Source organism: Streptomyces sp. bgisy159 (assembly GCF_057707805.1).
In genome coordinates, this window is sequence record NZ_JBYIQX010000020.1 from 1 (window position 1) to 57,671 (window position 57,671).

At 71.8% G+C, this 57,671-nt stretch carries 48 protein-coding genes and 2 pseudogenes (1 of these 50 running past the window's edge); 24 read left to right on the forward strand and 26 right to left on the reverse strand.

What is annotated here, in order from left to right:
- Window positions 1-103: 103 nt before the first annotated feature.
- The 4 genes from AC3ET3_RS20055 to AC3ET3_RS20070 all read left to right on the forward strand — a co-directional run bounded on the left by AC3ET3_RS20055 (window position 104) and on the right by AC3ET3_RS20070 (window position 8,456).
- Window positions 104-841 (forward strand): TetR/AcrR family transcriptional regulator, encoded by a 738-nt coding sequence (locus AC3ET3_RS20055; RefSeq protein WP_432137965.1) that lies wholly within the window; start codon window positions 104-106, stop codon window positions 839-841.
- 308 nt (window positions 842-1,149) lie between these two features.
- A complete protein-coding gene (locus tag AC3ET3_RS20060; RefSeq protein ID WP_432137964.1) occupies window positions 1,150-4,320 on the forward strand; it encodes an EAL domain-containing protein in 3,171 nt (1,056 codons plus the stop codon).
- A 69-nt stretch (window positions 4,321-4,389) separates the two neighbouring features.
- Window positions 4,390-7,671, forward strand: coding sequence for an amino acid adenylation domain-containing protein (locus AC3ET3_RS20065; RefSeq protein WP_432137963.1), 3,282 nt, complete (start codon window positions 4,390-4,392; stop codon window positions 7,669-7,671).
- Window positions 7,668-8,456 carry a leucyl/phenylalanyl-tRNA--protein transferase gene (locus AC3ET3_RS20070; protein WP_432137962.1) on the forward strand — a complete coding sequence of 263 codons (789 nt, stop codon included), beginning with the start codon at window positions 7,668-7,670 and terminating at the stop codon, window positions 8,454-8,456. Before AC3ET3_RS20065 ends, AC3ET3_RS20070 begins: the two co-directional genes overlap by 4 nt.
- Window positions 8,457-8,467: 11 nt before the next feature.
- On the opposite strand, the pseudogene AC3ET3_RS20075 reads toward AC3ET3_RS20070, so the two are convergent.
- Window positions 8,468-8,626: pseudogene (locus AC3ET3_RS20075) on the reverse strand (LuxR C-terminal-related transcriptional regulator); the annotation flags it as partial.
- 135 nt (window positions 8,627-8,761) lie between these two features.
- Here AC3ET3_RS20075 and AC3ET3_RS20080 point away from each other — a divergent pair.
- The 5 genes from AC3ET3_RS20080 (at window position 8,762) to AC3ET3_RS20100 (ending at window position 16,434) form a co-directional block, all read left to right on the forward strand.
- Complete coding sequence (locus AC3ET3_RS20080) at window positions 8,762-9,595, forward strand: hypothetical protein (protein ID WP_432155593.1); 834 nt, start codon at window positions 8,762-8,764, stop codon at window positions 9,593-9,595.
- A 281-nt stretch (window positions 9,596-9,876) separates the two neighbouring features.
- On the forward strand, window positions 9,877-12,660 hold the full coding sequence (locus AC3ET3_RS20085; protein ID WP_435612596.1) for a response regulator: 2,784 nt from the start codon (window positions 9,877-9,879) through the stop codon (window positions 12,658-12,660).
- Window positions 12,661-12,715: 55 nt separating this feature from the next.
- Entirely contained in the window at window positions 12,716-14,275 is a 1,560-nt protein-coding gene (locus AC3ET3_RS20090; protein WP_435612597.1) for a diguanylate cyclase domain-containing protein, read from the forward strand.
- A gap of 523 nt (window positions 14,276-14,798) precedes the next feature.
- Window positions 14,799-15,656: an MFS transporter gene (locus tag AC3ET3_RS20095; RefSeq protein WP_435612598.1), complete on the forward strand. Its 858-nt coding sequence runs from the start codon at window positions 14,799-14,801 to the stop codon at window positions 15,654-15,656.
- Between the two features lie 241 nt (window positions 15,657-15,897).
- Window positions 15,898-16,434: a hypothetical protein gene (locus tag AC3ET3_RS20100; protein ID WP_435612599.1), complete on the forward strand. Its 537-nt coding sequence runs from the start codon at window positions 15,898-15,900 to the stop codon at window positions 16,432-16,434.
- On the opposite strand, the gene AC3ET3_RS20105 is transcribed toward AC3ET3_RS20100, so the two are convergent.
- The 7 genes from AC3ET3_RS20105 to AC3ET3_RS20135 form a co-directional block, all read right to left on the reverse strand.
- Entirely contained in the window at window positions 16,435-16,881 is a 447-nt protein-coding gene (locus AC3ET3_RS20105; RefSeq protein WP_432137956.1) for a bifunctional DNA primase/polymerase, read from the reverse strand. It abuts the gene before it with no gap.
- Between the two features lie 170 nt (window positions 16,882-17,051).
- On the reverse strand, window positions 17,052-18,503 hold the full coding sequence (locus tag AC3ET3_RS20110; protein WP_435612600.1) for an NAD(P)/FAD-dependent oxidoreductase: 1,452 nt from the start codon (window positions 18,501-18,503) through the stop codon (window positions 17,052-17,054).
- Window positions 18,504-18,525: 22 nt separating this feature from the next.
- Window positions 18,526-19,326, reverse strand: coding sequence for an ABC transporter permease (locus AC3ET3_RS20115; protein WP_432137954.1), 801 nt, complete (start codon window positions 19,324-19,326; stop codon window positions 18,526-18,528).
- Window positions 19,326-20,255: an ABC transporter permease gene (locus AC3ET3_RS20120; protein ID WP_432137953.1), complete on the reverse strand. Its 930-nt coding sequence runs from the start codon at window positions 20,253-20,255 to the stop codon at window positions 19,326-19,328. The genes AC3ET3_RS20115 and AC3ET3_RS20120 overlap by 1 nt, the downstream gene beginning before the upstream one ends.
- The gene (locus AC3ET3_RS20125) at window positions 20,255-21,403 is read right to left on the reverse strand and encodes an ABC transporter ATP-binding protein (RefSeq protein ID WP_432137952.1); all 1,149 of its coding nucleotides are present in this window, start codon (window positions 21,401-21,403) and stop codon (window positions 20,255-20,257) included. The genes AC3ET3_RS20120 and AC3ET3_RS20125 overlap by 1 nt, the downstream gene beginning before the upstream one ends.
- A gap of 5 nt (window positions 21,404-21,408) precedes the next feature.
- Window positions 21,409-22,659 (reverse strand): polyamine ABC transporter substrate-binding protein, encoded by a 1,251-nt coding sequence (locus tag AC3ET3_RS20130; RefSeq protein WP_432137951.1) that lies wholly within the window; start codon window positions 22,657-22,659, stop codon window positions 21,409-21,411.
- A gap of 54 nt (window positions 22,660-22,713) precedes the next feature.
- Complete coding sequence (locus tag AC3ET3_RS20135) at window positions 22,714-24,228, reverse strand: gamma-aminobutyraldehyde dehydrogenase (protein WP_435612601.1); 1,515 nt, start codon at window positions 24,226-24,228, stop codon at window positions 22,714-22,716.
- A 177-nt stretch (window positions 24,229-24,405) separates the two neighbouring features.
- On the opposite strand from AC3ET3_RS20135, the gene ybiA reads away from it, so the two are divergent.
- Entirely contained in the window at window positions 24,406-25,017 is a 612-nt protein-coding gene (gene ybiA / locus AC3ET3_RS20140) for a riboflavin biosynthesis intermediates N-glycosidase (protein ID WP_432137949.1), read from the forward strand.
- Here the strand turns inward: ybiA and AC3ET3_RS20145 are convergent.
- Window positions 25,007-26,284 (reverse strand): DUF4190 domain-containing protein, encoded by a 1,278-nt coding sequence (locus AC3ET3_RS20145; RefSeq protein ID WP_435612602.1) that lies wholly within the window; start codon window positions 26,282-26,284, stop codon window positions 25,007-25,009. The two genes, ybiA and AC3ET3_RS20145, sit on opposite strands and share 11 nt — an antisense overlap.
- A 100-nt stretch (window positions 26,285-26,384) precedes the next feature.
- Here AC3ET3_RS20145 and AC3ET3_RS20150 point away from each other — a divergent pair, with 100 nt between their 5' ends.
- The 5 genes from AC3ET3_RS20150 (at window position 26,385) to AC3ET3_RS20170 (ending at window position 32,300) form a co-directional block, all read left to right on the forward strand.
- On the forward strand, window positions 26,385-27,560 hold the full coding sequence (locus tag AC3ET3_RS20150; protein ID WP_432137997.1) for an adenosine deaminase: 1,176 nt from the start codon (window positions 26,385-26,387) through the stop codon (window positions 27,558-27,560).
- Between the two features lie 37 nt (window positions 27,561-27,597).
- On the forward strand, window positions 27,598-28,302 hold the full coding sequence (locus tag AC3ET3_RS20155; RefSeq protein ID WP_432137947.1) for a glycerophosphodiester phosphodiesterase: 705 nt from the start codon (window positions 27,598-27,600) through the stop codon (window positions 28,300-28,302).
- A gap of 80 nt (window positions 28,303-28,382) precedes the next feature.
- Window positions 28,383-30,035 (forward strand): helix-turn-helix transcriptional regulator, encoded by a 1,653-nt coding sequence (locus AC3ET3_RS20160; protein WP_435612603.1) that lies wholly within the window; start codon window positions 28,383-28,385, stop codon window positions 30,033-30,035.
- A 292-nt stretch (window positions 30,036-30,327) separates the two neighbouring features.
- Window positions 30,328-31,281 carry an alpha/beta fold hydrolase gene (locus AC3ET3_RS20165; protein ID WP_432155585.1) on the forward strand — a complete coding sequence of 318 codons (954 nt, stop codon included), beginning with the start codon at window positions 30,328-30,330 and terminating at the stop codon, window positions 31,279-31,281.
- Between the two features lie 350 nt (window positions 31,282-31,631).
- Entirely contained in the window at window positions 31,632-32,300 is a 669-nt protein-coding gene (locus AC3ET3_RS20170) for a class I SAM-dependent methyltransferase (RefSeq protein WP_435612604.1), read from the forward strand.
- A gap of 20 nt (window positions 32,301-32,320) precedes the next feature.
- On the opposite strand, the gene AC3ET3_RS20175 is transcribed toward AC3ET3_RS20170, so the two are convergent.
- Window positions 32,321-32,851 carry a hypothetical protein gene (locus AC3ET3_RS20175; RefSeq protein WP_432137943.1) on the reverse strand — a complete coding sequence of 177 codons (531 nt, stop codon included), beginning with the start codon at window positions 32,849-32,851 and terminating at the stop codon, window positions 32,321-32,323.
- A 118-nt stretch (window positions 32,852-32,969) separates the two neighbouring features.
- Entirely contained in the window at window positions 32,970-34,409 is a 1,440-nt protein-coding gene (locus AC3ET3_RS20180; RefSeq protein ID WP_432137942.1) for a gamma-aminobutyraldehyde dehydrogenase, read from the reverse strand.
- Window positions 34,410-34,573: 164 nt separating this feature from the next.
- Here AC3ET3_RS20180 and AC3ET3_RS20185 point away from each other — a divergent pair, with 164 nt between their 5' ends.
- The 8 genes and pseudogenes from AC3ET3_RS20185 to AC3ET3_RS20220 all read left to right on the forward strand — a co-directional run bounded on the left by AC3ET3_RS20185 (window position 34,574) and on the right by AC3ET3_RS20220 (window position 41,943).
- Window positions 34,574-35,101 (forward strand): Lrp/AsnC family transcriptional regulator, encoded by a 528-nt coding sequence (locus tag AC3ET3_RS20185; protein ID WP_432137941.1) that lies wholly within the window; start codon window positions 34,574-34,576, stop codon window positions 35,099-35,101.
- A gap of 20 nt (window positions 35,102-35,121) precedes the next feature.
- The gene (locus AC3ET3_RS20190; RefSeq protein ID WP_432137940.1) at window positions 35,122-36,486 is read left to right on the forward strand and encodes an aspartate aminotransferase family protein; all 1,365 of its coding nucleotides are present in this window, start codon (window positions 35,122-35,124) and stop codon (window positions 36,484-36,486) included.
- 192 nt (window positions 36,487-36,678) lie between these two features.
- A complete protein-coding gene (locus AC3ET3_RS20195) occupies window positions 36,679-37,512 on the forward strand; it encodes an ABC transporter ATP-binding protein (RefSeq protein WP_435612605.1) in 834 nt (277 codons plus the stop codon).
- A 145-nt stretch (window positions 37,513-37,657) separates the two neighbouring features.
- Window positions 37,658-38,443 carry a pentapeptide repeat-containing protein gene (locus tag AC3ET3_RS20200; RefSeq protein ID WP_435612624.1) on the forward strand — a complete coding sequence of 262 codons (786 nt, stop codon included), beginning with the start codon at window positions 37,658-37,660 and terminating at the stop codon, window positions 38,441-38,443.
- A gap of 253 nt (window positions 38,444-38,696) precedes the next feature.
- A pseudogene (locus AC3ET3_RS20205) lies at window positions 38,697-39,311 on the forward strand (hypothetical protein); the annotation flags it as partial.
- Window positions 39,312-39,467: 156 nt separating this feature from the next.
- Window positions 39,468-39,875, forward strand: a complete 408-nt coding sequence (locus AC3ET3_RS20210) for a VOC family protein (RefSeq protein ID WP_432137937.1) — start codon at window positions 39,468-39,470, stop codon at window positions 39,873-39,875.
- Between the two features lie 42 nt (window positions 39,876-39,917).
- Entirely contained in the window at window positions 39,918-41,072 is a 1,155-nt protein-coding gene (locus tag AC3ET3_RS20215; protein ID WP_432137996.1) for an LOG family protein, read from the forward strand.
- A 199-nt stretch (window positions 41,073-41,271) separates the two neighbouring features.
- Entirely contained in the window at window positions 41,272-41,943 is a 672-nt protein-coding gene (locus tag AC3ET3_RS20220; RefSeq protein WP_435612625.1) for an LAETG motif-containing sortase-dependent surface protein, read from the forward strand.
- Window positions 41,944-42,140: 197 nt separating this feature from the next.
- Here the strand turns inward: AC3ET3_RS20220 and AC3ET3_RS20225 are convergent, their stop codons facing one another.
- From AC3ET3_RS20225 to rpsB, 13 genes are all read right to left on the reverse strand, one after another.
- Complete coding sequence (locus AC3ET3_RS20225) at window positions 42,141-42,914, reverse strand: maleylpyruvate isomerase family mycothiol-dependent enzyme (protein WP_432137935.1); 774 nt, start codon at window positions 42,912-42,914, stop codon at window positions 42,141-42,143.
- A 25-nt stretch (window positions 42,915-42,939) separates the two neighbouring features.
- A complete protein-coding gene (locus AC3ET3_RS20230; protein WP_432137934.1) occupies window positions 42,940-43,959 on the reverse strand; it encodes an ABC transporter ATP-binding protein in 1,020 nt (339 codons plus the stop codon).
- Window positions 43,959-45,647 (reverse strand): ABC transporter permease, encoded by a 1,689-nt coding sequence (locus AC3ET3_RS20235; RefSeq protein ID WP_432137933.1) that lies wholly within the window; start codon window positions 45,645-45,647, stop codon window positions 43,959-43,961. Before AC3ET3_RS20235 ends, AC3ET3_RS20230 begins: the two co-directional genes overlap by 1 nt.
- Window positions 45,623-46,738: a thiamine ABC transporter substrate-binding protein gene (locus AC3ET3_RS20240; RefSeq protein WP_432155581.1), complete on the reverse strand. Its 1,116-nt coding sequence runs from the start codon at window positions 46,736-46,738 to the stop codon at window positions 45,623-45,625. The genes AC3ET3_RS20235 and AC3ET3_RS20240 overlap by 25 nt, the downstream gene beginning before the upstream one ends.
- A gap of 213 nt (window positions 46,739-46,951) precedes the next feature.
- Window positions 46,952-48,058: a dual-specificity RNA methyltransferase RlmN gene (gene rlmN / locus AC3ET3_RS20245; protein ID WP_432137931.1), complete on the reverse strand. Its 1,107-nt coding sequence runs from the start codon at window positions 48,056-48,058 to the stop codon at window positions 46,952-46,954.
- Between the two features lie 179 nt (window positions 48,059-48,237).
- Complete coding sequence (locus AC3ET3_RS20250) at window positions 48,238-49,689, reverse strand: hypothetical protein (protein WP_435612606.1); 1,452 nt, start codon at window positions 49,687-49,689, stop codon at window positions 48,238-48,240.
- Window positions 49,690-49,753: 64 nt separating this feature from the next.
- Window positions 49,754-50,089, reverse strand: coding sequence for an effector-associated constant component EACC1 (locus AC3ET3_RS20255; RefSeq protein ID WP_432137929.1), 336 nt, complete (start codon window positions 50,087-50,089; stop codon window positions 49,754-49,756).
- Between the two features lie 206 nt (window positions 50,090-50,295).
- Window positions 50,296-50,745 carry an SRPBCC family protein gene (locus tag AC3ET3_RS20260; protein ID WP_432137995.1) on the reverse strand — a complete coding sequence of 150 codons (450 nt, stop codon included), beginning with the start codon at window positions 50,743-50,745 and terminating at the stop codon, window positions 50,296-50,298.
- A 210-nt stretch (window positions 50,746-50,955) separates the two neighbouring features.
- Window positions 50,956-52,146, reverse strand: coding sequence for a phosphatidate cytidylyltransferase (locus tag AC3ET3_RS20265; RefSeq protein WP_432137928.1), 1,191 nt, complete (start codon window positions 52,144-52,146; stop codon window positions 50,956-50,958).
- The gene (frr, locus tag AC3ET3_RS20270) at window positions 52,146-52,703 is read right to left on the reverse strand and encodes a ribosome recycling factor (protein WP_432137927.1); all 558 of its coding nucleotides are present in this window, start codon (window positions 52,701-52,703) and stop codon (window positions 52,146-52,148) included. The genes AC3ET3_RS20265 and frr overlap by 1 nt, the downstream gene beginning before the upstream one ends.
- A gap of 130 nt (window positions 52,704-52,833) precedes the next feature.
- The gene (gene pyrH, locus AC3ET3_RS20275; RefSeq protein ID WP_432137926.1) at window positions 52,834-53,592 is read right to left on the reverse strand and encodes a UMP kinase; all 759 of its coding nucleotides are present in this window, start codon (window positions 53,590-53,592) and stop codon (window positions 52,834-52,836) included.
- Between the two features lie 189 nt (window positions 53,593-53,781).
- The gene (gene tsf, locus AC3ET3_RS20280; RefSeq protein ID WP_432137925.1) at window positions 53,782-54,618 is read right to left on the reverse strand and encodes a translation elongation factor Ts; all 837 of its coding nucleotides are present in this window, start codon (window positions 54,616-54,618) and stop codon (window positions 53,782-53,784) included.
- Window positions 54,619-54,776: 158 nt separating this feature from the next.
- Window positions 54,777-55,685: a 30S ribosomal protein S2 gene (rpsB, locus tag AC3ET3_RS20285; protein WP_435612607.1), complete on the reverse strand. Its 909-nt coding sequence runs from the start codon at window positions 55,683-55,685 to the stop codon at window positions 54,777-54,779.
- Between the two features lie 274 nt (window positions 55,686-55,959).
- Between rpsB and AC3ET3_RS20290 the strand changes: the two genes are divergently transcribed.
- On the forward strand, window positions 55,960-56,658 hold the full coding sequence (locus AC3ET3_RS20290) for a murein hydrolase activator EnvC family protein (RefSeq protein ID WP_435612608.1): 699 nt from the start codon (window positions 55,960-55,962) through the stop codon (window positions 56,656-56,658).
- A gap of 329 nt (window positions 56,659-56,987) precedes the next feature.
- Here AC3ET3_RS20290 and AC3ET3_RS20295 read toward each other — a convergent pair whose 3' ends face one another.
- The gene (locus tag AC3ET3_RS20295; RefSeq protein WP_432137994.1) at window positions 56,988-57,545 is read right to left on the reverse strand and encodes a TetR/AcrR family transcriptional regulator; all 558 of its coding nucleotides are present in this window, start codon (window positions 57,543-57,545) and stop codon (window positions 56,988-56,990) included.
- An 80-nt stretch (window positions 57,546-57,625) separates the two neighbouring features.
- Window positions 57,626-57,671: the end of an RNA polymerase sigma factor WhiG gene (whiG, locus tag AC3ET3_RS20300; protein ID WP_432137922.1), read on the reverse strand. It continues 797 nt past the right edge of the window; only the last 46 of its 843 coding nucleotides appear in the window; its start codon lies beyond the right edge, outside the window; its stop codon occupies window positions 57,626-57,628.

The window sequence follows — 57,671 nt, forward strand, 5'->3', positions numbered from 1 at the left end:
GGGTACGCCTCCGCGTCGGAGCGCGCCGAAGGGGCGGTGATGCGCGTATGTTTACGTTGTATCCGCGGTCCGTCGATTTACCCCGCACCGAGGAGGCAGCGCGATGGACGAACCACTGGGCGCCGGACCGGCGCGCCGCGCCAGCGACCGCGGCCGCTACGGCCGGCTGAACCGCGAACGTGTCCTCGCCAGTGCGCTCGAACTGGTTGACGGGGAAGGCCTGAGCGCCCTGAGCATGCGCCGCCTGGGCGGTGAGCTCGGCGTGGAGGCCATGGCGCTGTACCGGTACGCGTCGAGCAAGGACGCCCTTCTGGACGGCCTGGTGGAGGCGCTCTACCTCGAACTGGAGGAACGGCTGGGCGCCCAACCGGGCGACCCCGCCGCGTCCGGGTCGCCCGCATGGCGCAGCGGCCTGCACCGCATCGCGCGGACGACGTACGACGTCTGTCTCGCCCATCCTCGGGCGGTGCCGCTGCTGGCCACCCGTATGCTGGCCGTTCCCCTGGCGCGCCGGCCGGCGGCTGTCCTCAGGGACCACGAGCGCGTGCTCGCCCTGCTGGCGGAGGCCGGGTTCGACGAGGAGGGCGCCTCCGCGGTCTTCCGGGCCTTCACCGCCTGGCTGCTCGGGTACGTGTCCGTGGAGTTGCAGCCCATGGTGGACAACCCCGAGGAGTCCGACCCGGCCTTCCGCCTCGGACTGCACCGCATGCCGCCCCAGGAGCTCCCACGGCTCCGCCAGGCCGCCCCGGCCCTTGCCGAACGCGGCGGGCGCGAGGGCCTGGCCGAGGGTCTGGACGCGCTGCTCGACCATTTCACCGCGCAGGGCCGTACGGCGCGGTGACGCCGGTGGTTCCGGGTTCCGCGTGCTCGGTGCCGCACGAGCGCCGTCTCCCCCGGGGAGGGCGCGACGTCCTCGTGAACGTGCGGTAAGTGGTCACCCGGGTAAGCTGGATGAAGACGCGTCGACTCCTCGGCGAAGAGCTGATACGCGACGGCCGGGGCCGGCCCCGGCCGCCGAGGCTTCTCCTCTCCCAGTCCTGCATCCCCACGGCTTCTCCGCCCTTCCAAGGGCTTCTCCGCCGTTGCCCGGTGCCGTTACCCCGCTCGGTCGGCCGCCCGACACGTGGCCCTCCCAGGAGGTGAGGCGGGTTGGACACACGACAGCGCAGCCACATCGCGTTGACCGTCGTGAGCGCGACCATCGTCCTACTGACCGGGTTCTACTACCTCTATCCCGATCAGCGGATGGTCTTCGTGGCCATCGGCGCGACAGGTGTCGTCGGGATTCTCCTCGGAGTCCGGCTCAACCGTCCGTCGCACCGTGTCCCCTGGCTGATGCTCGCCCTGGGAAACACCGCCTTCGCCGCGGGCGAGGCGGCCCAGATCATTCTTCTCGACAGGCAGGAACAGCCTCCCTTTCCGTCGGTCGCCGACGGGTTCTATCTCGCCGCGTACCCGCTCTATGCGGCCGCCCTGCTGGGATTCGTCCGCTGGCGCACGGGGCAGCGGGACCGGGCGAGCCTCGTGGACGCGCTGACGCTGACCACCGGGCTGGCACTGCTGTCGTGGCTCATCCTCATCGTGCCGTTCGCCCAGACCCCGGGGCTCACCTGGGTGCAGAAGGCGTTCGCCATCGCCTACCCGCTCGGTGACATCCTCGTCCTGGCGATGCTGCTGCGGCTGCTCGCCGGCCGCGGGCGCAGGAGCCGCGCGCTGTTGCTGCTCACCGTGGGAACCGTCGGCCTGCTCACCTCCGACGTGCTCTACGGCCTGGTGCAGCTGCACGACACCTGGCGCCCGGGCAGCGCGATCGAACTCGGCTGGGCGGTCCTCTACGGTTCCTGGGCCGCGGCCGCGCTGGATCCCTCCATGCGGACGCTCACCCAGCCGACGACGGAATGGCATACCGACACCGGCCTGGGCAGGCTCAGCCTGCTCACCTTGGCCTCACTCATCGCGCCGGCCATCCTGCTCACGGACTCGGTGCGTGGCGCCACGGACAACGTCGGTGTCATCGGGGTGTTCTCCGCGGTGCTCTTCGTCCTCGTGCTCTACCGCCTGGCGGGCGTGGCGGCCACCCACCGCCAGGCACTCGGCCGGGAGAAGGTGCTGCGCAGAGCGGTGTCGCAGCTGGGCGGAGCGGGCGACCTGCGGGACGTGGCACGCGTCGTCACCTCCACGGTGACGAAGCTGATGCCCGACAGCCCGCCCCGCTCGGCGCTGCTCACCATGCCGGACGACACGCTCTGGGTGAACGGGGTACACGACGCCGGGTCCGAGGCCGTGCGGGTCGCCACGGCGGTACGGGAACTCACCGAGTCCCGTGACAACCGGCTGGTGGCCCTCGACGCCCTGGGGCCCGATCTCGCCACCCGTCTCGCGAGGCCGGACGACCGGCCGCCGCACACCGGTCCCGTGATGGTGTGCCCGCTCACCTCGCAGAACCACCCCGCGGGCGGTCCGGTGATCGGGGCCCTGATGGTGGCCGGCGACGAACGTCACCTGCTGGTGCTTCGCGACGCACTGGCGACCCTGGCCGCGCAGGCGGCGCTCTCGGTGACCCGGGTCGCCCTCGCCCAGGAGGTCAACCGGCGCAACAGCGAGGCCTACTTCCGCACGTTGGTGCAGAACGCCTCCGACGTCATCCTGATCCTCGACGACGACCGCGTCCGCTATGCCAGCCCGTCCGCCGACCAGGTACTGGGCGTCCCCGACCTGGAGGGCACACAGCTCGTCGATCTGGTGCCGCCCCAGGACAGCCGCGCGGTGGTCGAGACGCTCGCCCGGATCCGCAGCCACGAGTACCAGACCCGCCGCGAGCACTGGCGCATGATCCGCGTCGACCAGACGCCCATCGAGGTCGAGGTGCGGTGGAGCGACCTGCGCGAGGAGGCGACCGTGGGCGGGGTGGTGCTCACCCTGCGGGACGTGACCGAACAGCGCAAGCTGGAACGCGAGCTCACCCACCGGGCCTTCCACGACTCGCTCACCGGCCTGGCCAACCGCGTTCTCTTCCAGGAGCGCGTCAACCACGCCCTGGTGCAGGCCCAGCGCGACGGCACGGTGGTCGGCGTGCTCTTCGTCGACGTGGACGACTTCAAGGTCGTCAACGACATCAACGGCCACAGTGTGGGCGACGAACTGCTGGTCGCCCTGGCGCTGCGGCTGCAGACCACGGTCCGTGCCTCCGACACCGCCGCGCGCATCGGCGGGGACGAGTTCGCCCTGCTGGTGGAGGGCTCCGTCGGGCCCGAGGGCGTGGAACGGTTCACCGAGCACGTGATGAGCGTGTTCGCCGAGCCGTTCCGGCTCAGCTCGGGACCCATGAGCACGTACGCCAGCATCGGCGTCGCCACGACGGAGGACAGCATCGACGCGGTCGAACTGCTCTCCCACGCCGATCTCGCGCTGTACGCGGCGAAGACGGCGGGCAAACGCCAGTGGTGCCGCTACCGCCCGGAGCTGCAACGCGGCATGGCCGAGCGGGCCACGTTGCAGGACGGTCTGGACAACTCCTCCATCGAGACGTCCTTCATGGTGCTCTTCCAGCCGATCGTGGAGCTGTCCAGCGGTCACATCGCCGGGTTCGAGGCGCTCGTGCGCTGGCCGCACTCCACACGCGGCATGGTACTGCCGGAACAGTTCATCACACTGGCGGAGGAGAGCGGCCAGATCGTCCCGCTGGGTGCCTGGGTGCTCGACCAGGCCGCCGCCCAGGCCGTCAGCTGGCGGGAGACCGTCAGCCGAGGAGGGCTGACCGACCGTCACCCACCATATGTGAGCGTCAACGTGTCACCGCGCCAGTTCCGCGACACCGAGTTCTACGACGTGGTCCAGCGCGCCCTGGACCTCTCCGACATCAAGCCTTCGTCTCTCGTACTAGAACTGACCGAGAGTTTGTTGATGTATCACGACGACCGTATTCTGGCGGAGATGAGTGCGCTCACCGAGCTCGGTGTCCGGATCGCCATCGACGACTTCGGAACGGGTTACTCGTCGCTGAGCTATCTGCGTGAGTTCCCGATCTCGATACTCAAGATCGACAAGTCCTTCGTCGACGAACTCGGGCGCTCACCCGAGCAGTACGCCCTGGTCGAGGGCATCACTCATCTCGCGGACACACTCGGTCTCACGGTGATCGCCGAAGGAGTGGAGGACGTGAAGCAGCAGGAGTCGCTGATCTCCATGGGCTGCCGCTTCGGTCAGGGGTACCTGTTCGCCGAACCGGTCAGCGCTGAGGAAGCGGGACAGCTCGTCCTCGCGCCGCCGCTCGTCCGCCTGGCCGGCATGTCCGAGGCGCCCGCGGAGAGGAAGCGGTGACCGTGGCCCGCTCCCGCGATCGGCACACGCCCTGCTGCGCAGGGCGCCGCGTGAGGCAGGAGACCCAAGGTGACGCAACGTGATCTGCCGTCGCGGGAGTCCGCGGCACTGCGCCTCGTGCTGCGCAACGACGAGGAACAGTACGCGATCTGGCCCGCCGGTCGACGGGTTCCGGCCGGATGGCGGCTGATCGGCGGACCAGCGCCCGCCGCCTGGTGCGCGAACCTGGTCGACCGCCGATGGAGCGACATGCGACCCGCGAGCGCGCGCGACGAGCGGCCGCCCGCTGTGGGCCCCGTGCCGGACACCGTCCCCGAGCTGGTACGGGCGCAGGCCCGGCGGGCCCCGTCCGCGCTCGCGGTGCTCTCGGACGACGGCCGCCTGAGCTACGCCGAACTCACCGCCCGCGCCGACCGGTTCGCCGACGAACTGAGGGAGTCGGGCGTGGTCGGGGAGGCCGTCGTCACCGTGTGTCTCGACCGCGTGCCCGAGCTGGTCGTGGCGCTGCTGGCGGTGCTGAACTCCGGCGGGGCGTTCCTCCTCCTCGACCCGGCGACTCCCCGGCAGCGGATGGCCGCGCTGGTCGAGGAGACCGGATCTCGCCTCATCGTCTCCAGCCGCGAGCACACCCCGCTGTTCGGTGAGTGCCGGGCCCGGGTCGTCCAGGTCGGTGAGCCTGCCCCCGGCCCGACACCGCGGGAGACGCGGCGTCCGGAACACGGCCCCCGGCCGGACGACCTGGCCTACGTGGTCTACACCTCCGGATCCACCGGACCGCCCAAGGGTGTGCTGGTCACCCACCGGTCGCTGGCCCACTCCCTCACCACGGTCGCCCGGGCCTACCGCCTGACGCCCGGCGACCGGGTACTCAACGCCGCCGCGCTCGGCTTCGACACCGCGTTGGAACAGATCTTCGCGCCCCTGACCAGCGGCGCAACACTCGTCCTAGCGGGCGCCCGGACCTGGGCGCCCACCGAACTGCTGCACCGCCTCCCCGCGTACGGGATCACCGTCGCCGACCTGACGCCCTCCTACTGGCACCGCGTTGTCCGCGCCGCCGGCGACGGCCGGGACCTCGCCTCGCTCCGGCTCGCCATCGTCGGCGGCGAGATCGTCACCGTGAAGGACTGCCGGGCCATACTGCACCGGATCCCCGGCGTGCGGCTGGTCAACGCGTACGGCCTGACCGAGACCACCATCACCTCCACGCTGTGCGACCTGGACGAGCAGGTGCTCGCCGCGACCGACACGGCCGTCGCCCCGGTCGGCAGACCCCTCGACGGCTGTCTCGTCCATGTACTGGACCGCGACCTACATCCGGTGCCCCCGGGCGAGCGCGGCGAGATCTACATCGGCGGGCGGATGCTGGCGCGCGGCATCCGGCGGAAGGCCGCCCTGACGGCACAGCAGTTCCTGCCGGACCCCTACGGCTTCGCTCCCGGCGACCGCATGTACCGCACCGGGGACCTGGGCCGGCTGCGCCCGGACGGCAACCTGAAGATCCTCGGCCGGATCGACGACCAGATGAAGATCCGCGGATTCCGGGTCGACCCGGCCGAGATCGAGGCGGCGCTCGTCTCCCGCCCGGAGATCGGCCAGGCCATGGTCGTGCCCCGGGAGCACGACAACGGCGAACGGGACCTCGTCGCGTATTACACGCCCGCCGCGCCACCGACCGGCGACGAGGCGGAACTGCTGGCACGGCTGCGGTCGGCGCTCGCCGAGACTCTGCCCGGGTACATGATCCCGGCGGTCCTCCACGCGGTGGAGCGGCTGCCCGTCACGCCCGGTGGGAAGCTCGATCGCAAAGCGGTGCCGCACACCCGGGCCCCGTCGGGGACCGCTCCCGTCGACGACCGTCCGGTGTCGCTGGGGATGGCCCGGTTGTGGGGCCAGATCCTGGACGTGGACCACGTCCGTCCGCACGACGACTTCTTCGAGCTGGGCGGCAACTCGCTCCTGGCCATGGAGATGCTCGCCCGGAGCCGGGTCATGTTCGGTATCGGCGTCTCACAGATCCGCGACCTGACGCGTTCCCTGTTGCGGTATCCGACGCTCGCCGCGTTCGCGGAGTCCGTGCGCCGGGCACGGGACGGCACACTGGCCCACGCGGAAGGGCTGGGCACGGACTTCGCTGCCGAGCACGAGCGGCCGATCCCGGCGGTCGCGGGCGGCGCGCCGGCTCCCGGCCCCGGCCACCCCGGTGACCTCCTGCTCACGGGAGCCACCGGGTTCTGCGGCGCGCACATGATCGACGAGTTGCTGCGCCGCACGACGGGACGGATCCTCTGCCTGGTCAGGGCCTCCGACGAGCAGCACGGCCTGGACCGGATCCGGGCGAGCCACCAGCGCCACGTCCACAGTGCCCTGACCAGCGAACGCGTCCAGGCGGTCGTCGGCGACCTGAGCAAGCCGGGCCTGGGTCTGTCCCCGGGCCGGTTCGAGGAACTGGGAGCGACCGTCGACGCCGTCTACCACTTCGGCGGGCAGGTCAACTTCGTGTACCCGTACCACGAATTGCGCCCGGCCAATGTCGAGGGCACCTACGAGATCATCCGTCTGGCCGCCGGCCGGGGTGTCCCCGTCCACTTCACCTCGAGCATGGCGGTGATCGCCGGGTTCGGGCCGGCCGGGGTGGGCGAGGTGACGGAGAGCACCCCGCTGCGCTACGCCGACTACCTGTCGGTTGGATACGTGGAGACCAAGTGGGTCGCGGAGGCTCTGCTGAAGAAGGCGGCCGACGCGGGCCTGCCGGTCGCCGTCTACCGCCTGATGGACGTCACGGGCGGCAGCGGAACGGGCGTGATGAACGCCGGCAGCGAGATGGCCGCCCTCATCGGCTTCATCGCGCGGACCGGGCTCTGCCCCGACGTGCCGCTCCCGCTGGATTTCCTGCCGGGCGACCAGATGGCCCAGGCCATCGGGCACATCTCCACCCACCTGCCCGCCCGGGGCGAGGTCTACCATCTCACCAATCCCCGTCCCACGCTGCTGCACTCGCTCGCCGAGCGTCTGCGCCACCGAGGACACCCGGTCCGGGAGATCCCCTACGACGAGTGGGTCGCCTCGCTGGTGACGTACGCGGCCGGGCATCCCACCGACCCGCTCACCCCGTTCGTACCGCTCTTCGTCGACCGGTGCCACCGCGCCGACATCACGGTGAGCGAGATGTACTTCCAGGGCGTCTTCCCTGAGTTCGCACGCGACAACGCGCAGCGGGCGCTGAGGAACTCCGGCGTCGACATCCCCCCCGTGGACGCGACAATGTTGGACCGTCACCTCGACTTCCTGGAGCGGGGGGACCTCGCACGGCCCGCGAACGGCCAGGGGCAGGGAGCGCCACGGTGGTGAGCCGGTGCCCCGGCTGGGAGTCGCTGGACCTGCTGCCGGCGGCTCCGGACGGCCCTGTGGCCTTCTCCGCCGACCTCACACCCGCGAGCCTGCTGGCCGCCTACCGAGCCGGTGTCTATCCGTTCCCGGCGTCCGACGAATACGCGCACGCCCTCAACGAGGTGGCCTTCGCCGACCAGGTCGAGGAGGGCCACATCCCGGTCGTGGGGGACGGCACGTCCGCTCCCTACGCCGTCTCCTGGTGGTCGCCCGATCCCAGGCCGGTGGTACCCGTCACGGCCAGGCACCTCAGCCGCAGCCTCGTCCGGCGGTTGCGTAACCGCCTGCCGTGGTCGACCAGCCTGGACCGGCGGTTCGAGGAGGTCGTCCGTGCGTGCCGCGCCGGCCGGACCCCCCTGTGGCTCACCGAAGAACTGATCGCGAGCCTGGTACGGCTGCACGGTCAGGGTCACGCGCACAGCGTCGAGGTGTGGGAGGACGGTGAGCTGGTCGGCGGTGTCTTCGGCGTACGGATCGGGTCCGTGTTCAGCATGGACTCGATGTTCTTCCGCCGCCCCGATGCCTCGAAGGTTGCGGTGGCGGATCTCGCGGCCCGCTTCGAACGGGCCGGCGGGGTGCTGCTCGACGCACAGCGCGACAGCCCGCACGTACGTGCGCTGGGCGGGGTTCTCGTGCCCCGGGAGCAGTACCTGCGGCAGTTGCACGCCACCGCGCAGGACGGGCGCCCGATTCCCTCGGCCACCCTGCCCGCCCGCCGGCTCGCCGAACCGACGGAACGGGCCTGAGACGGGAGCGGTCAGCCGCCCGCGTGCTCCTGGAGAGGCCGGTGAACGGCTGCGTGCCGCCACTGCGGCAGCAGGCCCGTCCTGCGGGCCGTCGCCGCCTCCTCCCGGCTGTGGGCGCCCAGCTTCCGCATCGCCGAGCGGAGGTAGCCCCTGACCGTTCGGGGGGCCACCGGGGCCGGAGCGCTCGTCGGCCGGACGAAGGCGACGCCCGGCGCGGCTTCACCCGTACGGGCCGCAGCGCTGGTGGGAGAGAAACCCCGGTGGTGCCCTGGGGGTGAGCACCCCACCCTCAGGAGGCATCCGCGATGAGCCCACGCACAGTCGCCCGCCCCGTCCGCCTCCTCGCCCACATGGCGGCGGTCGGCGCGCTGCTGCCCATCGCGGCCTGCGCCACCAGTGACGGGGCGGGCGGCGGCTCCGGGGGCACGGATGTCCGGGCCTCGTCCGTGATCAGCGGATCCCCGACGGCCTCGGGCGGGACACTGACTGAGGCGGGGGCGAAGACCGCACTGGTCGACGAGACCGATCTGGAAGGCAACTGGAACGAGGTCGCGGACGCGGCCACCTGGCGTGATTCACTCCTCGTCGGCACGGTGGACGTCGCCGACTTCCTCACCGGCAAGGCCGCCGCCGCCGACTGCCAACGGCTGCTCGGCGCCCTCTACGACGACGACCTGCTGGGCAAGCCCTCGGGGCCGAGCGCGATGACCGGTTTCTCCGACGGCGGCCAGGCCCGGATGTTCTATCAGGTCGCCGCCTACGACCGGCAAAGCCTGGACAAGTCGCTGGACTGGATGAAGTCGCTGCCGGTGAATTGCGACAGTTTCACCGTCACCGACAACGACGGCGGCAACGAGCGGACCGTCGAGGTCATCGAGAACTCTCTGCCCCGCACCGGCGACGCCCGCCAGGGACTGCGCGTGACGCTGAGGGGAGACTCGGACGGCATGCCCGCCACGCTGACGCTGGACGTCGCCGCCGTCCGCGTCGGTGCCAACGCCATCACCCTCACCAACGGCGGGCTCGAGGGTGCGTCGCACGACTCCACCGAGCAGGCGGTCACACTCGGTACCCAACGGCTCAAGGACGTGCTTGCGGGCCGAACGCCCGCCGAGCAACCCCCCGGTCAGCAGGACTGATCGGCCTTCTCGCCGCGCCGGGCGACCGTGTCGCTGCGGCGGCGCGCCACCGCAGTCGAAACGGCCCCGTCCTCAGGACCTCGATTTGCGATCTTCAGTCGTTCATTCTTCGCTGGAGATGTCCGATTCGCAGACCGCCCGATCTCCGTCATCACCGAAGTGTTGGCTCGTGGGTGTGCCGGCTTCAGCACCACTGCGTGGGTGTGCGGCCTCCTGGTCACGAGCGTCCGCCGATGATCCCGGCCGCACCCTGTGGTCGTGCAGGCATGCGGAGGCGCACGATGGAACTGGAACCCACCGCCACGGCACGGCAGTACGCGTCAGACGACGAGGAGCGCTTCCGTCTCCTTCTGAAGAACTCCGCGGACATGGTCTATCGCCGGACGATCGAGGGCGTCTACCTGGAGGTGTCCGCCCCGGGGCAGACACTGCTCGGGCGGCCGACCGAGCAGATCGTGGGGACTTCGGCGGGCTCCTGGGTGCATCCGGGCGACGTGGAGGAGTTCGAGTGGGCCGAGCAGGACCTGTTGCGCGACGGCCGCGTGGTGGTGTGCCTGCGCCTGCACCACGCTGGCAAGCACTGGATCTGGACGGAGACGACGTCCTGGGTGGTGCGGGACGCCGCGGGCGAGCCGCTGGAGGTGCGGGGGTTCATCCGGGAGGCGGAGGGCCAGCGGCGCCGCGCGGAAGCCCTGCGGCTGTTGCAGGAACAGGCGCGCTCGGTCATCGATACCGCACGCGACGCCTTCGTCTCCATCGACGAGAACGGCCTGGTCATCGACTGGAACCAGAGCGCCGAGCGACTGTTCGGGTTCACCCACCACGAGGCGATGGGCCGTCCGCTGACCGAGACGATCATTCCCGAGCGGTACCGCGCCGCGCACCGGGCCGGCCTGCGACGGGTGCTGGCGGGAGAGCAGTCCCACGTGCTGGGCCGGCAGATCGAGTTGACCGCCCTGCACCGCGACGGCCACGAGATCCCGGTCGAACTGGCGGTGTGGCGACTGAAGTCGGCGAAGGCGCGGTGCTTCAACGCCTTCGTCCGGGACGTCAGCGAGCGCAAGCAGACCGAGTCCGCTCTGGCGGAGGCCCGCGACCAGGCGATCGCCGCGGGCCGGGCGAAGTCGCGGTTCGTGGCATCCGTGAGCCACGAGATCCGCACCCCCATGAACGGGGTCATCGGACTGAGCAACCTTCTGCTGGGCACCTCGCTGGACGCGCAGCAGCGCCGCTATGCGGAGGGCATCCAGGCGGCCGGCACGGCACTGCTGTCGCTGATCAACGACATCCTGGACTTCTCCAAGCTGGAGGCGGGCCGACTCGAACTCGACGAGGTCGCCTTCAGCCCGCAGGCGCTGGTGGAGGAGGTCATCGCGCTGGTGGCGCAGACCCCGCAGGCCCATGGCCTGGAACTCCTCGGTGACTGCCATCCGGAACTGCCCGCCCTGGTACTGGGGGACGCCGGCCGGCTGCGGCAGATCCTGCTGAACCTGGCCTCCAACGCCGTGAAGTTCACCGAATCCGGCGAGGTGGTGCTGCGCGCCCGCCCGGCCCCCTCCCGGCCGCCCGCGGAGCATGTGCCGTGGCTGCACTTCGAGGTGGCCGATACCGGCGTCGGCATCGCCGAGGACGATCAGGAGCGGGTGTTCGACGCCTTCTCCCAGGCGGACGCCTCCACCACCCGGCGCTACGGAGGCACCGGTCTGGGGCTGGCCATCTGCCGCAGGCTCGCCGAGGCCATGGGCGGCTCCATCGGGGTCACCAGTCGGTACGGCGAGGGCAGCACGTTCTCCCTCACCGTGCCCGTGCGTGCACCCGGCACCCCCGAGCCGCCGCCGGCCCCGCCGCAACCCGACGTCCTGCGCGGGCAGCGGGTCCTCGTCGTCGACGACAACGAGACCAACCGGCTGATCCTCGACTCCCAGCTGCGCAGATGGCGCATGCGGCCCACCACGATCGCCGGCGGCCCCCAGGCCCTGGTGGTCCTGCACGAGGCGGTGGCCGCCGGCCGTCCCTTCCCGCTGGCCATCCTCGACATGGCCATGCCAGACATGGATGGCCTGGAACTCGCCCGCCGTATCACCACCGACCACAGTCTCGCCCGCACCCGGCTGCTGTTGCTCATGTCCGGCAGCCCGCCGTCCGCCGCCGAACTCCAGGCGGCCGGGATCGCCCGCAGCCTGTCCAAGCCCGTCCAGGGATCCGAACTCATGGACGCACTGGTCGGACTCACCGGCCCGGCAGGGCAGACAGCCACCCCCGCGACAGCGGGGCCCGCCCCGTCCCCGGCCGCTCACCGCGGCCATGTGCTGCTGGTCGAGGACAACGAGGTCAACCAGATGGTCGCCCAGGGCCTGCTCACCCGGCTCGGTTACAGCGCGGACACCGCCGTCGACGGCTCTCAGGCCCTGGGCATGGCCGAGGAGCACAGCTACCAGGCCGTCTTGATGGACTGCCAGATGCCCCGAATGGACGGCTACAGCGCCACCCGGGAACTGCGCCGACGGGAACGGGACGGCGACCGTCACCTGCCGGTGATCGCCATGACCGCCGGCGCCCTCGCCGAAGACCGGGAACAGTGCCTGGCCGCGGGCATGGACGACTACATCGCCAAACCCGTCACCGCCCGGAAGCTGGAGCAAGCCCTCGCCCGCTGGGTCCACCCCGACCGCCCTCAGGCGGACGACGAGGGCCTGCGCGGCTCCGTCGAACAGCGGCTCAACGAGTTACGCGGCGGTGGGACCCCGGCCGAGCAGGCACTGGTGGACCGGCTGGTGGACCACTTCCTCGCCCGCGCCCCCGAGATGGCTCGTGCGCTCTTCCACGCGCTCGACCGCCACGACGCCCGGGGGATCGCGGACCAGGCCCACAGCATCAAAGGCGCAGCAGGCAACATCGGGGCCCACAGCCTCGCCGCCTGCTGCCACGAACTGGAGGCGCACGCCAGGGCCGGAGACCCGGCCTCATCGACCGAGACCGCCCCCCGTCTCCGGGATGAACTCGACCGTACCTGTCGCACCCTCGAAACGCTGCGCTCCCACCTTCCCGGCCGCGAACCCGGATGAGGACCGGTCCGCACCCCCGACGCGGAGCGCGGACCGGCGCAGGGAAGGAGAGCCCGTGGGCAAGGTTCACGTCCGGTTGACCTCCCGTCGTCACGCGTTGGTCTGGGCGTACGCGACGGCAGGGACCGCGGTGATCCTCACCTACATGGTCACCTCCTCCCCGAAGCGCTATCTGCTGCCCGCACTCATTTCCGGCTCGGTCGTCCTCGCGATCCCGGTGGGAGTAGCCAGACACAGGCCGCGGCCGGTCCTTCCGTGGTACCTCCTCGCGGCGGCCATGGCACCGTTCGCGGCGGCGGACACGATCTGGGGCGTCTACCAGGTCCGCGGCGAAGAGGTGCCGTTCCCCGGCGTGGCCGACCTCCTCTACCTGGGCAGCTACCTGATGTTCGCCGCGGGCCTGGTGGCGCTGGCCCGGCATCAGACGGGGCGGCCACACTGGGCGGGGCTGCTGGACGCGAGCATCGTCACGCTGGGGTTCGCCACGCTGGCGTGGGCGTTCGTCGTCGCACCCTACCTGCGCAGCGAGTTGTCCGCGTGGCCGCTCACGGTGTCCCTCGCCTATCCCGTGACCGACCTGGTGCTGTTGTCCCTGACCGCGCGGCTGATTCTCACCACCGGCACGCGCGCACCCTCGTTCCTCCTGTGCGTCGGCTGGCTGCTGCTTCTGCTCGCCGCCGACGGCCTCTACTACGGGACGATGGCGACGAAGGGGACCGCGATCGCGCAGACTGTGTCCGAAATAGCATGGATGGTCTCCTCCCTGCTGCTGGGAGCGTCGGCGCTGCACCCGTCCGTCGCCTGGCCGACACGGTCGGCGGAAGGCCAGGAAAGGCCGCGGAAACGTCGCCTGACGGTCCTGATCGCCCTTATTCTGATGGGGCCGTCGACCGTGCTGGCCAATGTCGGCGGCATCAGGGAACATCCCACGGACGTCGCGGTCGTCGTCGGCATGACGGCCGGCCTCTCGCTGCTGCTGGTGCTGCGCCTCGCGCTGCTGGCCCAGTACGCCCAGAACGTGGCCGCCGAAGCGCACGCGCATGCTCACCGCCTCGCGTCATCGCTGCGTGAGCAGGCAGAACTCCAGAAGCAGCTGAGCCATCAGGCGACCCACGACCACTTGACGGGTCTGGCCAACCGGGCGCTCCTGAGCGAACGTCTGGAGTCCGCGCTCGACAGGTGCTCCACCCTCTTCGCCGCCGGACTGCTGATACTCGACATCGACGGTTTCAAGGTCGTCAACGACACGCTGGGGCATGCCGTCGGCGACAAACTGCTGATCGACGTCGCACAGCGGCTGATGAGCAGGGTCCGCGAACAGGACATGGTGGCCAGGCTCGGCGGAGACGAGTTCGCGCTCGTCGTGGAAGGGGTGGACGCGGGCACGCTGCACGACTACACCGCGCGGATCCTGGACTCCTTCAAAGACCCGTTCACCCTCGCCCAGGGACAGTCGATCTGCGTGACGACAAGCATCGGAGCACGGCGGATCACCGAGCCGACCACGCCCACCGAAGCGCTGCGGGACGCCGACACTGCCCTCTACCGGGCCAAGGCCGCGGGCAAGAACCAAGCGTCGTTCTTCGAATCCGCGCAGCCCGGCCCGGACGCGTGACGCGCTCGACCGCCTGTCCACCGGGCCGGAGCGGCATGCCCGGCCGGATGCCGGCGCCGGGTCCTGGTACACCCGGCCCGGTCGCCGGATTCCGCGCCGTGCACGAGAATGAGGTCCGCGCGAACCTGTTCGAGACCGTCCAGCGACCTCAGGCTCCTGACGGAGCATGGAGCACCCATGCTCTCCGACTACCGCCGGATCTTCTCTCCTCCAGGCACTCTGCTCTTCTGCGCTGCGGGCTTCGTCGCACGGCTTCCGCTGGCGATGACGGGCGTGGGCATCGTCACTCTGCTGTCGCAGCTCGGCGCCGGGTACCGGCTCGCCGGCTCGGTCTCCGCAACGCAGGCGCTCGCGGCCTCCGCGATCGGCCCTCAGATCTCCCGTCTGGCGGACCGACACGGTCAGCGCGCGGTCGCCCTTCCGGCGATGCCCGCGACGGTCGCCGCCATCGGCGCGCTGGCCCTGTGTGCCGGGCGCGGCTGCGGACTGGACGCTGTACCTCACGGCGGCGGCAGCGGGCTGCATGCCCAGCATGGGCGCGTTCGTCAGAGCCCGCTGGGCGGAGGTCCACCGCGCCTCGGCGCGCCTGCTGCACACCGCGTACTCGCTGGAGTCGGTGCTCGACGAGGTGATCTACATCGTCGGCCCGGTCCTGGTGATCACGCTGTCGGCCAGGATCCGCCCCGAGGCCGGGCCGCTGACGGCCGCGCTCCTGCTCGCCGTCGGCGTCCTGCTCTTCGCCGCTCAGCGGCGCACGCAACCGCCGGTGCGCACCGGGCCCTCCCCTGCCGGGGGCTGGGCGCCCCGCGTCCCCGGACTCGGCCTGCTGGTGCTGTCGCAGACAGCGGTGGGCGCGTCCTACGGTTCGGTGGAGGTCGTGACGGTCGCGTTCGTGGGTGCCCACCACGACACGGCGCTCTCCGGACTGATGCTGGGCGGGTACGCGCTCGGCTCGGGCCTGGCTGGCGCGGCCCTGAGTGCGGTCGGGCCACGGGGGGCGATCACGACGCGGTTGCTGGTCAGCGTCTGCGCGATGGCGCTGACCTCGGTACCGCTGCTGTTCGCCCCGGGTCTGGCGGTGCTGAGGGTGACGCTGTTCGTGGCGGGCATGTCCCTCGCGCCGACCCTGATCACCACGATGGGGCTGGTGAGCCACCTGGCGCCGGCCGCCCGGCTCACCGAGTGCATCACCTGGACCGTATCGGGCCTGTCCGTCGGGGTGGCGCTGGGCTACGCCCTGGCCGGGTGGGTGGTCGACGCCGCGGGTGCCTCGACGGGCTACGCGGTGCCGTGCGCGGCGGCCGCGCTCGCCGCCTCGACGGTCGCCCTCGCCCTGCCACGGTTGACCCGCGTCTGCGCGCAGCGGCACGCGAGTCCCTGAGCGGCTCCCCGGTTCCGTGCTCGACCACACCCGATGGGACATGTGTGAGGAAAGGAGACACATGCCCGTATCGCGTGAATGACAGCCGCCGTCCACGGAGGAGCCGCGCCGGCCGTCACCGTACGCGCCCTGCGCCCCTTTGGGGCACAACGATCACGTCCACCCGCGTGGCACCAGGGACCATGACGCCAAGCGGGTGAGCATGTGCCGACCCAGTCATCATCCCTACCGAGGCGATGCGATGCCCGACCGCGCCGACCCTGTCCGTCACGAGGACCTCGCGCCAAGGGGAATCCTCCGGCACCAGCCGCCGAAGCAGTGGCTGTCCGGCGGCATCTACGGGCTGGTGCTGGCCAGCGCCATGGTGGCCGCGCTGGATGCGACGGGCGAGAAGGCCGAGCCCGGTCCGGACGCGCTGTGGGTACTGCTCACCGCGCTGGCGACCAGCGCCGCCCACGGGTACGCGCACGTCATCGCCCAGCGTGCGTCCGGCGACGGGGCAGCCACGACGAGCAGACTGCGGTCGGTGCTCGCCGAGTGGCCACTGGTCGCCGCCGTACTGCCCACGGTGGGGATGCTGCTTGGCGCGGTGGCCGGGTGGTGGGCGGAGGCCACGGCCGTGGACGCGGCCCTGCTGGTCAACAGCGTCGCCTTGTTCGGCTTGGGCACGTCGGCCGCCCGCGCCGCCAGGCAGGGATGGCCGTCATCGTGCCGGGCAGGGGGCCTGGATATGCTCATCGGCCTGGTGATCATCGTCGCGAATGCCCTGAGCCATTAGCTATGGCCAGGAGGGGCCCGCGGCCGCCTCGTGCATGGCCAGCTCCAGCAGCGCGGGATCCGTGAGGGTGCCCGACCCGTCCGGCGGCACCAGCCAGCGCACCCCGCCGGCGCCGCCCCGCCCCGGGTACGGCACGACGACCCAGGCGCCGGCGCCGACCGTGCGGATCCCAGTGCCGAGCCAGCGCGCGGCGGTTCCGGCCGGCACGAAGAATCCCGTCCGGTTGTCCCCGAAGTCGACCAGGACGGGCCCGGGCCGGTCGAGGACCCGGGTCAGGACGTCGAGCGTCGGGTAGCCCAGATCGGCGGGCAGGATCAGGACGTCCCAGGCCTTGCCGGCCGGCAGCAGGGCGACCCCCCGGGGGTTGCGCTCCCACTCCCGGCGGCAGGCCTCGGGGTCCGGTGCGACGGATGCCAGCCAGTCGACCGCCGTCTTCGCCCCTGTCATCGCGAGACCTCCCTCGTGTGTTCGCGGACGCGGTCGCGTCCATGAGGGAGAGGGAGGCGCGCGGCCCGCATTACGCGGGTTTCCCCACTCTTTCGGGTGAAGGGTGAGGTCTCGGCCGCTTCGGCCTCGGTCGCGGGCTCCCGGAGTCTCGGTCCGAGGCGCCGCTGGCCTCAGCTGTCGAAGCCCAGCCCCAGCCGGTCCATCGTGCGCAGCCACAGGTTGCGCCGGCCGCCGTGGGCGTCGGCACGGGCCAGTGACCACTTGGTGAGGGCGATGCCGGTCCAGGCGAACGGCTCGGGCGGGAACGGCAGCGGCTTGCGGCGGACCATCTCCAGCTCGGTGCGCTCGGTCCGCTCCCCCGCGAGCAGGTCGAGCATCACCTCGGCGCCGAACCGGGTGGCACCGACGCCGAGTCCGGTGTAGCCCGCCGCGTACGCGACCTTGCCCTGGTGCGCCGTGCCGAAGAACGCCGAGAAGCGCGAGCAGGTGTCGATCGCGCCGCCCCACGCGTGCGTGAAGCGGACGCCCTCCAGCTGCGGGAAGCAGGTGAAGAAGTGCCCGGCGAGCTTGGCGTAGGTCTCCGGCCGGTCGTCGTACTCGGCGCGCACCCGCCCGCCGTACGGGTAGATCGCGTCGTAGCCGCCCCACAGGATCCGGTTGTCGGCGGACAGCCGGAAGTAGTGGAACTGGTTCGCCGAGTCGCCGAGCCCCTGCCGGTTCTTCCAGCCGACGGAGTCGAGCTGCGGGGGTGTCAGGGGCTCGGTCATCAGGGCGTAGTCGTAGACGGGCACGGTGTAGGACCGCAGCCGCCTGAGGAGGTTGGGGAAGACGTTCGTCCCGAGGGCGACCTGCCGGGCGCGGACCCGGCCGTACGGGGTGCGGACGGCCATACCGGGGCCGTAGGGCTTCAGGTCGAGCGCGGGGGTGTGCTCGTAGACCCGGACGCCGAGGCGCAGGCAGGCGCGTTTCAGACCCCAGACGAGTTTGGCCGGGTGGACCAGGGCGACGCCCCGGCGGTCGTACAGGCCGGCCCGGAAGGTCGGGGAGTCCACCTGCTCGCGGACCGCGTCGGCGTCCAGGAACTCGATGCCGTCGGCGAGGCCCCTGCCGGTCAGTTCGCGGTGCCGGTCGCGCAGTTCCCGGGCCTGGTAGGGCTCGGTGGCGACGTCGATCTCGCCGGTGCGTTCGAAGTCGCAGTCCAGGGAGTGGCGGGCGACCGCCTTCTCGATCTCGTCGAGATTGCGGGCGCCCAGCTCCTCCAGCCTGTGGATCTCGTCCGGCCAGCGGGTGAGCCCGTTGGTCAGGCCGTGGGTGAGGGAGGCGGCGCAGAAGCCGCCGTTGCGACCGGAGGCGGCCCAGCCCACCTCACGGCCTTCGAGCAGGACCACGTCCCGCTGCGGATCGCGCTCCTTGGCGACGAGCGCGGTCCACAGTCCGCTGTACCCGCCGCCGACGACCAGCAGGTCGCAGCTCTCGGCGGCGGTGAGGGCGGGTTCGGGACGGGGCCGGCCGGGGTCCTCCAGCCAGTACGGGACCGGCCGGGCCTCGGAGAGGGACCTCGTCCACTCGAGGGGTCCGGGGGTGCTTCCCCCGGCGGGAAGGGGCATGGCGCTCGGGGCCATGGTTTCAACTCCCTACAGAGGCTTACGCCTTCTGCTTGTTTCTGCGGTTGCCGATGACCATCGAGGTCAGGACGAACAGCACGGCGATCAGGAACATGGCCGTGCCGATGACGTTGATCTGGACGGGCGTGCCGCGCTGTGCCGAACCCCAGACGAACATGGGGAAGGTGACGGTCGAGCCCGCGTTGAAGTTGGTGATGATGAAGTCGTCGAAGGAGAGCGCGAAGGCCAGCAGCGCGCCGGCGGCGATGCCGGGGGCCGCGATGGGCAGGGTGACGCGCAGGAAGGTCTGCGCCGGTCCGGCGTAGAGGTCCTGGGCGGCCTGTTCCAGCCGCGGGTCCATCGACATCACGCGCGCCTTGACGGCGGTGACGACGAAGCTGAGGCAGAACATGATGTGGGCGATCAGGATGGTCCAGAAGCCCAGCGGCGCGCCCATGTTGAGGAACAGGGTGAGCAGCGAGGCCGCCATGACCACCTCGGGCATCGCCATCGGCAGGAAGATCAGCGAGTTCACGGCGCCGCGCGCGCGGAAGCGGTAGCGGACCAGGGCGAAGGCGATCATCGTGCCGAGGACGGTGGCGCCGAGCGTCGCCCAGAAGGCGATCTGGAGACTGACCGAGAGCGAGCCGCACAGGCCGGAGACGCCGCACGGGTCGGTCCACGCGTCGGTGGAGAACCGCTGCCACTCGTAGTTGAAGCGCCCCTTCGGCTTGTTGAAGGAGAACACCGTGACGACGACGTTGGGCAGCAGCAGGTAGGCGAGCGTGCACAGCCCGGCGATGACCACCAGGTGGCGCCTGAGCCAGTTGACGAGGGGCATCAGACCAGATCCTCCGTCCCGGCCTTGCGGATGTAGAAGGTGACCATGAGGAGGATCGCGGCCATCAGGATGAACGAGAGGGCCGCGGCCGTCGGGTAGTCCAGGACGCGCAGGAACTGCGTCTGGATGACGCTGCCGACCATGCGGGTGTCGGCGGAGCCGAGGAGTTCGGCGTTGACGTAGTCGCCGGAGGCGGGGATGAAGGTCAGCAGTGTGCCGGAGACCACGCCGGGCATCGACAGCGGGAAGGTGATCTTCCGGAACGTGGTGACCGGCTTGGCGTACAGATCGCCGGCCGCCTCGTGCAGCCGCCCGTCGATGCGCTCCAGGGAGGTGTACAGCGGCAGGATCATGAACGGCAGGAAGTTGTACGTGAGGCCGCAGACCACCGCGAGCGGGGTGGCGAGCACCCGGTCGCCGGAGGTCATGCCGAGCCAGCTGGTGACGTCCAGGACGTGCAGGCTGTTGAGCGCCCCCACGACCGGGCCGCCGTCGGCGAGGATCGTCTTCCAGGCCAGGGTGCGGATCAGGAAGCTGGTGAAGAACGGCGCGATCACCAGGATCATGATCAGGTTGCGCCAGCGGCCCGCCCGGAAGGCGATCAGGTAGGCGAGCGGGTAGCCGAGCAGCAGGCACAGGAAGGTCGCGGTGCCCGCGTAGAGCACCGAGCGCATGAACTGCGGCCAGTAGTCGGTGAGCGCGTCCCAGTAGGTCGCGAAGTGCCAGGTGACCCGGTAGCCCTCCTCCAGGGAGCCCGTCTGCACGGACGTGGAGGCCTGGTAGATCATCGGCAGCGCGAAGAAGACGACCAGCCAGAGCAGTCCGGGCAGCAACAACCAGTAGGGGGTCCAGCGGCCCCGCCGGCGCGTCGGCTTCCTCGCGGGTTCGGCGGGCGCGAGCGGCGGTGGCGCCTCGGTCAGCGTCGACATCACAGGACCGCCTCTTCCTCGGTGCCCGCGGCGATGTCCTGAGCGGCGTCCAGGCAGAAGGTGTGCGCCGGGCTCCAGTGCAGGACCACGTCCGCGCCGGGCACCAGACGGCCGTCGCGTTCGACGTTCTGGACGTACACCGCCACGTCGGGGCAGGCGGGCGTGTCGACGACGTACTGCGTGGAGACGCCGATGAAGCTGGCGTCGGCGATCCTGCCGGTGAGGCGGTTGCGGCCGTCGGGGATCTCGCCGGCGTCGTCGGCGTGGGTGAGGGAGATCTTCTCGGGGCGCACGCCGAGCAGCACCTTGCCGCCGGCCGCCGTGGGCGCGGCGCAGCGCGCCCCGGGCAGGACCAGCTTGCCGCCGCCCGCCTTGAGGACGACGTCGTCGCCGCTCGTGGTGCCGACCTCGGCCTCGATGAGGTTGGAGGTGCCCAGGAAGTTGGCGACGAAGGTGGTGCGCGGGTTCTCGTAGAGGTCGGCGGGGGCGCCGAGCTGCTCGACGCGGCCGGCGTTCATCACGGCGACCGTGTCGGCCATGGTCATGGCCTCCTCCTGGTCGTGCGTGACGTGCACGAAGGTGATGCCGACCTCGGTCTGGATGCGCTTGAGCTCCAGCTGCATCTGGCGGCGCAGCTTGAGGTCGAGGGCGCCGAGCGGCTCGTCGAGCAGCAGCACCTTGGGGTGGTTGATCAGCGCGCGGGCCACGGCGACGCGCTGCTGCTGGCCGCCGGAGAGCTGGTGCGGCTTCTTGCGGGCCTGTTCGCCGAGCTGGACCAGGTCGAGCATCTCCTCGACCTGCTTCTTGACGCCCTTGACACCCCGCCGGCGCAGTCCGAAGGCGACGTTCTCGAAGATGTCGAGGTGCGGGAAGAGGGCATAGGACTGGAAGACGGTGTTCACCGGGCGCTTGTAGGGCGGCAGGTGGGTGACGTCCTGGTCGCCGAGGTGGACGGTCCCCGCGGTGGGTTCCTCCAGGCCGGCGATCATGCGCAGGGTGGTGGTCTTGCCGCAGCCGGAGGCGCCGAGCAGGGCGAAGAAGGAGCCCTGCGGGACGGTCAGGTCCAGCGGGTGGACGGCGGTGAAGGCGCCGTAGGTCTTGCTGATGCCGGAGAGGCGGACGTCGCCGCTGTTGTCTGTCGTCGTCATGATCGTCACGCCCCAGTGAGCTTCGCGAACTTCTCTTCGTACTTCGTCTCTTCCGCCGCGCTCAGCGACCGGAAGGCGTGCGACTTGGCCTGCATGGCCTTGTCGGGGAGGATCAGCGGGTTGTTCGCCGCGTCCTCGTCGATCTTCGCGAGCTCTTCCTTCACGCCGTCGACGGGACACACGTAGTTGATGTACGCGGCGAGTTCGGCGGCCGCCCGCGGCTCGTAGTAGTAGTCGATCAGGCGTTCGGCGTTGCTCTTGTGGCGCGCCTTGTTGGGGATCAGCAGGTTGTCGCTGGACGTCAGGTAACCGCTGTCCGGGATGATGAAGTCGACGTCGGGGTTGTCCGCCTGGAGCTGCACGACGTCGCCGGCCCAGGCGAGGCAGGCGGCCATGTCGCCCTTGGTGAGGTCGGCGGTGTAGTCGTTGCCGGTGAAGCGGCGGATCTGGCCCTTGTCGACGCCCTTCTGCAGGCGGGCGATGGCGGCGTCGTAGTCGTCGTCGGCGAACTTCCCGGGGTCCTTGCCCATGTCGAGCAGGGTCATGCCGACGGTGTCGCGCATCTCGGTGAGGAACCCGACCCGGCCCTTGAGCCTGGGGTTGTCGAGCAGGTCGGAGACCGACTTCACCTCGACGCCGTCCAGCGCCTTCTTGTTGTAGGCGATGACCGTGGAGATGCCGGTCCAGGGGTACGAGTAGGCGCGGCCCGGGTCCCAGTCGGGGCTGCGGAACTGGCCGGACAGGTTGGCGAAGGCGTGCGGCAGGTTGGACGGGTCCAGTTTCTGCACCCAGCCGAGGCGGATCATGCGGGCGGCGAGCCAGTCGGTGAGGACCATCAGGTCGCGGCCGGTCTCCTGACCGGCGGCGAGCTGCGGCTTGATCTTGCCGAAGAACTCGTTGTTGTCGTTGATGTCCTCGGTGTACTTGACCTTGATGCCGGTGCGTTGCGTGAACGCGTCGAGAGTGGGGTGGTGTTTGCCCGCCTCGTCGACGTCCATGTACTCGGTCCAGTTGGAGAAGCTGACGGTCTTCTCCTTCGCCGAGTGGTCCTCGGCGGACGTGCCGCCCTCGGTCTTGCCGGCCGCGGGGATCCCGCAGGCGCTCAGCGCCCCGAGGCCGCCCAGCGTCAGCGCGCCGCCGGCGGAGGCGCGCAGCAGCGACCGGCGGGTGAGGGCCGCCCGGCCGTTGCTGAGGCTGCGCCGCATGGCGGCCGTTTGGGCCGGTGTCAGGCGGTCGTCGGGCTCGTACTGCTCCATGCGCGTGGTGCCCTTTCGGGAGGGTGGGCGGCCGCGGGTCGGGCGGCCTGGCTGCTATCGGTCCCCGAAGACGGTGCGGTGCCAGTCCTTCTCGGCCACCGCGGTGTTGTCGAACATGACGTGCTTGATCTGGGTGTACTCCTCGAACGAGTACGGCGACATGTCCTTGCCGAAGCCGGACTGCTTGTAGCCGCCGTGCGGCATCTCGCTGATGATCGGGATGTGGTCGTTGACCCACACGCACCCGGCCTGGATCTCCCGCGTCGCGCGGTTGGCCCGGAAGACGTCCCGGGTCCACGCGGAGGCGGCCAGTCCGTAGGGGGTGTCGTTGGCGAGGGCGATCCCCTCGTCGTCGCCGTCGAAGGGCAGGACCACGAGGACCGGACCGAAGATCTCGGACTGGACGATCTCGCTGTCCTGGGCCGCGTCGGCGATGAGGGTGGGGAGATAGTACGCCCCCACCTTCAGAGTGCCCCGCGGAGCCTCGCCGCCGGTCACCACGCGCGCGTAGGCGCGCGCCCGGTCGACGAAACCGGCGACGCGGTCCCGCTGGACGTGCGAGATCAGCGGGCCGAGGTCGGTGCCGGCGGCGAACGGGTCGCCGACGCGGACGGTCGCCATCAGGGCGGCGGTCCGCTCGACGAACTCGTCGTAGCGGGAGCGCTGCACGTACGCGCGCGTGGCGGCCGTGCAGTCCTGCCCGCTGTTGATGAGGGCGCCCGCGACGGCGCCGTGTGCGGCGGCGTCCAGGTCGGCGTCGTCGAACACCACGAAGGGCGCCTTGCCGCCGAGCTCCAGATGGAGGCGCTTGACGGTGGCGGTGGCGATCTCGGCGACCCGCTTGCCGACCGCGGTGGACCCGGTGAACGAGGTCATCGCGACGTCGGGGTGGCCCACGAGGTGCTCGCCGGCTTCCTTGCCGGTGCCCGTGACGACGTTGATCACACCGTCGGGGAGGCCGGCGTCCGTGGCGGCCTGCGCGAACATCAGCGAGGTCAGCGGAGTCAGCTCGGCAGGCTTCAGGACGATGGTGTTCCCGGCGGCGATCGCCGGGAGGATCTTCCAGGCGGCCATCTGGAGGGGGTAGTTCCAGGGGGCGATGGAGCCGACGACGCCGATGGGTTCCCGGCGTACGTAGGAGGTGTGGTCGCCGGAGTACTCGCCCGCCGACTGCCCCTGCAGATGCCGGGCGGCGCCCGCGAAGAAGGACGTGTTGTCGATGGTGCCCGGGACGTCGAACTCGCGGGTGAGCTTGAGCGGCTTGCCGCATTGCAGGGACTCGGCGCGGGCGAAGTCCTCAGCGCGCTCGGCAAGCAGGGCCGCGAGGCGGTGCAGGGCCTCGGAGCGCTCGGCCGGGGTGGCGCCGGACCAGGCCGGGAAGGCGGCGCGGGCGGCGGCGACCGCCGCGTCCACGTCGGCGGGGGCGGCCAGCTCGTAGGTGAACACCTCCTGGCCGGTGGCCGGGTCGACCACGGCGTGGGTGCGTCCCGACGTGCCCTGCCTCAGCCGCCCGGCGATGAACTGCGCGCCGGCCGCGAAGCGTTCCTGTGCGGGGAACCGGTTGTGCATGTAGCTCTCCTCCGCCGTCACCCGTCGTGTGCGGGGGTGGCGTAGCTCCAGCTCGATTTGAGTGCCGATCCTGACAGAGGAGTGCTACCTCAACAAGGGATTCCGTTGTTGCCTTTTGGTTACGCGACGGAATCTGTCGACCAGGGTGTCGAGTCGGCGGGGAAAAGGAAGGACGGAATGTCAGTGGCGCGTGCCACACTCGCCCGTATGAGCACGCACACGGGGCACACCGGGGGAATCGCGTCGCGGGAGGATCTGGTCAGGGCGGTCGACGCGGGCGAGAGGATCAGGTATCTGCACTTCTGGGGTCACCGGCCGAGGCCCGACGGGAGCCTCGGCCCGAGCTGTCTGAGTCAGTGGTGGCCGTCGCCGTTCACCGTCGACGGGGTCACCTACGACACGGCCGAGCACTGGATGATGGCCGGCAAGGCCCGGCTGTTCGGGGACCCGGAGGCGGAGCGGCGGGCGCTGGCCGCCGAGCATCCGGCGCAGGCCAAGAAGGCGGGGCGGCTGGTCCGCGGCTTCGACGAGCAGGTCTGGACGCGGGAGCGGTTCGGCATCGTCGTGGAGGGCAGCGTCCACAAGTTCTCCTCGGACCCCGCGCTGCGCGCCTTCCTGCTCGGCACCGGCGACCGGGTGCTGGTGGAGGCCAGTCCCGTGGACCGGGTGTGGGGCATCGGCCTCGCCGCGCAGGACGAGGGGGCGTCCGATCCGAAGCGGTGGCGGGGGCCGAACCTGCTGGGGTTCGCCCTGATGGCGGCGCGGGAGCGGCTGCGGCTCAGACCGTGAAGAGGAGGACCGCCATCCCGATGCCCAGGACCACGCCGGCGGCACCGCAGATGATCCCGGCCACGGCGTGGCCGGGGTTGGACGCCTCGCCCCGCTTCGCCTTGGCCCTGCCGATCACACCGAAGATCACGGCGAGGACGCCGAGGACGATCGCCAGGGGCCACAGGCAGAAGCCGGCGGCCGCGATGATGCCGCACACCATCGCCGCGACGCCCCTACCGTTGCTCTCGACCGACATCCCCGGCCAGCCGGGGTAGCCCGCGGACGGGTACGCGGGGTGGCCCGGCCAGCCGTACGGCACCTGTCCCGGCCCGTCCGGCGAGATCGGCGGAGGCGGCACGGCACCGTCCGCGCCGTACGGGGGCCCGGGGACTCCAGGCACCGCGGAGGTTCCGGGCGCCGCGAACGGCGACGGCGCGAACCCGACCGGGGCGGCGCCGCCCGGTGGTCCGTAGCCGCCGGGGGCGGAACCGGGCGCCCCGGGCTGCGGGGGCGCGTACCCGGCGGGAGCGGGACCCGGCATCCCGGCCCCGGCCGACGGCGCGAAGCCGCCGGGGGCGGAGCCAGGTATCCCGCCCTGCGGGAACTCGGACCCACCAGTCGCGTAACCGGGCACCCCGGGCTGCGGGGGCGCGAAGCGGCCCCAACCTGCCGTCGCCGCCTTGGCCTCCGGCGGAGCGAAGGGGTCGTCCGGGAAGGCGTCGCCCGCCGGGGGCGGTGCCGGGGCCGCTCCGGGGACCGGTACGACGGTGTGCTGGTCGTGGACCGGCGCGGTCGGCTCCTGCGGCCGCTGTGCCTGCTGTGGCTGATGCGCCTGCTGCGGCTGCTGCGGCTGCTGTGGCTGCTGTGGCTCATGCTGACCCGGCTGGTCGCGCGGGCCCCGCGAGTCCAGCGACTCCCGAACCTCCCGCGGCCCGGCGTCGGCAGTCGTGCTCCCCGGCTCGGGCCGAGGCGTGGGCGCGGACTTCTCCATGCCGGCCGGCGCGGCCCTGTCCGCACTCGTGGCCTCCGGATCGTCCAGACCCGGGGCCGCCGGCCTGTCCGGACTCGTGGGCGCCGCTTTGTCCAGTCTCGTGGCCGCCGGACGGTCCAGACGCGTCGGCACCGCCTTGTCCAGACGCGTCGGCACCGGATCATCCAGACCCGTCGGCGCAGTCTTGTCCTTCTCCAGGCTCGTCGCGGTGGCCGGGAACGGCGCGGCGGGGCCGTCCGGACGGGAGGTCGCCGCGGTCTCCGGCGCCTCGGGTGCGGGCGCGTCGTCGGCCATGCGCGGATTCCCCCTTCGTCGAGCTGTGCCGTCATGCTACGGCCAGGTCCCGTCCGCCCAGGGCCCGGCCTACGATGATCCCCGAGACACCGATCAGCCGATCACCGCGTCCCGCCCGCCGCCCGCCGGCCCGCGCGGACGCCGTCCCGGGGAGGACCCCTTGACCGACCGCAGCGACGCACTCACCGGCCCCACCGCGCCCGCCGTGCCGACCGGCCCCACCAGCGAGATCGCCGAGGGCGCCGCACGCGCCCCGCACGCCTTCATCGCCGGGCTGCCCAAGGCCGAGCTGCACGTCCACCACGTGGGCTCCGCCTCCCCCAGGATCGTCGCCGAGCTGGCCGCCCGGCACCCCGACTCCAAGGTGCCCACCGACCCCGAGGCCCTCGCCGACTACTTCAGCTTCACGGACTTCGCGCACTTCATCGAGGTGTACCTGTCCGTCGTGGACCTGATCCGCACCCCCGAGGACGTCCGCCTGCTGACCTTCGAGGTGGCCCGGGAACTGGCCCGGCAGCAGGTGCGCTACGCGGAGCTGACCATCACCCCGTACTCCTCCACCAGGCGCGGCATCGACGCGCGGGCCTTCATGGACGCGATCGAGGACGCCCGCAAGGACGCGGAGGCGGAGCTCGGCACGGTGCTGCGCTGGTGCTTCGACATCCCCGGCGAGGCCGGTCTGGAGGCGGCGCAGGAGACGACGCGGCTGGCCACCGACGACCGGCTGCGCCCGGAGGGCCTTGTCTCCTTCGGGCTCGGCGGACCGGAGATAGGCGTGCCGAGGCCGCAGTTCAAGCCGTACTTCGACCGCGCGATCGCCGCCGGGCTGCGCTCGGTGCCGCACGCCGGCGAGACGACCGGCCCGCAGACGGTGTGGGACGCACTGACCCACCTGGGCGCCGAGCGCATCGGGCACGGCACCAGTTCCGCCCGGGACGAGAAGCTGCTCGCCCACCTCGCCGAGCAGCGCATCGCGCTGGAGGTGTGCCCGACGTCGAACATCGCCACCCGGGCGGTGCCCTCGCTGGACGAGCACCCCCTCACGACGTTCGTCGACGCCGGGGTGCTGGTCACCGTGAACTCCGACGACCCGCCCATGTTCGGCACCGACCTCAACAACGAGTACGCGGTCGCCGCCCGCCTCCTCGGCCTCGACGAGCGCGGTCTCGCCGACCTCGCGAAGAACGCGGTGGACGCCTCCTTCCTCGACGAGGCGGGCAAGGCCCGGATCCGCGAGGAGATCGACGCGTACACCGCGGAGTGGCTCGCTCCCTGATCCGGCCTCGCGGCGCCGGCCCCAGCACAATGGGCGCATGCAGACGCTGACGGCCGTGGCCCATCGCGGCGACCCCTACCGCTTCCGGGAGAACACCCTCGACTCGCTGCGTTCCGCGCTCCGCCTGGGCGCGGACGCGGTGGAGGTCGACGTACGGCTCACCAGGGACGGTGTCCCGGTGCTGCTGCACGACGCCGGCCTGAAACGGCTGTGGGCGCACGACCGGCCGCTGAGCGCGCTCTCGGCGGCCGAGGTGCGGGGGCTGACCGGCGGCGCGGTGCCCACGCTGGCGGAGGCGCTGGCGGCCACCGACGGCACCCGGATGATGATCGACCTGCCGGGCACCCGCGAGTTGCGGGCGGCCCGCCGGGTGGTGGACGTCGTCCGGGATGCGGGCGCGGCCGACCGCGTCTACTACTGCGCCGGCGCGGAGGCCATGCTCGCCGTGCGCGGCGCCGACCCGTCGGCCGAGATCGCCCTGACCCGCACGACCGTGGCGCCGCCGCGCCCCGTGCTGCTCGACGCGGTCCGGCCGCGCTGGCTCAACTTCCGCTGGTCGCTGGTGGACCGCGCCCTCGCGGCCCGTGTCCACCGCGACGGCCGGCTGCTGTCGGTGTGGACGCCCGACACCCGCCGCACCATGCGCCGCCTGATCGACCTGGGCGTCGACTCGATCACCACCAACCGGGTGGACGTCCTCACCGCCCTGCGCGCGGCCCACGGCGGCGACGCCGCACGGTGACCGGCCCGCACTGCGCCTCCGGCCGGCCGCCCGTACGGTGAGGACGAGGGCGGGGGTGGTGTCCGGCCGAGGAGCGTGCGATGGCCCCTTCCACGGCGGCGGCCGATCCCCTGGCGGACGGCCGCGACGCGTTCCGGCGACGTGCCTGGGCCGAGGCGTACGAGCGGCTGTCGGCCGCCGACGGTCGGGCCCCGCTCGCGGCGCCGGACCTGGAGCGCCTGGCCATGGCCGCCTATCTGTACGGCCGGGAGGAGCGGGCCGTGGAGACCTGGGAGCGCGCGCACCGCGCGCTCCACGAGGCCGGGGCGGTCGGCCGGGCGGTGCGCTGCGCGTTCTGGCTCGGCCTCACCCTCGCCCGGTACGGGCAGCACGCCCGCGCGGGCGGCTGGTTCGCCCGCGGGGCACGGCTGCTGGCCGACTCCGGCGAGGACTGCGTGGAGTGCGGGTACCTGCTGGTGCCGAGCGCGTTCGGGGCGCTGGAGGGCGGCGACTTCGCGGGGGCGCGTGCCGCGTTCGCGGAGGTGGCCGGGATCGCGGACCGGTTCGCGGACCCCGATCTGGTGGCCCTGAGCAGGCTCGGCCAGGGCCAGGCGCTGATCGCCGCCGGTGAGGTCGCCGCCGGGACCTCCCTGCTGGACGAGGCGATGGTCGCCGTCACGGCCGACGAGGTCTCGCCCATCGCGGCGGGCATCGTCTACTGCGCGGTGCTCATCGCCTGCCGGGACATCTTCGACGTGGGGCGCGCCGCCGAGTGGACGGAGGCGCTCAGCCGCTGGTGTGCCGCGCAGCCGGACCTGAAGCCGTACCGGGGGCAGTGCCTGGTCCACCGCTCGGAGATCATGGAGCTGCGCGGCGAGTGGTCCGCCGCCCTGGCCCAGGCCCAGCAGGCGTGCGCCCTGCTCGCCGGACGGACCGTCGACCCGGCCGTGGGCATGGCCCAGTACCAGCGGGGAGAACTGCTCCGGCTGCGCGGCGCGCTGTCCGAGGCGGAGGGGGCGTACCGGGAGGCCGACCATTGGGGCCACTCGCCGCAGCCCGGCCTCGCCCTGCTGCGGCTCGCGCAGGGCCGTACCGACGACGCGGTGGCGGCCGTGCGCCGGGTGGTGGCGCAGGCGGGGGGCGACCGGGTGCGGCGGGCGCGGGTGCTCGCCGCGTGCGTCGACGTCTCGCTCGCGGCCGGTGACCCGGGGGCCGCCCGGGAGGCGGCCGAGGAGCTGGGCCGGACGGCGGACGGCTTCGCGTCGCCGTATCTGCGGGCGGTCGCGGCGGGCGCGCGCGGGGCGGTGCTGCTCTCGGAGGGGGACGCGCAGGGCGCGTGGGAGGCGTTGGGCGTGGCCCGGGCGGCCTGGCAGGAACTGGACGCCCCGTACGAGGCGGCGCTGGTGCGGGTGCTGACGGCCGAGGTGTGCCTGCTGCTCGGGGATCGTGACACCGCCAAGCTGGAGCTCGCCGCGGCCCGCACGGTGTTCGCCGGGCTGGGCGCGGCCCCGCAGCTGGCCCGGGTGGACCGGCTGGCCGGCCGGGTGCCCGGGCGTCCGCCGGGCGGGCTGACGCCGCGCGAGGTGGAGGTGCTGCGGCTGGTCGCGGGCGGCGCCACCAACCGGGAGATCGCCGCCACGCTGGTCATCAGCGAGAAGACCGTGGCCCGTCATCTCGACAACATGTTCACCAAGCTGAGCGTCTCCACCCGGAGCGCGGCGACGGCGTACGCCTACCGGCACGGCCTGGTCTGAGGGCCGCGGAGGTGTATGTCCGCAGGTGCGTGGCGTTCGCGGTGGCATCCCGGCATGGGTGATTCACCCCATGCCGGGATGCCACCGCCAGATGCGCGATTCGCCCGATGCCCCGCGCCGGGGGTGCCGCCGAGACTGTCCGTGAAGGCCGTGGAGAGCAGGACGCCACGGGATGCCGACCGACGTGGAGCACCGGGAGCCGGGAGCGGGAGCCCCGGGCCTCCCGGGACCGCGCGGGCGTGCGGCCACCGGACACCACCGGTCATGGCGGCCGTGCGGAGAGGAGGCCACCGTGAACAGGACTCGCACCGCGACGCGGGCGCCGGAACCAGGGCACCTGACCGGTCAGCCGGCCAGGGAACGCCTGCTGGCGGCGATGCCCCTCACCGAACACCGGCGGGACCTGGCCGGTGTGTCGACCGCCGTCCTGGAGGGCGGCGACGGACCGCCGGTCGTCCTCCTGCACGGCATCGGCCAGTCCGCCACCGCGTGGGTCAGGGTGGTGCCGGAGCTGGTGACGGACCACCAGCTGATCGTGCCCGACCTGCCGGGACAGGGCGCCTCCGTGGTCCAGGACGGCGAGCCGCCCGCCGCCGACCGGGTGCTGGAGTGGCTGGCGGCGCTGATCGAGGCCACCTGCCCCGCTCCGCCGGTCCTCGTCGGGCACAACCTCGGCGGGGCGGTGGCCGCCCGGTTCGCGGCCGGCCGCGGCGAACTGATCGCCGGGCTGGTGCTGGCCGACGCCTTCGGGCTGGGGCCGTTCCGTCCGGAGCCGAGGTTCGCGCTGGCGGTCGCCGCGTTCCAGCTGCGCGCCACCGAGCGCACCCGGGACCGGATGCTCGGCCGGTGCGTGGCGGACCTGGACGCGGTCCGGCGTGACCTCGGCGGCCACTGGGACGACATCGCCGACTACGCCCTGGACCGGGCCCGCACGCCGAGCGTCAGGGCCGCGGGCCGGACGCTGATGAAGGAGTTCGCGCTGCCGGTCCTCCCGGACGCCGAACTGGACCGGATCGGCGTGCCGACGACCCTGGTGTGGGGCCGCCAGGACCCCGAGACCCGGCTGAGGTTCGCCGAGCGGGCGGCGGGCCGGCACGGCTGGCCGCTGCACGTCATCGACGACTGCGGCGCCGACCCGGATCTGGAGCACCCTCAGGCGCTGGTCGCCGCCCTGGGCACGGCCCTTCCCACCCGCCCGGACCGCCGGCCGCCCGGATCGCCGGCCGGAAGGGAAGCCCGACCGTGACCCCCGCCCCGGCCGTCCGACCGCGCCCCCACCCGTGACACCACACCCCCACCCGTGACGGAGCACGACCATGACCATCCCCCTCGGGCGCCCGGGCGCCCCCGCTCACGCTCACGCCCCCGACCCTTCTGTCCCGGACCGTTCCTCCGCGGACCGCCCCTCGCCGGAAGCGGTCCGGGCCGAGTGGGACGCCCTCGCGGCCGAGTTCGACCGGTTCACCACGCCGCACACCATGCTGTTCGGGGAGCGGCTGGTGGAGCGGGCCGCCGTCGGCGTCGGCACCCGCTTCCTCGACGTGGCCGCGGGCAGTGGCGCCCTCGCCCTGCCGGCGGCCCGCCGGGGGGGCCGACGTGGTCGCCGTGGACATCTCCCCCGCGATGGTGGAACGGCTCGCCGCCCGAGCCCGGGGCTCGGAGCGGGTCCGGGCGCTGGTCATGGACGGCGAGCACCTGGACCTGGCCGACGACTCCTTCGACGTCTCGGCGTCGCTGAACGGCGTGTCGCTCTTCCCCGACCTGCGTCGCGGCCTGGCGGAGCTGGTACGCGTCACCCGGCCCGGCGGCACGGTGCTGGTCGCCGCTTTCGGCCCGCCTCAGGGAGCCGAGTTCATCGCCTGGACGGTGCAGGCCATCCGGGCGGCCGTACCCGGCGCCGCACCCCTGCCCGCGGACCCGCCCCCGCTGCCGTTCCGGCTCGCCGACCCGGACCGGTTCGCCGCTCTGCTGCGCGCGGCCGGGCTGACCGGGGTGCGTGTCCGCGCGGAGGTGCTGGACACGGCGTTCGCGTCGGCCGGGGAGCTGCTGGACACGGTCCGCAGCAGCAATCCGGTGGGCGCCCGGTGGATCACCGGGCTGACCGCCCGGCAGGCGGCCGAGGTCCGGCAGATCCTCGACGGCATGCTGCGCGAGCGCTCGGGCGGCCGCCCCGGCGCCGTCCTGCACGCCGGGATGAACGTGGGCACGGGCACCGTCGCGAGCGCTGCGGCAGCGTCGCCGGATCGGCCGGACCCCGCAGGGTGACGACGGACCGGTGCTCGCCGTCAGCCGCTCTGCGTGGCGGTCGTTCGTCCGGGCGGTGCGCCGAGCGCCTCCAGCCGCTTGATCTTCCGCCGTACGACGAAGAGCGGGATCACGCCGAACACCCCGAACGACATGTCGATGACGGTCCACCAGAAGGGGATGCCCCGGATCGGACCGCAGATCAGCGCGAGCGGGACGATCCCGGCGCAGGCGATCATGCCGAACTCCACGACCCAGATGTTGCGGACGGGGTCGCGGTACGGGCCGTAGAAGGCGACCGCGATGACGAGGTGGGCGAAGGCCAGCCAGTCGGTGCCGTAGAGCACGAAGGGGTGATCGGCGTCCACGGCGTCGAGACCGTCGCGCACCCGCTCGATCCAGCCCATCAGGCCGGGCAGGTGCTCCGGTACCGACAGGGACCGCAACAGCTCCTCGGTCCAGCGCAGTTCGTGCACGAGGGGGAAGGCCGTGGCGCCGCTGAGCACCAGGCAGACGACGAAGAACACCAGCCACGCGCGGATGCCCTGGAGCAGGGCGGCTCTGTCGCTCATGGACATGAGCGTACGCGGTCATTTGAACGCGTTCAAAACCGGCCCCACGAGATCGACCTCCGGGCATGACAGCGGGCCCGGAGCCTTCCGGCTCCGGGCCCGCTGTCATGGTCAGCCGTCAGCCGTCCAGCGACGTCATCACGTGCTTGATGCGCGTGTAGTCCTCGAAGCCGTACCCGGACAGGTCCTTGCCGTAGCCGGACTTCTTGAAGCCGCCGTGGGGCATCTCGGCGACCAGCGGGATGTGCGTGTTGATCCACACGCAGCCGAAGTCGAGCTTCTTGGACATCCGCATGGCGCGGGAGTGGTCCTTGGTCCAGACGGAGGAGGCGAGGGCGTACTCGACGCCGTTGGCCCACTCGACGGCCTGCTCCTCGTCCGTGAAGGACTGCACGGTGATGACCGGGCCGAAGACCTCCTTCTGGATGATCTCGTCGTCCTGCTTGAGGCCGGAGACGACGGTCGGCGCGTAGAAGTAGCCCTTGTCGCCGACCTGGTGACCACCCGCCTCGACCTTGGCGTGGGCGGGCAGCCGCTCGATGAAGCCGGCGACCTGCTTGAGCTGGTTGGGGTTGTTCAGCGGGCCGAACAGGACGTCCTCGTCGTCCGGCTGCCCGGTCTTGGTGTCGGCGGCCGCCTTGGCCAGCTCCGCCACGAACTCGTCGTGGATGGATTCCTGCACCAGGACCCTGGTGGCCGCGGTGCAGTCCTGACCGGCGTTGAAGAAGCCGGCCACCGAGATGTCCTCGACGGCCTTGGCGATGTCGGTGTCCTCGAACACGACGACCGGCGCCTTGCCGCCGAGCTCCAGGTGGACCCGCTTGAGGTCCTTGGACGCCGACTCGGCGACCGACATGCCGGCCCGCACCGAGCCGGTGATGGAGGCCATCGCCGGGGTCTCGTGCTCGACCATCAGCCGGCCGGTGTCGCGGTCACCGCAGATGACGTTGAAGACACCCTTGGGCAGGATCGACCCGATGATGTCGGCGATCAGCACGGTGGACGCGGGCGTCGTGTCGGACGGCTTCAGCACGACCGTGTTGCCCGCGGCGATGGCCGGGGCGAACTTCCACACGGCCATCATCATCGGGTAGTTCCACGGCGCGACCTGCGCGCAGACGCCGACCGGCTCACGGCGCACGATGGACGTCAGCCCCTCCATGTACTCGCCGGCGCTGCGCCCCTCCAGCATCCGGGCGGCGCCGGCGAAGAAGCGGATCTGGTCCACCATCGGCGGGATCTCCTCGGACCGCGTGAGCCCGACCGGCTTGCCGGTGTTCTCCACCTCGGCCGCGATCAGCTCCTCGGCGCGCTCCTCGAACGCGTCCGCGATCTTCAGCAGGGCCTTCTGACGCTCGGCGGGCGTGGTGTCGCGCCAGCCGGGGAAGGCCGCGGCGGCGGCCGCCATCGCGGCGTCGACGTCCGCCTGCCCGGACAGCGGCGCGGTCGCGTACGCCTCGCCCGTCACCGGGTTGACCACCTCGGTGGTCCGTCCGTCGGCGGCGTCCCGGAACTCACCGTCGATGTAATTGCGCAGACGACGCAGCTCGGTGCTCACTGCCGGCCCTCCAGAGTGGTGTGTCCAATAGCTGAGACACCAGCCTAAACGGAGACCCCACGTTTTCAACACCCCCGCTCCCACCCCGGCTACGAATTTCGCAGATCTCAGTCAGGTAAACGACGAATTTCATCGATCGTGGCTTGCGGAACTGTCGATACGTCGTGCAGAGTGACGTCGTGGCCAGTCGAAGCGCAGAGCACAGGGACTCCCGGGACCCCCGCGAGTCCAGGAGCGGCGGCACCCCTCACCTGGATGCCGTCAGCCTCGCCATCATCGAGCAGCTGCAGGAGGACGGCCGCCGGCCGTACGCCGCCATCGGCAAGGCCGTGGGCCTGTCCGAGGCGGCCGTGCGCCAGCGCGTCCAGAAGCTGCTCGACCAGGGCGTCATGCAGATCGTCGCCGTGACGGACCCGCTCACCGTGGGTTTCCGCCGTCAGGCGATGGTCGGCATCAACGTCGAGGGCGACGTCGAGGCCGTGGCGGACGCGCTGACCGACATGGCGGAGGTCGAGTACGTGGTGATGACCGCGGGCTCGTTCGACGTCCTCGCCGAGATCGTCTGCGAGGACGACGACCACCTGCTGGACGTCATCAACAAGCGCATCCGGGCCCTGCCCGGCGTGCGCTCCACCGAGAGCTTCGTCTACCTGAAGCTCAAGAAGCAGACCTACATGTGGGGAACCCGATAACCCGTGAGGACCCGATAACCGTGAGCACCAAGGACCTCAGCCGCAGCGCGTACGACCACTTGTGGATGCACTTCACCCGCATGTCGTCGTACGAGAACTCCCCGGTCCCCACCATCGTCCGGGGCGAGGGCACCTACATCTACGACGACCAGGGCAAGCGCTACCTCGACGGTCTCGCGGGTCTGTTCGTGGTGCAGGCCGGTCACGGCCGCACGGAGCTGGCGGAGACCGCCTTCAAGCAGGCCCAGGAGCTGGCCTTCTTCCCGGTCTGGTCGTACGCCCACCCCAAGGCCGTCGAGCTGGCGGAGCGCCTCGCGCACCACGCCCCGGGCGACCTGAACAAGGTCTTCTTCACCACCGGCGGCGGCGAGGCCGTCGAGACCGCCTGGAAGCTCGCCAAGCAGTACTTCAAGTTGACCGGCAAGCCCACCAAGTACAAGGTCATATCCCGGGCGGTCGCCTACCACGGCACCCCGCAGGGCGCCCTGTCCATCACCGGCCTGCCGGGCCTGAAGGCCCCCTTCGAACCGCTGGTCCCGGGCGCGCACAAGGTCCCGAACACCAACATCTACCGCGCGCCGATCTTCGGCGACGACCCGGAGGCCTTCGGCCGCTGGGCCGCCGACCAGATCGAGCAGCAGATCCTCTTCGAGGGCCCCGAGACCGTCGCGGCCGTCTTCCTGGAGCCGGTGCAGAACGCCGGCGGCTGCTTCCCGCCGCCGCCCGGCTACTTCCAGCGCGTGCGCGAGATCTGCGACCAGTACGACGTGCTGCTCGTCTCCGACGAGGTCATCTGCGCCTTCGGCCGCCTCGGCACGATGTTCGCCTGCGACAAGTTCGGCTACGTCCCGGACATGATCACCTGCGCCAAGGGCATGACCTCGGGCTACTCCCCGATCGGCGCGTGCATCGTCTCGGACCGCCTCGCCGAGCCGTTCTACAAGGGCGACAACACCTTCCTGCACGGCTACACCTTCGGCGGCCACCCGGTGTCGGCCGCGGTGGGCCTGGCCAACCTCGACCTCTTCGAGCGCGAGGGCCTCAACCAGCACGTCCTGGACAACGAGGGCGCCTTCCGCGCCACCCTGGAGAAGCTGCACGACCTGCCGATCGTCGGCGACGTCCGCGGCAACGGCTTCTTCTACGGCATCGAACTGGTCAAGGACAAGGCCACCAAGGAGTCCTTCGACGACGAGGAGACCGAGCGCGTCCTGTACGGCTTCCTCTCCAAGGCCCTGTACGACAACGGCCTGTACTGCCGCGCCGACGACCGCGGCGACCCGGTCGTCCAGCTCGCCCCGCCGCTGATCTCGAACCAGGACACCTTCGACGAGATCGAGCAGATCCTGCGCGCCACGCTGACGGAGGCGTGGACCAAGCTCTGACCCGAGGCGGTTCCGCCGTTCATACGCCCGGGGTGCGCCCGTACGAGTGAGACGCGCGCACCCCGGGCCGTGTGCTGTCCGGAGCGGTAGCCCCGGCTCCCTAGCGTGCCTGGTAACCGATCGGCCCTGCCTTCGTTCCCCCGGACGGGGGACAGGACACGGGAACTACGGATCTGAACCGAGGTGTACGCCATGGAGGCCCCGCCGGACAACGACGTGCTCTGGGCACGCTCGCTGCACTACACGCACCGCGACGGTTCCCCCGCGCTCGGCGGGGTCTCGCTCGGCGTGCGCGAGGGCGAGATCCTCGCCGTCAGCGGCCCGCGCGGCAGCGGCAAGACGACCCTGCTGCGCTGCCTGTCCGGCCTGGTGCCCGCCCAGCGGGGCGAGGTCTGGTTCAACAGCGTGCCCGTGCACACGATGGGCCCGATGGCCCGCGAGCGCCTGCGCCGTGACCGCTTCGGCTGGATCGACCCGGCACCCGTCCTCGTTCCCGAGCTGAACGTCTGGGAGAACGCGGCCCTCCCCCTGATGCTGCGCGGCACCGCCCGGCGCCGCGCCAAGACGGCGGCCCTGGAGTGGCTGGAACGCCTGGACGTCGGCGACAAGGCGCGCAAGCGCCCCGAGGACCTCACCCAGGCCGAGCGGCAGCGGGTGTGCATCACGCGCGCGCTGGCCCCGGCGCCGTCCGTCCTCTTCGCGGACGAGCCGACGGCCCCGCTGCACCGCGCGGACCGCGCGCACGTCCTGCGCACCCTGACGACCGCGGCCCGCTCGCACGGCATCACCGTGGTCCTGGCGACCCACGACCCCGACACAGCCGCGCTGGCCGACCGCAAGGTGTCCCTCCTCGACGGCCGCCGGGTGCACACGGTGCACCTGCCGCCGGTGAGCGGGACCGGCGAGGCGGCCGCGGGCGCCGGCGGCGACGGAGCGCGGGGCACGCACACCCCGAACGGCCGCACGGGTGCGAACGGCACGACGGGCGAGTCGGAAGGCCGGGCCGCGTGCTCGCTCTCCGTCTGACCCGCGGCGCCCACCCGGCCGTCCAGCTGCGCCGCCTGCTGGTGGCGGCCGCCTCGGCCGGTACCGGCTTCCTGCTCCTGTGCACGCTGGGCCACGCGCTCGGCCACCCCGGTGACCCGGCCGGCTCCCTGCTCCGCCTCGCCTGGTGCATGGTCCCGCTGGCGGCCACCGTCCATCTCGCGACGGCCGTGGCCCGTGCGGACCCCGGCACCCGCCCGCGCCGGGGACTCTCGGCGATCGGGCTCGGCCCGGCCCGGCTGATGGCGGTCTCGGCCACGACGACGGCCCTGTCCACGGTGCTCGGCTCGATGCTGGCCCTGCTGGTCTTCCTCCATCTGCGGGGCGACCTCACCGGCATGCCGTTCGACGGCGCGGCGGCCGACTTCCTGGCCGCCGGCCAGGACCTCCCGCTGCCCGCCGCCCTCACCCTGCTGTCCCTGCTGCCCCTGACCGCCTGCCTCGCCGTCGCGCTCACGCTGCGACCTCGCGAGGTCCACCCGGCCGCCCGCCCCGCCCCCCGTTCCTTCGGCCGCTTCGGCGCCCGGCCCCGCACCGGCCCCAGGGAGACCTTCGGGGCGTACGGCCGTTTCGGCAGGCGCTCGGGGTCCGACATGCGCGAAGGCTCCGGCACGCGCGGAGGCTCTCGAACGGGCGGGGGCTGCGAAACGGGCGGCGGCTCCGGCGGGTCACAGGCGCCGACGGAGCCGACGCGGCCCTCCCCTCCGACACCGACCACCGACACGGCCCGGGCACGCACCGGAGACGTGGCCTCCGGGGGTGCCCGCGCCGAGGGGGCCTTCGCCTCGGGTGCCGTCTCCGGAGGTGTTCATGCCGAGGGAGCCTCCACCGCAGGTGCCGTCTCCGCAGGTGTCGTCTCCGCAGGTGTCGTCTCCGCAGGTGTCGTCTCCGCGGGTGTCGTCTCCGGGGGTGACTCCCCCGCGGGCGCCGTCTCCCACGGTGCCGCTTCCAGGGACGTCCCTCTCGCGGGTGTCCCGTCCGGCGGTGCCTCCCCGGAGGCCCCCTCCGGGGGTCTCCGCTCGGCGGCCCTCCCCTCCTCCGAGGGCGGTGTCATGTCGGCGCCCGCCGAGGCGTCCCGCCAGGCACCGGCCGATGGTCCCGGCGGCCACCGGGACCCGCAGAACAGCTCCCACCCTGCATCCCCGGACGGCTTCCCGCCGGCCCCGCCCCGCCCCAACCCCACCGCGCTGCCCTGGGGAGCGGCCGTTCTCGCCGCCGGCCTCGCCGTGGAGGCGTACGCGAGCCGCTCCGGCCGCACCACCCTCACCCTGCCCGACGGCCTGCCGACCGGCCCCGCCTCGGTCCTCGTCGGCTGGACCCTCACCGCGCTGGGGCTCGCCCTCGCCGGTCCCGGCCTCACCCACCTGTGCGGCCGCCTGCTGCAGGCCGTCCGCCCCGGCGCCCTCCGTCTCCTCGCCGGCCGCTGCCTGATGGCGGAGTCCACCCGTATCGGCCGCCCTCTCGGCGTCCTGTGCGCCGCCCTGTCCGGCGCGTACGCCCTGGTCTCGCTGCACGACCCGGCCGCCCCCGACCGCTCCTTCGGCCCGCTCACCGCCCTCGGCGCGCTTGTGGTCACCGGGTGCGCCCTCGCCACCCTCCTCACCGCGGCCGTGGAGGCCCGGCAGTGCCGTGCCGACACCACGGCCGCCCTGCTGCGCCTCGGCGCTCCGGCCACCGCGCTGCGCGGCGCCGCCGCCCTGCGGGCCGGCGCCCTGCTGGTCCTGTTCGCCCCGCTCACCCTGACCGTCGCCGAACTCGCGGCCCTCCCCCTGACCGGCTGACCCCCGGCCGACCGGTCGACGCCCCGGCGCGGCCGGCGCCGTCCGGGGCCCTCGCGGAACTCGTACGAAAAAAGATCCGCCCGAACCGATGAGTTCCGATCGAGTGCCCGGTCTACCCCTGCGAACGGCACGACACCGAATGGGAGAGACCCCCGCATGTACCAGCAGATGATCTTCGTCAACCTGCCCGTGAACGACCTCGACGCCTCGAAGAAGTTCTTCACGGAGCTGGGCTACACGATCAACCCGCAGTTCAGTGACGAGAAGGCGGCCTCGGTCGTCATCAGCGACACCATCGTCGCGATGCTGCTCACCAAGCCGTTCTACGCCACGTTCACCAAGAAGGAGATCGCCGACGCCACGAAGACCAGCGAGGTGCTGGTCGCCCTGAGCGCCGAGAGCCGCGAGAAGGTCGACGAACTCGTCGACCGCGCGCTGGAGCTGGGCGCGACGCCGGCCGGTGAGACCCAGGACATGGGCTTCATGTACGGCCGTTCCTTCGACGACCTCGACGGCCACACCTGGGAAGTCATCTGGATGGACCGGGCGGCGGTCGAGGGCTGACCCCGGCGCGGCCGGCCGCTGTGCCAGCATGGGCGGGTGCACATGACACCCGCCCAGCCACAGCCGCCGCGGGATCAGTTCCCGCCGTCCCAGCCGTACGACGGCTCCCACGACCGCGAGATCGAGACGCTCGCCGAGTTCGACGAGGTCGTCACCCACCACGGCACCCTGAACCACTACCGCGTGCAGGCGGTCGACCTGACCGCCCGCACCGAGGTCCTGCTGTCCGTGGACACCACGGGTGCCGTGTTCCTCGGCTGCCCGATGGCCCCGGAAGCGGCGGCCCGCACGCGCGCCGCCGGGGCCCTGGTCTTCCCGCCGGTCCCCGGCCTCCCCTTCGACCCCTACCGGGGCCTGCTCTACTCCCCCGACGAGCTCTTCACCGGCGTTGACAAGGGCTACGAGGAGACGCCGGACGCCGTCACGTACGGCTGGTTCCAGCGGACGAAGGCCGACGGCGACATCTTCGCGTCCATGCTCCGCGCCGTACACGACGACTCCGTCTCGGACGCGCTGGACGAACTCCTCGCCGGCCGACCGGTGGTGGGCGTCATGGGCGGCCACGCGATGGCCCGCGGCACGGAGGCGTACGCGGGCGCCGCCCGCCTCGGCCGCGAACTCGCCCGCGCCGGACTGACCGTGGCGACCGGCGGCGGCCCAGGCGCGATGGAGGCCGCCAACCTCGGCGCGTACGCGGCCCCGTTCGAGGACGGCATGCTCACCGAGGCGCTGCAACTCCTCGCCAAGGCGCCGCGCTTCACCCCGTCGGTCACCGACTGGGCGACCGCCGCCTTCGAGGTGCGTTCCCGCTGGCCGCACGGCGGCCCCTCGGTGGGCATCCCCACCTGGTTCTACGGCCATGAGCCGCCGAACCCGTTCGCCGAGAACATCGCCAAGTACTTCGCCAACGCCCTGCGCGAGGACGGCCTGCTGGCCCGCTCCACCGCCGGGGTGATATTCCTGCCGGGCGCGGCGGGCACCGTCCAGGAGATCTTCGACAGCGCGACGCCCAACTACTACGAGTCGCGCGGGGAACCGACGCCGATGGTCCTGGTGGACCGGGCGCACTGGACGGAGCGGCTGCCGGCCTGGCCGTTGCTGCGGGAACTCGCCCGGGAACGTTCCATGGCGTCCCGTATCGCCCTGGTCGACCGGATCGAGGACGCGGCGCAGGCGCTGAAACATCTCGGCGGTTAACAATCGGGCAAAGCCAAGCGGCCTGGGAGCTCTGTGCATTGACATTTCTTATGAAGCGCTTATAGACCTGTGAGCCTCCAGGGGATGCCGCGGCCCGGCAGCGTCCGGGGCGTCAGGTCCCCGTTCACCCCCCGCAGTTGCACCTCCGTAAAGGACAAACGTGTCCCTTCCCCACCGCATCGCCGCGCGCTCGGCCCGCATGCTCGGTGTGACCGCCGCCTCGGCGGCGCTCGTGTTCGGTACCGCCGGCGGCGCGTTCGCCGGCAACATCAAGGACTTCTCCGCCGCGGCCTCGTGCGTCGGCGACAAGGGTGTCATCACCGTCACGGACAAGAACCCCGCGGGCACCCCGGCCGTCGTCACCGTGTTCCTGGAGAACAACGGAGCCGACCTGCGCAAGGTCGGCGAGCTGGAGGTAGAGGGCACCAAGCAGGGTGCCACCGTCACCTTCGAGGAGGACTGGGAACCCGGCGCGGTCTACCGGATCCACGTCACGGCCGGCAACCAGGTCGACGAGGACGTCTCCCCGAACCTGACCGCCCCGGCCGAGGCCTGCAAGACCAAGGACGAGCCGAAGCCCCCGGCCACCCCGACCGGTTCGCCGTCACCGTCCGCGTCCGCGTCGAAGTCGGCCTCGGCCCCGTCGCGGAACCAGTCCGCGTCGACTCCCACGGCGCCGGCGCCGAGCACCGCCACCCCTCCGCGCTCGGACACCGCGAGCAACGCCCCGTCCCCCGCCGGCGAGTCCAACCTCGCGGAGACCGGGGCCGGATCCAGCACCGGTCTGATCGTCGCCGTGGCGGCGGTCCTGGTGGCCGTCGGCGGCGCGGCCGTCTTCTTCGGCCTGCGGCGCCGCGGCACGGGTCGCTGACACCGGGCAGCGCCCGCGCCCCACCGCCGCCGTGGCGGCGGTCCTGGTGGCCGTCGGCGGCGCGGCCGTCTTCTTCGGCCTGCGGCGCCGCGGCACGGGTCGCTGACACCGGGCAGCGCCCGCGCCCCACCGGCAAAGCGGGCGCTGCCCTCACCAGCCGCCACCCCGCCCGGGAAGGCGGGCGCTGCCCTCGCCGGTCACCCGAACGACGAGCGCTCCAGCCAGCCCTCCAGTACCCGCCGGTCCCCCGACACCGCCAGCCCGGCGCTGTCCAGCGGCAGCCGGCGATAGAAGGCGAGCAGCACGTCCGCGACCGGCCCGCGCAGCGCGACGGTCGCCTTCTCGTGCCCGTGGCGCCAGGCCACGCCGGACTCGGTGCCCTCGACGAGCCACTCGGCCGGGGTGTCCGTCGCGTGCAGGTGGATGCTCTGCCCCGGGGCGAGCGGCGACTCGCCGCCGCGCCGCAGCATCCACTGCCCGATCTCCAGCCACTCGTCGAGCGCGTCGGCGGCGATCTCGGGCGCCACCTCGTACGGCAGCCCGGCGGCCAGAGTGGCGTCGGCGCGGTGGACGGTGATCTCGTGGGTCATCCTGCGGGCCCAGAACCCGGTGTTCGCCATCTCCATCCAGGACCACACCTTCGTGTCCGGCCCGGCCTCCCGCAGGGCCTCGACGACGAGCCGTCCGGTCTCCGCCAGCCAGGCGTCCAGCGCGCCGGCGTCTGCGCGTGCCTCCGGCCCGCCGATCAGCGGGATCCGTTCGAACGGGATGTTCTCCTCGGCCCGCTCCCGGACCAGCGCGTTCACCCATCGCAGCGCCCCGCCCATGTGCCGGACCAGTTTCTCCAGCGTCCAGTCCGGGCAGGTCGGCACGGTTCCCGACAGATCCGCCCCCGAGGTCACCACCGTTCTCAACTGCGTTACCTGGTGGTCGATTTCCGAGCAGTAACGGTCATGTGTGAGTGTGGTCATGCACCTCAGCCTAGGCAGCGAACTATCAGTCGAGCACAACGATCTCGGCCGAATCGAACGTCACCCCGAGCACCTCGCCCACCTCCGGCGCCTCCCGCAGCGCGCAGGCCGCCTCCAGACGGGGCGCGTCGGCCGGCTGGAGACGGACGGCGACATGCGTGCCCCGGAAGGTGCGGGCGGTCACCGTGCAGCGCAGCCCGGTGTCGGCGTCCGAGAGCCGCACCCCGGCCGGGCGCACCAGCACCGTACGCTCACCCCGCACGGACCCGGCCGGCACCGGCACCTTGCCCCACGGAGTGTCGGCGGCCTCTCCGACGACGGTGGCCGGGACCACGTTGTCGAAGCCGAGGAACCGCGCCACGAACGCGTCCGCCGGCCGCTGCCACACCTCAAGGGGCGTACCGGACTGGGCGATCCGGCCGTCCCGCATCACCACCACCCGGTCGGCCAGCGCGAACGCCTCCCCCTGATCATGGGTGACCGCCAGCACGGTGGTGCCCAACCGGCCGAACAGCTCACGCAGTTCGACCACGAGCCGCTCCCGCAGCGAGCGGTCCAGCTGGCCCAGCGGCTCGTCCAGCATCAGCAGCCGGGGGCGGGGCGCCAGCGCCCGGGCGAGCGCGACCCGCTGCTGCTCACCGCCGGACAGCGCGGCCACGGCCCGCCGGGCCGCGCCCGGCAGTCCCACCAGGTCCAGCAACTCCCTTACCCGCTCCTCCTGTTCACGCCTGGACACGCCGTGCATACGCGGCCCGAACGCCACGTTGCCGCCGACGTCGCGCTGCGGGAAGAGCTGGTGGTCCTGGAACATCAGCCCCACCCCGCGCCGGTGCGCGGGCACGCCGCTCTGGTCCCGGCCGTCGAGCAGCACCCGCCCGGCGTCCAGGGGCTGCAGCCCGGCGACGGCCCGCAGCAGCGTCGACTTGCCGCTGCCGCTCGGCCCGAGCACGCACACCACCTCGTGCTCGTCGACCCCCAGGTCCACGGCGTCCAGCACGGCCCGCCCGCCGAACCGCACGGTCGCCCGCTCCAGCCCCAGCAGCATCAGAACTCCCCCGTCCGGTCCGTGCCCCGCAGCCCCTCCAGGGCCAGCAACGCGGCGGCGCACACCAGCATCAGAATCGTCGACAGGGCCATCGCCTGCCCGTAGTTGAGTTCCCCCGCCCGGCCGAGCAATCGCGCCACCGCGACCGGCAGCGTCGGGTTGTCGGGCCGCGCGAGGAACACCGTCGCCCCGAACTCGCCCAGCGACACCGCGAAGGCGAACCCGGCGGCGACCAGCAGCGCCCGGCGCACCATCGGCAGATCGACCTCCCGCCACACCCGCCAGGGCGACGCCCCGAGCACGGCCGCCGCCTCCCGCAGCCGCTGGTCCACCGCTCGCAGCACGGGCAGCATCGTCCGCACGACGAAGGGCACGCCGACCAGTGCCTGCGCCAGCGGTACCAGGATCCAGCTGGCCCGCAGATCCAGCGGCGGCTCGTCGAGGGCGATCAGGAAGCCGAAGCCCACGGTGACCGCGGACACCCCGAGGGGCAGCATCAGCAGCGCGTCGAAGCCCCGGACCAGCCGTCCGGCGTCCCGCCGGGTGAGCGCGGCGGCGGCGAGGCCGCCGATCACCAGGGCGATGGCGGTCGCGGCGAGTGCGTAGCGCAGCGAGTTGCCGATCGCGTCGATCGGCGGCACCAGGAAGACCGTGCTCTCCTCGGAGGTCAGCGCCCGGTAGTAGGCGAAGCCGGCCCCGTCCAGCGACCGTCGCACCAGGACCGCGAGCGGCAGCACCAGCAGGACCACGGCGGTGACCAGCACGCCGGCCAGCAGCGCCCACTGCCCGGCGCCGCGCGGCCGACGCGCCGTGAGCGTCACGTCCACCAGCCGCAGGGCGGCCTCGCGCCGCCGTACGGTCCAGGCGTGCACGGCCAGGACCGCGCCGACCGCGGCGAACTGCACCAGGGTGAGGACGGCCGCCGTGGCCAGGTCGAGGATCTCGGAGGTCTGCCGGTAGATCTCCACTTCCAGGGTGGCGAAGGTGGGCCCGCCGAGGATCTTCACCACACCGAAGGAGGTGAAGGTGAACAGGAACACCATCAGCGCGGCCGCCGCCACGGCCGGCCCGAGCGCCGGCAGGGTGACCGTGCGCCAGGCCCGCAGGGGCGACGCGCCGAGCATCCGCGCCGCCTCCGTCTGCCGCGGGTCGAGCTGCGCCCACAGCCCGCCGACGGTCCGGACGACCACCGCGTAGTTGAAGAAGACGTGCGCGAGCAGGATGGCCCACACCGTGGAGTCCAGCCGGACGCCCCAGAGCTGGTCGAGCGGGCCGCCGCGTCCGACCAGCGCCAGGAACGCCGTACCGACGACGACCGTCGGCAGCACGAACGGCACGGTGACCACGGCCCGCAACACCTGCTTGCCCGGGAAGTCCAGCCGGGCGAAGACATAGGCCCCCGGCAGCGCGACCAGCAGGGTGAGCGCGGTGGAGGCGAGCGCCTGCCAGGTGGTGAACCACAGGACGTGCCGGATGCCGGGATCCGTGAGGACCTCCGTGATCCGCCCGGCCTGCCAGGTGCCGTCGGTGTGCAGACCGCGGGCCACGATCGCGGCGACCGGGTAGGCGAAGAAGACGCCGAAGAACGCGACGGGCACGGCCATCAGCCCGAGCCGCGCCGCGCTCCCCCGCCACGACTTCGCCGTACGGCCGTCGTGATCCGCTACTTCAGTACGAGCGAGGTCCACGACTTGACCCACTGGTCACGGTCGGCGGCGATCTTCCCGGGGGCCATGGTCAGCGGCTTCTCGGCGGCCGGCCCGTACCGGGTGAACTCGGCGGGCACGGCCGCGCCCTCGACCACCGGGTAGACGAACATGTTGAGCGGCATGTCCTCCTGGAACTCCTTGCCGATCAGGAAGTCGATCAGCGCCTTGCCGCCCTCGCTGTTGCGGGCGTTGCTCAGCAGCCCGGCGAACTCGATCTGCCGGAAGCAGGTGCCGGTCGCGACGCCGGTCGGCGCGGTGGCGGGCTTCGGGTCGCCGTAGATCACCTCGGCGGGCGGGGAGGACGCGTACGACACGACCAGCGGCCGGTCGGCGCCCGCCTTCTTTCCGCCGGCGGAGCCGGAGAACTCGTCGTTGTAGGCCTGCTCCCAGCCGTCGACGACCTTCACGCCGTTGTCCTTGAGCTTCTTCCAGTAGTCCTGCCAGCCCTCGTCCCCGTACTTCGCGGCGGTACCGAGCAGGAAGCCGAGGCCGGGCGAGGAGGTGGCGGCGTTCTCGGTGACCAGGAGGTTCTTGTACTCGGGCTTGACCAGGTCGCCGAAGTCGGCCGGCGGGGCCAGGTCGTGGTCCGCGAAGTACTTCTTGTCGTAGTTGACGCAGATGTCGCCGAAGTCGACGGGCGTGACCCGGTGCTTCCCGGCGTCGAGCTGGTACTGCTCGCCGACCCGGTCGAGCCCCTTGGCCTCGTACGGCTGGAACAGGCCGTTGTCGAGGGCGCGGGACAGCAGGGTGTTGTCGACGCCGAAGAACACGTCGCCCTGCGGGTTGTCCTTGGTCAGGATCGCCTTGTTGACGGCCTGCCCGGCGTCGCCGTCGGCGAGGACCTTGACCCGGTAGCCGGACTGCTTCTCGAAGTCGGCGAGCACGTTCTTGGAGACGGCCCATGAGCCGTGGCTGACCAGCGTGACGGTCTTGTTCCTGGAGCCGCCGCCGGACGCGGAGCCGGAGCCGCCGGTGTCGTCGGACGACGACGAACCGCACGCGGACAAGGTGATCAGGCCGAGGCCGACGGCCGCGGCGACGACGGTCTGGACGACAGTCCTGTTGTGCACTGGATTCCTCCTGGGGTGGGCCAGGAAGAGACGCGGCCCCGCCCGGGCCCCCGTGCGGGGTGCCCGGGCAGGGCGCAACAGCTTGAGCGGTGACCGAACTTCCTACCCAGAATGACCTGGGCGAGGTTCAGAGGGTCTGCGGCCCGGTTGCCGCACTCTCAGCGCTGTGGCGCTCCCCTGTCGGAATATGAAGATGTACTGACGGCGCCCACACTACCGCTCGGTGGCCGCGAGCTGGCCACAGGCTCCGTCGATCTCCTGGCCGCGGGTGTCCCGGATGGTCACCGGCACCCCGTGCGCGGCGATGGCCTCGACGAACGCCTTCTCGTCCTCGGGCCGGGAGGCGGTCCACTTCGAGCCGGGCGTCGGGTTGAGCGGAATGAGGTTCACGTGCACGGGCTTGCCCTTGAGCAGCCGCCCGAGCCGGTCCCCACGCCACGCCTGGTCGTTGATGTCGCGGATCAGCGCGTACTCGATGCTCAGCCGCCGGCCGCTCTTCTCGACGTACTCGAACCCGGCGTCGAGCACCTCGCGCACCTTCCACCGCGTGTTCACGGGGACGAGGGTGTCGCGCAGCTCGTCGTCGGGCGCGTGCAGCGAGATCGCGAGCCGGCACTTGAGGCCCTCGTCGGCGAACCGGTGGATGGCGGGCACCAGGCCGACCGTCGACACGGTGATCCCGCGCTGCGACAGCCCGAGCCCGTCAGGCGCCGGGTCGGTCAGGGCGCGGATCGCCCCGACGACCCGGTTGTAGTTGGCGAGCGGCTCGCCCATCCCCATGAACACGATGTTCGACAGCCGCGCCGGCCCGCCCGGCACCTCACCGTCGCGCAGCGCGCGCATCCCGTCCACGATCTGATGGACGATCTCGGCGGTGGACAGGTTCCGGTCGAGCCCGGCCTGCCCGGTGGCGCAGAACGGGCAGTTCATCCCGCACCCCGCCTGCGAGCTGATGCACATGGTCACCCGGTCCGGGTACCGCATCAGCACCGACTCCACGAGCGTCCCGTCGAACAGCCGCCACAGCGTCTTGCGGGTGGCTCCCTGGTCCGTCGACAGATGCCGCACGACGCTCATCAGCTCCGGGAACAGCGCCTCCCGCAGCTTCTCCCGGGCCCCGGCGGGGATGTCGGTCCACTCCCCCGGGTCGTGCGCGTACCGCGCGAAGTAGTGCTGCGACAGCTGCTTGGCACGAAACGGCTTCTCCCCCACCTCGGCGACGACCGCCTTCCGCTCGGCGGGCGACAGATCAGCGAGATGCCGCGGCGGCTTCTTGGCTCCGCGGGGGGCTACGAAAGTGAGTTCTCCGGGCTTGGGCATGGTGGTACCAGTGTCGCAGATCGAATGCGGCGTCTCTCGCACCGCGGATCGGCGGTGACCGGTGGGGTGGACCGGCAAGGGACGCCGGTGGGGGCGGCGTCGTCGGCCGTGGCGCCGTGGGGGTCGGTCCTGGTCCGGGAGTGCGCGGGCGAGTCGGCCGGTGGGCGGGGTGCGCGGAGTCATGCGGGTGGCTCACGGTCGAGGAGGGCGGCGACCCTGCGGGTGAGGGCGGTGCCCAGGGGACCGTGGTGGCAGGCGGCGAGGATGGCACCGAAGAGGAGGCGGGCGTGGAAGTCGCTCATCTCGGTGTCGGGCGACAGGGCCTTGCCGTGACGGGCCAGGAGGGTCGCCAGTTCCTCGGGCCGGCAGTAGATGATGCCGCGGAGCAGGTCGGCGTGGACGGCCAGTTCCAGGGAGAAGGCGAGCCACTGCGCTGAGGCGGTCTCCTGGCGGGACGGGTGCATCAGGCCGTCCCGCTTGATGACGGGCGGGGCGACGCGGTCGAAGAGGGTGTGGAAGTAAGGGCGGTCGTGCATGTAGGCGGCCGACGGCAGGGCGAAGAACTCCGGGTTGTCGATCCTGATCCGCGCGGCTTCCGCCCAGAGGGAGGCGAGCCACCGCAGCGGGGCGTTGTCCGGCAGTGGGGGCCGTTCAGCGGCGTCGCCGGGGCCGAACAAGGACGCGGCCATGGCGGTGGGTTCCAGATGGCCGAATATCCCGGTCACCACCTTCGGGACGGAGTCGACGGAGAAGCCGATCTCCTCCTCGATGTGCCGGTGGATCCCTTCCACGAAGGACCGGACGTCGTCAGGCCGGTCGATGACGACAGCCTGCGTGAAGTCGAAGCCCTTGAGCGCCATCGCGAACTCGATCAGCCGCTGCCCGGGGCTGGCGAGGAACGCCGGGGCGACCGGCGGGTGGATGACGTTCAGCGCGAGATCGCAGACCACGGCGGCGGCGACCAGCGTGGTGACGCCCCGGGTCTCGGTCCCGCAGCCGTCGAGGAAGACGTCGTAGGCGACCCGGTAGACGCCGACGAGGTAGCGGGACAGATCGAGCGGTGCGAGGTTCGCCCTCGCGCGGTCGACACCCAGCTTGAGGATCTCGCACACCCGGGCCGAGAACTCCATGAGGTGCCGGGCGCCGAACGCCCAGCCGCGGTGCTGCAGGACCAGGTACTGCGGCCTGTCGCGGAAGAGTTCGTCGGGCCACTGGGGTAACCGGAGTTCGCCGCCGTCCGGGCCGGGGACGCTCTTCACCAGGTGGTGGCCGAGTTGCTCGGTGAGGAAGCGGGTGCTGAGGGATCCGCTCCGGTCCAGTTCGCGGTAGGTGCCGATCCGGCAGCCGAAGAAGGACCTGCGCACCGCCTCGACGTGTTCCCACACGGTAAGGAGATCCTCGTGGGCCTTCGCCGGCGACAGCATCAGCGGGAGGTCGTCCTCCGTGAGGCGCTCCATGTCGCACATGCTTGCGACGTATCCGGCCTCGATATTGAGGAGCAGGGAATTGTATATTCCGCCGCTGGTTCCGACGTGCTGCAGCCAGTGGTGGCGTTCGTGGAGCAGCATCGAGTTGAGGCGGAGCAGTTCGTCGAGCGAGGTACTGGTCAGGTCCGCGGGGACGGCACCCATGTCGATGAAGGCGGCCGTGGGGCTGAAGCTCCCGTGGCTCGACCGGAGCGCCAAGGACGCCGCGTCACTCCGATAGGCTCTGAGCCGGTACTTCGCCGACAATGTCCAGCACCTTCTGCGAGTCCTTCACGGGTCCGTCGTACGTGACCGTGGTCCCGGCCTTGGTGCGCCGGATCGTGATCTTCGCCCGCCGCGTCCGCATGAACTGGATGAGCACGGCGCTGGCGGCCGAGGTGATTCCGGTGGAGGACACCCCGACGATCAGCGTGTGGACGAGGTCGGACCGGAGTTCTGGGGCGTAGACGTTCGCCTCGCGGAGGCTGACGCCGGGTTGATCCGCGAGTTCTTCCTCCAGGAAATTCAGCGCCTCATGGTCGACGCACTGAATTTCTATCTCCATGTCGCAGTTCCGGTCCGGCTTCCGGCCGTCCTGCTCACCCGTACTCGCACCCATACGTATCCGCCCCCGGTGAAATACCGCAGCCCGACAAACCGAGTCACAGCGGTCGTCACTTTAGCGCGGCCCGGGGGCCCCGAGAGAGCGATCAGGGAAAGTGAACGGGCGGGTGACGCGCCGGCCGCGGCCCGGCGCGCCCGTCCTGCGCACTACGCGGCGCTGTGCTCCAGGCGCTCCTTGAGGAGCCGTTCGTTCTGGGGCATCTCCTTGCGGACCTGGGCGCGGACGACGAGCGGGACGAGGACGCGGCCGATGCCGTGGGGCTCGAAGTCGAGGTCCAGGGTCACGTGGGAGCGGGTGCCGTCGTCGATCGGGGTGATCTCGCCGTGGAACCGGCCCCTGACCGGCCCGTCGATGCCACGCATGGCCCAGGCCCGCGGTGGGTCGTACTGGGTGAACTCCATGGTCATCGGGACTTCGCGGCGGCCCACGTACCGCACCACCCGTACCCGTGAGCCGATCCCGAGCGGCTCGGTGTCGAGCCGCTCCGCCGAGACCGCGCTGCGCTGCCACTCCGGCAGGCGGGACGGGTCGGCGACGTAGGCCCAGACGTCCTCGGGACGGCGGTCGACGTCGAACTCGTCGTGGAAGGGGGACATGTACATGAGGCCCTCCTTTCGGGACGACCCCTGAGGGCTTACCCGGACATGGTCCCACCGGGACGGCGCCGCGGCCATTTCGTGCCCGCCCGCGGCCCGAGCGCCCGGCCCCTGACTCACGACGGTCAGCCACCCCGAAACGCCGAGCCCCCGCCCCGCGCCCGACGGCACGGAGCGGGGGCTCACCCGCAGGAGACCGGAACCGGCGACTCAGCCGGATCCCACGAACAGCACCAGCAGCAGCCAGACCACCGGGGCCGTCGGCAGGAGCGAGTCCAGGCGGTCCATGATCCCGCCGTGACCCGGCAGCAGGGTGCCCATGTCCTTGATGCCGAGGTCCCGCTTGATCATGGACTCGCCGAGGTCGCCGAGCGTGGCGCTGCACGCGACCGCGAGCCCCAGCAGCAACCCCTGCCACCACGTGCCGTCGTCGATCAGGAACTGCATGCACAGCGCACCCACGACCATCGCGAAGGACACCGCGCCCAGCAGTCCCTCCCGGGTCTTGCCGGGGCTGATGCGCGGCGCGAGCTTGTGCTTGCCGAAGCGCCACCCGACGGCGTAGGCACCGGTGTCACTGACCACCGTGAGCAGCAGGAAGACCAGAACCCGCCAGGATCCGTCGTCGGCGGCGAGCATCAGTGCGACGAAGGTGGCGAGGAACGGTACGTAGAACGCGGCGAAGACACCCGCCGTGACGTCCTTGAGGTAGCCCTCGGGTGGTTCCGTCATCCGCCACACCAGCACCGCCAGCGCGGTCAGCGCCATCGCCACCCACGCACCCTCGGTGCCCCGGGCGTACCCCGCGACGACCATCGCCACGCCACCGACCGCGAGCGGCACGAGCGGGGCCTTGATCTCCTTGCGCTCCTGCAGTCGGCTGGTCAGCTCCCACAGACCGACCACCACGGCGACCGCGATGACGCCGACGAACACGGCCTTGACGATGAACAGCGAGGCGACGATCACCGCGCCGAGGCCGACGCCGACCCCTATGGCCGCGCTCAGGTCGCGGCCCGCGCTCTTCTTCTGCGGCCGGGGCGCCGGCTGCGGGGCGTCGGACATGGGCTCCGGATTCTGAGGCACCGCCGCAGGGGGCTGTGCCGACGGTGTGTCGTACAGGGCGTGGTGCGTGCTGTCGTACGGCCGCTGCTGCGGTGTCTCGTCGCGGAACAAGGGGCCACTCAGGCGAGCGGCCCCCCGGTCGTCGTCCTGGTCGTCGCCGTACCGAGGTGCGGCGGGTCCGTCGGGCACGATGGGCATGGGGCGAGTCTGCTGCGCCTCAGGCGCATCGTACGCGGGACCCGCCGGGGCAGCCCCCTGGACAGGCCCACGCTCGGTGGACCCCCAGTACCCGGCCTGCCCGGTCTGCGGCGGCGCCCCCCAGGAAGAGTCGTTCATCAGACCTCGAGCAGCTCCGATTCCTTGTGCTTGAGCAGCTCGTCCACCTGGGCGACGTACTTCGCCGTCAGGTCGTCGAGCTCCTTCTCCGCACGGCGGCCCTCGTCCTCGCCGACCTCGCCGTCCTTGATCAGCTTGTCGATGGCGTCCTTGGCCTTGCGGCGCACGGAGCGGATGGACACCTTGGCGTCCTCGCCCTTGCCCTTGGCGACCTTGATGTACTCGCGGCGGCGCTCCTCGGTGAGCTCGGGGAACACCACCCGGATGATGTTGCCGTCGTTGCTCGGGTTGACGCCCAGGTCGGAGTCGCGGATCGCCTGCTCGATGTTGCGCAGCGCGGTCTTGTCGAACGGCGTCACGACCGCCATGCGCGGCTCCGGCACGGAGAACGAGGCCATCTGGTTGATCGGTGTCGGCGCACCGTAGTAGTCGGCCACGATCTTGTTGAACATCGCGGGGTGCGCACGACCGGTGCGGATCGCGGCGAAGTCCTCCTTGGCGACCACGACGGCCTTCTCCATCTTCTCCTCGGCTTCGAGGAGGGTCTCTTCGATCACCACTTGCTCCTGCGTGTCTTGAGTAGGCCCGGCTGCGGTTCCTTGCGGGGGGCGGCGGCCGGCTGCGTCGCGTCTTCTTCCTGCACGGTTCCCGACCGGCAGGACATTGTCCATCCCCCGACGGGGGCCATCAGCCGTGACTGGCGTGCTCGCCCACCAGCGTGCCGATCTTCTCACCCTTGACGGCGCGGGCGATATTGCCCTCGGCCAGAAGCTCGAAGACGAGGATCGGGAGCTTGTTGTCGCGGCACAGGGTGACGGCCGTGGCGTCGGCGACCTTCAGGTCGCGGGTGATGACCTCGCCGTAGCCGAGGGCGTCGAACTTGACGGCGTCGGGGTTGGTCTTCGGGTCGGAGTCGTAGACCCCGTCCACGCCGTTCTTCCCCATGAGCAGCGCCTCGGCGTCGATCTCCAGGGCGCGCTGGGCGGCGGTGGTGTCGGTGGAGAAGTACGGCATGCCCATTCCGGCGCCGAAGATGACCACACGGCCCTTCTCCAGGTGGCGCACGGCGCGCAGCGGGATGTACGGCTCGGCGACCTGCCCCATGGTGATGGCGGTCTGCACCCGGCTGTCGATGCCCTCCTTCTCCAGGAAGTCCTGGAGGGCGAGGCAGTTCATGACGGTGCCGAGCATGCCCATGTAGTCCGAACGGGCGCGGTCCATGCCGCGCACCTGGAGCTCGGCGCCGCGGAAGAAGTTGCCGCCGCCGATGACGACCGCGATCTGCGCGCCGTCCCGTACGACGGCCGCGATCTCACGGGCGATCTTGTGCACCACGTCGGGGTCCACGCCGAGGCCCCCGCCGCCGGAGAAGGCCTCTCCGGACAGCTTCAGCAGGAACCGGCCGCGTACTTTGCCGTCGTCGCTCTTCTGGGCCTTGGTCGTCATGGGAGATCCCGCCTCTTTCACGTGTTGCACATACGAAGAAGGCCACTGCCGCCGGGTTCGCTGGTCGCTCCCATGCTCGGCAATGGCCTCCTCGTCAGATCTGCTGTCGTCCGTCACACGCCGGGGTGACGACGCGTCCGGACGACTGCTCCGACCCTATCGGGGCGGGGCGTGAGTCGCGGTACGGACTCAGATGCCGACCTTGATGCGCGCGAAGCGCTTCAGGGTGACGCCGGCCTCGTCCAGGACCTTCTGGACCGACTTCTTGTTGTCCAGGGCGTACGGCTGACCGAGCAGCGTGGCGTCCTTGAAGAAGCCGTTGAGGCGACCCTCGACGATCTTGGCGATCGCGGCCTCGGGCTTGCCCTCGGCGCGGGTGGTCTCCTCGGCGATGCGACGCTCGGACTCGACGACGTCGGCCGGGATCTCGTCCTTGGAGAGGTACTTCGGCGCGAACGCGGCGATGTGCTGGGCGATGCCCTTGGCGACCTCGGCGTTGGGCTTGTCGAACTCGACCAGGACACCGATCTGCGGGGGCAGGTCGGGCATCGTGCGGTGCATGTACGCGGTCACGAAGCCGTCGGCGAACTGCGCGAAGCGGTCCAGGACGATCTTCTCACCGAGGTTGGCGTTGGCCTCGTCCACGAACGCCTGGACGGTCTTGCCGGGCTCGATCTCGGAGGCGAGCAGCGCCTCGATGTCGGCCGGCGCGGTCTTGGCGACGTGCTCGGCGATCGCGGTGGCGACGGCCTGGAACTTGTCACCCTTGGCGACGAAGTCCGTCTCGCACTTCAGCTCGACGAGGACACCGGAGGAGTTGTCGTCGGCGAGGATCGAGACCACGGCGCCGTTCTCGGCGGAGCGGCCCTCGCGCTTGGCGACGCCCTTCTGGCCCTTGATGCGGAGCGCCTCGACGGCCTTCTCGACGTTGCCCTCGGCCTCGTCCAGCGCCTTCTTGCAGTCCATCATGCCGGCGCCGGTGAGCTCGCGGAGCTTCTTGACGTCGGCGGCGGTGTAGTTCGCCATGAGTCTGTGAGTCTTTCTCGAAGTCTGGAGGATCGGAGATCTGCGGGGGTGCGGCCTCCATGTGGACGGAGGCCGCTGTCGTCCCGCCGACCTACGGGTGAACGGCGGGGGCGGACTTCATGTCACCGCCCCCGCCGTCAACGCTGACGCTGACGGTGTCAGGCCTGCTCGCCCTCGGCGGCCGGGGCCTCGGCGGCGGGCGCCTCGGCGGCGGCCGGAGCCTCGGCAGCCGGAGCCTCCGCGGCGGCCGGAGCCTCGGCGGCGGCCGGAGCGGCCTCCGGGGCCTCAGCCTTCTTCTCGCCCTCGAGCAGGTCGCGCTCCCACTCGGCGAGCGGCTCGCCCGCCGCCTTCTCGCCCTTGTCGCCGGTGGCGACGCCGGAGCGGGCGATGAGGCCCTCGGCGACGGCGTCGGCGATCACGCGGGTGAGCAGGGTGACGGAGCGGATCGCGTCGTCGTTGCCCGGGATCTTGTAGTCGACCTCGTCGGGGTCGCAGTTGGTGTCGAGGATCGCGACGACCGGAATGTTGAGCTTCCGGGCCTCACCGACCGCGATGTGCTCCTTCTTGGTGTCCACGATCCAGACGGCGCTGGGCACCTTCTGCATCTCGCGGATACCGCCGAGGGTCTTCTCCAGCTTGGCCTTCTCACGGGAGAGGACCAGAAGCTCCTTCTTGGTCAGACCGGAGGCCGCGACGTCCTCGAAGTCGATCTGCTCGAGCTCCTTCAGGCGCTGCAGGCGCTTGTAGACGGTCGAGAAGTTGGTGAGCATGCCGCCCAGCCAGCGCTGGTTGACGTAGGGCATGCCGACGCGGGTGGCCTGCTCGGCGATGGCCTCCTGCGCCTGCTTCTTGGTACCGACGAACATGACCGTGCCGCCGTGGGCGACGGTCTCCTTGACGAACTCGTAGGCGCGGTCGATGTACGACAGCGACTGGAGCAGGTCGATGATGTAGATGCCGTTGCGCTCGGTGAAGATGAAGCGCTTCATCTTCGGGTTCCAGCGACGGGTCTGGTGACCGAAGTGGACGCCGCTCTCCAGCAGCTCCCGCATCGTGACGACGGCCATGGCCGTTTCTCCTTGAGTTTCTCGGTTGTGCCGCGGGAGCCGGACAGCTCCCGCGCCTGACGCCCACTGCGCGCCGTTGCCACGAAGGACCGAGGGGCGCTGATACGAACCCTTGACCGGGTGCCGTATCGGGGCGTGCGAAGTCGACCCGGTGACCCGGATCGCCAGAAGAAGTGTACGGGACCGGCAGGGCAGCGGGTGACGCCGCTGTCCACAACCGACCGGTTGTCCACAGGTTCCGTACGGCTCCGGGAGACTGCTGCACGGTGTGGTCATGCGAGAGAAGCGATACGTGGGGGTCCTGCTGATCCTGGCGTTCCTGCTGGCCGCCTCGGTGTCGGCGCGGGCGGATCCGCCGCCCCGGCCGGGAACGCCACCCCCGTCACCGGTGCCGAAGGTCGCCCGGTCCTGGCCGCTGCGCCCGCGCCCCACCGTGATCCGCTCCTGGGCCCCACCACCGACACCGTACGGCCGGGGCCACCGCGGCGTGGATCTCACCGCCCCGGCCGGTGCTCCGGTCCGGGCGGTCGCGGCGGGCCGGGTGTCGTACGCGGGCCCGGTCGCGGGTCGAGGAGTGATCTCCGTGGAGCTGGCCGGCACGGGCACACCACCATTGCGAACCACCTACGAGCCGGTACGCCCGACGGTGCGCGAGGGCGACGAGGTGGCCCCGGGCGAGCCACTCGGCACGGTGCAGCCCACGGGCTCGCACTGCCCGCCGACCTGTCTCCACTGGGGCCTCCGCAGAGCGGACACCTACCTCGATCCCCTCCTGCTGCTTCCCCGGCACCTGTTGCGCAGGGGGCCGCCGGTCCTCCTACCGGTCGTGGACACGGCTGCGTCGTCGGCTGCGTCCCCGGCTGCGGTCGGTCGGCGCAGGTGGGGGCGGGTGTCGATGGGGCGGCGGGGGCGGGAGCGCGGCGCCGGGACGGCGAGGGGCAGGAGCACTCGCCGAAGCGGATGGGTCCGGTAGACGCCGGGGCGGAGAGGGCGGGCGCGTCACCGGGACGGCAGGGCGAGCGCCTGGCCGGGGCGGCAGGGGAGAGCGCCCGGCCGGAGCGGCACCTGGCCGGACCGGCAGGGGCAAGCGCGGCGGCACGCGCGGTGAGCGGCCCCGCCACGCCCGCTCGGCGGGGCCCGCCCGGCCCGGCCCGGCAGGTCCGGCCCGGCAGGTCCGGCTCAGGCGGCTCGTGCGGTCCAGCTCGACTCGACCGGCCCGGCCCGGCCCGGCGGGGCCAGGGTCGGTCGGTTCAGCTCGGGCGCGCCACCCTGCTCACGTCGGCTCGACCGCACCCCGGACGATCAGCCCCGGACCCCTCGCAGCGCCATCGAGACGGCCGCGTCCGCGACCACCTCGGAGCGTTCCGCGACGCCCAGCTCGATCCGCCGCACCGCCGCGTCGACAACCCCCTGTACCAGCATCGCCGCCAGCCGGGGCTCCCGGTGCCCCAAGTCCGCGAGCGCCTCGACGACCATGGACACCAGTCCGCCGTGCGCGGCCCGGATCTTCTCCCGCGCCCCGTCGTCGAGCTCGCCGGCCGAGATGGCCACCACGGCACGGTGGCGCCGGTCTCCCACCAGCTCCAGCTGCTTGCGGACATAGGCCTCGATCTTGGCCTCGGCGCCGTCCGCTCCGGCCATCGCCGCCTCGACGTCCGCCGCCCACACGGGGAAGTCGACCGCGCACAGCTCCTCCACCACGGCGGCCCGTGACCGGAAGTACTCGTAGACGGAAGACCGCGCGAGTCCCGTCCGCTCGGCGAGGGCGGGGAAGGTCAGCGCCTCCGTACCGCCCTCGGACAACAGGGACCGAGCCGCGTCCAGCAGGGCGGCTCGCTGCATCGACCGGTGCTCGGCCACGGAGGCCGCTCGAATCCTTGGCACGTCGACCACTCTACGGATCCGTCCCCGGCTGCGGGAGTCGCCCGGTCGGCCGGGCGTCAGCGGCCGAAACTCGCCAGCTTCGCGCGCAGCTGCAGCACGGAC

Bases quoted from the DNA above. Each gene is read 5' to 3' on its own strand.
- AC3ET3_RS20055 (WP_432137965.1), top strand. From the start codon at position 104: ATGGACGAACCACTGGGCGCCGGACCGGCGCGCCGCGCCAGCGACCGC.
- AC3ET3_RS20080 (WP_432155593.1), top strand. From the start codon at position 8,762: ATGAGCCCACGCACAGTCGCCCGCCCCGTCCGCCTCCTCGCCCACATG.
- AC3ET3_RS20085 (WP_435612596.1), top strand. From the start codon at position 9,877: ATGGAACTGGAACCCACCGCCACGGCACGGCAGTACGCGTCAGACGAC.
- AC3ET3_RS20095 (WP_435612598.1), top strand. From the start codon at position 14,799: ATGCCCAGCATGGGCGCGTTCGTCAGAGCCCGCTGGGCGGAGGTCCAC.
- AC3ET3_RS20100 (WP_435612599.1), top strand. From the start codon at position 15,898: ATGCCCGACCGCGCCGACCCTGTCCGTCACGAGGACCTCGCGCCAAGG.
- AC3ET3_RS20105 (WP_432137956.1), bottom strand. From the start codon at position 16,881: ATGACAGGGGCGAAGACGGCGGTCGACTGGCTGGCATCCGTCGCACCG.
- AC3ET3_RS20110 (WP_435612600.1), bottom strand. From the start codon at position 18,503: ATGGCCCCGAGCGCCATGCCCCTTCCCGCCGGGGGAAGCACCCCCGGA.
- AC3ET3_RS20115 (WP_432137954.1), bottom strand. From the start codon at position 19,326: ATGCCCCTCGTCAACTGGCTCAGGCGCCACCTGGTGGTCATCGCCGGG.
- AC3ET3_RS20120 (WP_432137953.1), bottom strand. From the start codon at position 20,255: ATGTCGACGCTGACCGAGGCGCCACCGCCGCTCGCGCCCGCCGAACCC.
- AC3ET3_RS20125 (WP_432137952.1), bottom strand. From the start codon at position 21,403: ATGACGACGACAGACAACAGCGGCGACGTCCGCCTCTCCGGCATCAGC.
- AC3ET3_RS20130 (WP_432137951.1), bottom strand. From the start codon at position 22,659: ATGGAGCAGTACGAGCCCGACGACCGCCTGACACCGGCCCAAACGGCC.
- AC3ET3_RS20135 (WP_435612601.1), bottom strand. From the start codon at position 24,228: ATGCACAACCGGTTCCCCGCACAGGAACGCTTCGCGGCCGGCGCGCAG.
- ybiA (WP_432137949.1), top strand. From the start codon at position 24,406: ATGTCAGTGGCGCGTGCCACACTCGCCCGTATGAGCACGCACACGGGG.
- AC3ET3_RS20145 (WP_435612602.1), bottom strand. From the start codon at position 26,284: ATGGCCGACGACGCGCCCGCACCCGAGGCGCCGGAGACCGCGGCGACC.
- AC3ET3_RS20155 (WP_432137947.1), top strand. From the start codon at position 27,598: ATGCAGACGCTGACGGCCGTGGCCCATCGCGGCGACCCCTACCGCTTC.
- AC3ET3_RS20160 (WP_435612603.1), top strand. From the start codon at position 28,383: ATGGCCCCTTCCACGGCGGCGGCCGATCCCCTGGCGGACGGCCGCGAC.
- AC3ET3_RS20175 (WP_432137943.1), bottom strand. From the start codon at position 32,851: ATGAGCGACAGAGCCGCCCTGCTCCAGGGCATCCGCGCGTGGCTGGTG.
- AC3ET3_RS20195 (WP_435612605.1), top strand. From the start codon at position 36,679: ATGGAGGCCCCGCCGGACAACGACGTGCTCTGGGCACGCTCGCTGCAC.
- AC3ET3_RS20210 (WP_432137937.1), top strand. From the start codon at position 39,468: ATGTACCAGCAGATGATCTTCGTCAACCTGCCCGTGAACGACCTCGAC.
- AC3ET3_RS20215 (WP_432137996.1), top strand. From the start codon at position 39,918: ATGACACCCGCCCAGCCACAGCCGCCGCGGGATCAGTTCCCGCCGTCC.
- AC3ET3_RS20220 (WP_435612625.1), top strand. From the start codon at position 41,272: ATGCTCGGTGTGACCGCCGCCTCGGCGGCGCTCGTGTTCGGTACCGCC.
- AC3ET3_RS20225 (WP_432137935.1), bottom strand. From the start codon at position 42,914: ATGACCACACTCACACATGACCGTTACTGCTCGGAAATCGACCACCAG.
- AC3ET3_RS20230 (WP_432137934.1), bottom strand. From the start codon at position 43,959: ATGCTGCTGGGGCTGGAGCGGGCGACCGTGCGGTTCGGCGGGCGGGCC.
- rlmN (WP_432137931.1), bottom strand. From the start codon at position 48,058: ATGCCCAAGCCCGGAGAACTCACTTTCGTAGCCCCCCGCGGAGCCAAG.
- AC3ET3_RS20250 (WP_435612606.1), bottom strand. From the start codon at position 49,689: ATGGGTGCCGTCCCCGCGGACCTGACCAGTACCTCGCTCGACGAACTG.
- AC3ET3_RS20255 (WP_432137929.1), bottom strand. From the start codon at position 50,089: ATGGAGATAGAAATTCAGTGCGTCGACCATGAGGCGCTGAATTTCCTG.
- AC3ET3_RS20260 (WP_432137995.1), bottom strand. From the start codon at position 50,745: ATGTCCCCCTTCCACGACGAGTTCGACGTCGACCGCCGTCCCGAGGAC.
- AC3ET3_RS20265 (WP_432137928.1), bottom strand. From the start codon at position 52,146: ATGAACGACTCTTCCTGGGGGGCGCCGCCGCAGACCGGGCAGGCCGGG.
- pyrH (WP_432137926.1), bottom strand. From the start codon at position 53,592: ATGACGACCAAGGCCCAGAAGAGCGACGACGGCAAAGTACGCGGCCGG.
- tsf (WP_432137925.1), bottom strand. From the start codon at position 54,618: ATGGCGAACTACACCGCCGCCGACGTCAAGAAGCTCCGCGAGCTCACC.
- rpsB (WP_435612607.1), bottom strand. From the start codon at position 55,685: ATGGCCGTCGTCACGATGCGGGAGCTGCTGGAGAGCGGCGTCCACTTC.
- AC3ET3_RS20290 (WP_435612608.1), top strand. From the start codon at position 55,960: ATGCGAGAGAAGCGATACGTGGGGGTCCTGCTGATCCTGGCGTTCCTG.